Source organism: Persicirhabdus sediminis, assembly GCF_016595495.1.
GTDB lineage: Bacteria > Verrucomicrobiota > Verrucomicrobiia > Verrucomicrobiales > Akkermansiaceae > Persicirhabdus > Persicirhabdus sediminis.
The window spans coordinates 1-57671 of the sequence record NZ_JAENIM010000012.1 but is presented as its reverse complement, the minus strand read 5'-3'; the positions used below and the strand labels follow the sequence as shown (position 1 = coordinate 57671).

Below are 57671 nucleotides of genomic sequence, written 5' to 3'. Positions count from 1 at the left end.
AGGATGGAGGGATTCAAAGTCTGCTGGTTTTAGGTTTTCTTTTTCACCTTATTCGTAATAGATCGATTTGGCGAACAAACTGGGCTAACAAGACAGCCTACACCAATGCTCTACCCGCGCCGAGTCAACGTTGAAATGATTCTTACTAACTATAACCTGAAATCAAAGCTCGCTCGCTGGTAGCGGCTGGGCGGCTTTCGACGTTCTCCTTTAAATGGCTGATCCAGAAAATGTTAAACCTGCCACGTGCGGTGGTTCTGCTCTGGCTATTCTCGTCACCATTGTCTTGATAGGATATTCTACTTTTCAGAGTAGCTTCGGATCTGGTCCTTCCAATTTCGGAGGGACGATAGTTGGCCACTTATTGCTCATTGTCGGGCCGATTTTCACTGGCTTACTTGCCCTTATTGGCTTTAGCAGAGGTGAGAGCCCTATGTTGCCTTCCGTAGTAGCTTTAATTGGAAGCTTGGTTGTTTTTCTGTGCAGGTCTTGGATTTTGGCTCCCGGCTAGTCGGTCAGCTCCAACAAAAAATGTCTAGGTGAACAAGCCGAAGCAGGCGCCCCTATCTCTCCAGCTGATAGATTTACGGTGACTCTTGGACTTGGTTGTGGCAGAAATTGATATGCGGCGCGGTTTCGTATCCAGCGGGGTTGGTCGCCAGTACTTAACGTTAACTTCAAAAATGATCCGCCAACTCATAACAATACTCTTGCTTCTTCAAGTGGCCTCGGCAGGTGAAATTTCTATCGAGTCCGCCAAGAAGAATGGCATGTTGGAGACCTTACAGAATTACATTAGGCACAATTCTATCATCGTCGACATTTGCGTTTACGAGCAAGAGTGGGTTCCGCCTTCTGCTACATTACCCAAAGGCCAGCTGATTCAGAGAGCTGTTGTCACGCATGTCCACTGTGGGGAATGGCAGATCGGACAGAAGGTTCAGTATGTACATTTCATTGAGGATGCACAGCGGTTCAACGGGCGCTTTGTTTCCACAGTTCCGGGCGAGCTTCGGACATTCTTTTACTCCCCCGACGGATCGGAGACACATGAAGCCGACATGGTCGAAATCAATGGCGATGGCCACTGGGGATTTGGGCGTGTGAACGATGTTTTTGCTGAGTTGTTCGCCCTGGAACTGAAGTCTAACGCCAAACTGAAAATCAAAAGCGAACAAGGCGATGCCCCCGACCGCTAGCAGCTGAGCAGCTAGGTTTTTCAGACTGTCTCACACTATTTATAGCTTTAATCGTTTATAGAAGCTGCCATCGCCGCCGGTGAACTTTATGTTATGCAAAAAATGAAACATACCTCTGCGATTATACTTCTAGTTCTGATTGTAGTGATGATAGCCCTACAATCTCAGTGTGAAAAAGCTGCTACTACAGCGCCTGAAACAGTCACTCAAATGACAGCTGGAGATAGGTTTTGGCTTTTTCGTGAAGCTTGTCGCACAGGTGACGAGACTGGAGTAAGAATTCTGCTCCGTCTTGGAGCTGATGTTGACGGGATCAACGACTATAAAGAGTTTTACGAGGCGGGATACGTTGAAGACACAGGTTGGGGTGTCGAGCCAAGTTGGCCAATCAATCAGGCTGCCTGGAACGGTCATACTAATATCGTCAATATCTTAATCGAAGAAGGAGCTATGGTAGATAATATGGAGGGTGAAGGAAATACAGCTCTCATCAATGCAGCATTCAAGGGACATCTCGAGATCGTTACTATTCTATTGGAAGCAGGAGCGAACCCACATTTGAAGGGGGTGAACGGGTGGAAACCAGTGGATGCAGCGAAGGCAGCTAGTCATGAAGAGATTTACTTGCTTCTACGAGAGCTAACCAAGAGTTCCAATGAGGAGATACCTGAATATGGCACGTCATGGCAGACCTCTAACATGAATGCGCACAACAAGCGCCCGATACCGACACATCGCGGCTGCAAGTGACGGAATTGCAATTATTGAAGACTCTAACGACGTCTATCGGCTCAGTCGTGGCGGGTTCAGCGGCAGTCAGCTGCAAGCGCTAATTTACAATGGGCGTGGAACCGTGCGGTCAGCGATAGAATTTGGTCGAAAGCCGGCATGGAAGGCGATGGTCTGCTAGGTCTCTCATCTGCGGGTGAAGGGCTCCACGGTGGCGCATTTGCATCCTCGCTGCATGATTGTGCGCGATTTGGGCTCTTGTTTACCCCCAGCTGGAATGTAGTCGCCGAGGAACGTGTCGTGCCAGAAGACTATCTCGACGCCGTCTACGCCGCGGTCAATGCGGGTATCTACGGCAAAGGCTTTCAAGGGCCGCGCATGATCAGGTCGTTTGGTGAAGACGACCCACCAAAAGGAACCTCCTATCAGTGGGATGCCATCTTTGCCGACGGCGACCTCTATAAAAGCTGGGCTCGGCGGCTAGGCGCTCTACGTTTCCCCTGAAACCGATACAGTCGTTGTCTACTTCTCGACAACACGGAGCAACTCGCTTTCCATTATTTCCTATGCCCGAGCCATTGTGAAGCAGCTCTATAGATAGGCTAAAAATTGTCTACAGCCTCTCAGATTAATTGAATTCAGCTACTTACTTTATTAGGGTTCAGCGCTGTGCTCCCATAAAGTGATCATGGATCACATGAATGCGTACGTATTCCAAGCGCTATAAGAAGTGAAATTGAAAACGGCACTTCTTAAAAGCATTGCTTGAAAGCAGCATTGAGCCAACACACTTGCCTATCAGATGATGGCAACTTGCTTGCAACCGGCTCATCATTTCTGCACTTAGATAGATGTCATGTCGGAAACATCTCTTTTCCCCTGCTTCGAGCAGTCGCTGACCCCAAAATCGGTATATCGATTCAGCAAGAACCTAACACAAAAATCACTAGGAAGGCTCTTGTTAAATCATTTAATAATAACGTTTCAATACTGACCCAATACAGCGGAGAGCGAAAGATGATGAACCTTCACACGTAAATAGTATGCTGTGATTGCTCGAAAGTATTTCTAGCAAGCACAGAATGAATCGAAGCTCTCCCAAATATGCCTCACCACCCTAGCCGCTCGCCGAGCAAAATGAATTAATGATTATTAACCGACAACCCAGCAGCCATAGACCCGACCTCAACTAGTATTTGCGTCTCATTGAATTCGGCAAAATTTGAAAATTTGCTGACAAAGTGATTCTAACATAATCATTTTAGTGCGCCCCACTCCCCCCTGTCTTTTCAGCTGAGCGCAGACAAGAATACCTAGCAAACAGGCTAACAGCCCACTCCAGCCATCGCGATGAATATGCACACAGCTCCCAGATGATGCAGTCCATCTCGCGATTCAACAAGAGCAAGCTAAGAATAACATGATCGAAATTAGCTAACGCGTTAGATAACGCTGAAAAAATCGATCCGCATAAAGATTTAAAAAATAACAGATGAAGAAAAAATATGCATTATGGGCCATGTCGGCAATGATCCTAGCCGTACCCATATCAGAGCTTAATGCCGCTAAGAATAATGACCCAATCGTTATTGAAGCGCCAAAAAGAACCATGACAAAAGCTAGCCTTAAGGCGTCTATCCTGAACCTGATAGATGCCTACGGCGCTGAATACCCGCACGGAAAAGCCTTTCTCAAGCAGCTGGAATCTATCGATGATACCCAAGAAGCATTGAACAATTTTGCGGTTAAGGCACTGGCGGCAGAAAACCCATTACTGAAAGATAAAGACATCCTTTTTGTTGAGCGCCCACAGTATCCAAAAGATCACCACAATACGGGCAATATCTTCCAGAAGGGTGAGATCAACGAGAAAAAGTTCCTCAAGATGCAAGGGAGCGAACTTAAAGTGCTCTCACTGGATACAAACAAGGAGAAGACCATCTTCCGCTCAGAAACAGGCGCTATTCGCGACCCAGAAGTTCACTTCTCAGGCGAGAAACTAGTATTTTCCTATCGTGAGAACATTGATGACGATTATTCTATCTACGAGATGAATGTTGACGGCTCCAGCATGAAGCAGTTGACCTCTCTAGCTGGTGTCTCTGACATCGATCCATTCTATCTATCAGATGGCAAAATTGCCTTCAGCTCAACTCGAGAACCGAAGTTCTGTACCTGTAACCGCCACATCATGGCTAACATCTACAAGATGGACAGTGATGGAGCTAACATTCTTCAGATCGGCAAGAGTTTAGAATTCGAAGGTCACGGCATTCAGATGCCAGATGGCAGACTGCTCTATAACCGCTGGGAATATGTAGACCGTAACTTCGGAGGTGCTCAAGGACTCTGGACATCTAACCCAGACGGAACTAATCCAGCGCTTTACATGTGGCAGAGCACTCCGCATCCCCTACTGAATGCCCGCCCTATTCCTGGCAGCAATAAACTCATCGCCATCATCAGCTCATGTCACGACAAGGCATGGGGCGCGCTAGCAATTCTCGACCGTAACCGCGGGGTCGAAGGGTCTGAGACAGTTGTTAAGATCTGGCCAGAAGCAGCGCGTGCTCTAATCGCTGATGAATCTCAAGATTACTCAGGCTCTGGTGGTTTTGATAACTTCAGAAGGTTGCCAGTGAAATACGAAGATCCACTGCCGCTTTCAAAAAACTACTTCCTCGTATCACGTAGCATTGGCGACATAGCTAACACAGAAGTAGCTATGTTCCTCATCGATATGTTTGGCAATGAAGTCATGTTAGCCAAGTCTGACAAACCAGGCGGTGGTTATTACGACCCAATGCCAATTCAGAAGTATGAAAAACCAGCTCTCCTAGCTGATAAGACTGATCTATCAAAGACAGAAGGCACCTTCCTAATCATGAACGTTTATGAGGGTAGCCAGATGGAAGGAGTGGCTCCAGGATCTATCAAATGGCTGCGCGTTGTTGACAACCCACCAAAAATGAACTGGACCTACCCTGAATACCAAGGTCAAGGAACGCAGTCTCCAGCGATGAATTTCCACGACTTCGATAACAAGCGAGTGATGGCAACCATTCCTGTTGAAGAAGACGGCTCCGTGCAATTTACCGTCCCCTCAGATAAATTTATTTACCTTCAGTTGCTAGATGAAGAAGGCAAAATGATCCAGTCCATGCGCAGTGGCATGGTCGCCCAGCCCGGTGAGGTCAACTCATGCATCGGCTGCCACTATGATCGCGATAATGCCCCACCTCCACATGCAGGTAAATTGTCAGCCCTATCAAAACCTCCCTATAAGATCACAGAAGAGACCGCTGAAACTGAGGGCAACTTCTCCTATCAAGCACTGGTGCAACCTATCTTTGATAAACATTGCCTATCATGTCACGACTACGATACCGAAGGTGGTGAAAAGCTACTACTCTGTGGCGACCTAACGGAAACATTCTCGATATCATATCTCGAGCTACACAAGAAAAAGTACATTTCCACAGTAGGTGGCGGAGCTAATAAAGTATACGGCGCATACGAATGGGGATCAGCCAAAAGCAAGCTGATAGAGATACTTGATCAAGGACATGAAGGGGTAAAACTCTCGGCAGAAGAATATCACACCCTGCTCACATGGATTGATCTGAACGCTCCGTATTACCCGGACTACAGCAGCGCCTACCCTGAGGGAGCTGCCGGCAGATCCCCTCTAACATTGGAAGAGTTTCACTCTATCGAAGGGATTAGAAAACGTCCATTCGGCTATTATTCACCAACTTACGTCAACTTCACTCGTCCAGAACGCAGCCCAGTTCTAAAAAAACTGGAAGCAAATGACAAAGAACATGCCCTAGCTCTGATTAGAAAAGGCGCCGAAAAACTCAAACAAACACCACGCAATGATATGCCTGGATACAAGCCGTCAGCTGAGGACCAGCGACGACTTGATCGCTACGATGAGTTAGTAGATCGAGAACTTCAAACTCGACGTGCCATTCAGAAAGGCATGAAAGTCTACGACCCAGGAATTGGCGAAAAATAATCCCTTCAGCTAAATTAGGTCTAACCACCCAGACCTAAGCTCAAGCCCATTCACCCATGCTTGCCACAGCTAGCTAGGTAATGGGCTTTTTTTGTTTTCACAGCCCTCCCCCCCCTATCCGCTAGATATCTGATTGACTCATTAGAGATTTGTTTCATCCTGCGGAAATATTATCACCACAGACTATCAGAACGGCTACTGAAATACTTATGTTCTGAAAATATACTAACAAACTCTGAAGTTCACCCGATATCATGAAGATGATAAACTTAAAAAATGTAGCCCTAATATTCGGGCTGATCCTACTACTGCCAGTAACAACTACGGCAGCGGACTCAAACAAATCAGAGACCACGTGGCCAGGCGTTCAATCCTCCTTCCATTCTTTTAAGCAATATGACTTCCAGATTGAGGAACTTAACTGCAGGCTTGTCATCCCCAATGAGGTTGCCGCAGGAAAACCGTGGATTTGGAGAGCTAGGTTTTTTGGCATTGAACCTCAGACTGATATCGCCTGTTTGGAAAATGGATTTCATGTAGCCTATGTTGATGTAGCTGGACTATTTGGCTCACCTGCAGCGGTTGAGCGATGGAATACTTTCTATCAATACCTGACAACTGAGCATGGGTTCCACAAGAAACCAGCGTTAGAGGGCATGTCTAGAGGTGGATTGATAGTATACAATTGGGCTTCAGCAAACCCTGAAAAAGTTGGCTGCATCTACGCAGATGCCCCTGTGTGCGACTTCAAAAGTTGGCCAGCTGGCAAAGGCTCAGGAAAAGGAGCTCCTAAAGCTTGGCTGAAGTGCCTGCAAGCCTATGGCATGACGGAAGACGAAGCTCTAGCATATAAAAATAACCCTATCGACAAGCTGCAACCCATAGCCGCTGCCGGCATCCCATTACTGCATGTTGTCGGCGACGCGGATCTGGTCGTGCCCGTGGCTGAAAATTCCGCTATCATTGAAAAACGTTATAAGGAGCTGGGCGGCTCCATTCAGGTGATTCACAAAAAGGATGTTGGCCACCACCCTCATAGCCTTAAAGACCCCAAGCCCATCGTTGATTTCATCTTAAAAAATGTCCAACCGTAGCGCCTAGCTGATAGAAAATATCTTAGCTACTCAAACTAACAGACACGCACATTCGACTAAAGGCAGCCTATGAAATATCTGATCCTGATTGTCATTTTGATGCTTGGTACAGGTCACGCATTCGCAACAGAACACGATGCCAGTCAAGCTAACAAAACCACGCCTGAACAGCTCCTAAAGAATAGCCAAAAGATCCTCTTCCTCGGAGACAGCATTACACAAGCTGGTGGCTACGTGGCAAACTTCGACGCCTGGTTAGTGAAACGCTTTCCCCTGCAGCGGTTTACCGTAATCAACGGCGGATTAAGCAGTGAAACAGTTTCCGGTTTAAGCGAAGAAAACCACGCTGGCGGGAAATTCTCACGACCGTGTTTGTTTGAGCGCTTAGAGCGAGTGCTCGATAAAACCAAACCTGATCTAATCATTGCCTGCTACGGCATGAATTGCGGCATCTACCGTGAGTTAGACGAAATGAGGTTCGCTCGTTACCGCAACGGCATACTGCGCCTACGGGCAGCCGCCCGACAATACGAAGCCGAGATCGTGCATCTAACTCCGCCAATTTTCGATAACCATGGCAAAGATGGTTTTGACTACGACAGCGTGCTCACCAGCTACGCAAAGTGGCTGGTAGATCAACAAGAGCTAGCATGGCACGTCGTCGATGTTCACTCAGAAATGCGCACCAAGGTTGACCTCGCCAAGCAACAACAACCTAACTTTACTGTGCAGAAAGATCGTATCCATCCAAACGGCGATGGCCACTGGATGATGGCACAGTGTCTAATCAAATACTTTGGTGACCCTGATTGCGCACAGCTAAGCTCCGCGAATGCACTCCTCGACAGCTCAAGGCTGAACGCCATCACGCAGCGAATGCGTAGCTATCAAAAAGCCATTCATGCGGAAACCAATCCCCTGCGGCCCAATGTACCAAAAGGCGGCACACTCGAATCTGCTGCAGAAGAAGCTAGAAGTCTCGAGCAGCAGATTTACAAGTAACCTAACTGGGCACCAAACCCAACGATTTGAGCCAAGCAAGCTGATGCTGGTTCATTCAAGCTAGCGACAAAGCACACGCCAGCAAGCTAGTGGAGAAATTGGTGACAGCCCGAAACTAACCGCTAGATATTTCGTTGACTGATTAGAGATTTCTATCACCTTCAGATAAACTCACCCAACTATTCAGAGCTGTTGGGATGCAGACAGGCTAGACCTAACTAGACTCGGAGTTCTGCCCGACCCGGACCTACTAAATACAGAAAAAGCTAAGCAGCTGGCGGACACGATGAACTATGATGAGCTCAAAACTTTCCCCCATCCAGTTAACTATACCGGCTAGCTAAACTAGCTCTCTATCAATCTCCCATGACTCATCATTTCACTTCAAATGCCACTCATTATTGGACGCGTGTTGTACCCATACTATTAGCTGTCGCCTCCTTCACGGCTATCCCTTCTTTCGTAGAAACAGCTAACAACCCGTCTGGTTTTCAGTTAATTGGTTCAGCCATCTTGACCATTCTGCTAGGTTCGACTATTTACCTGAGGCCTCAAACCTATACCGTGCAATTTACTGAAACAGAGGTAAAGATAACTAACAAATCAGAACGAGTTATTTATTCATCTTCACTAAATGAACTAGAATCCATTTCCTTAGCCCGCTGGGGGCTCGTTGTTGGGCATCCCATTGGCTGGATAGCCATCAAGAAAAAAGGGGCTGATAGGCCGCAATACATTGGCGCTATCTCAGGGCATCAATTTCAGCACGATGACTATACGCGTATTTCTGAAGACTTCTTTGCCATAACAAAGCAGTAGTCATCATTAGACTAAATTTACCACGTCACTTCCAATGCTTAGCAGCAGTCAGCTAACTAAGCGACCAAGCATGACCAGTTTTCTGCTCGGAAATTGTCCACAGCTTGGCTGCCATCTCACGATCTAGTGCCAATCTATCTAATGAACACTCACCAACTGGGCCGACGGTTTCAGCTCTTTTTGTTGGACCATAATTGGCCACACTTTTTAGCCCATCACGAGTGGCGCACATCACTTCAGGCCAAGCTCCCCGCTCAGCGGATTGTGCGATGATGCGCGAAAGCATCGCCCACAGCATTTTATTGAAGCAACTGGCAGTGTCCTTCAACAAATTGGTACGCGACGCGCCTGGGTGGCAAACCAGCACTTGGACATCTTTACCAGCTGACTGGACACGGCGCTGCAGCTCGTAGGCAAACATCATCTGCGCCAGCTTGCTCTGCGCATAAGAATTCCACGCCGTGTAGTTATTGTCGAAATTAAGGTCATCAAACTGAATTTTCTTCAGACCCATTTTATACGCGTTGCTACCGACAACTACGATGCGCCCATAAGACGCCGCTATGCGCTCGAAAAGCAAACCACATAAGAGAAAATGTCCAAAGTGATTCACCCCTAACTGGCTTTCAAAGCCGTCCACGGTGATCTCCTGCCTGGCCACCTGAGCAATGGCGGCATTGCAGATCAGGGCATCAATCTGCAGCACCTTTTCTAGCAATTCGGCCGCGGCAGCACGAACTGAATCCAGCACTGCTAGATCCATGCGTACAAAACTCACCTCGGCATGAGCTCCAAATTCTTCTCGCAGCTTGGCAATGGCTGCAGCTGACTTTTCCTCACTGCGGTTCATCATCACCACTTTGGCGCCTTTAGCTAGAAAGATGCGAGTGGCTTCAAAACCCGCCCCACTGTTAGCGCCAGTGATGACGTAGGTTTTTCCAGCTAGCGATCCAAGTTGATCAGGCGTCCATCCATTCAATTCAAAATTTTTATTATCCATCATTTTTCTAAGATTGGGTTTACCGGCTACAGATAGAAAATCTGCGTCCCAGCGATGATTAACCATAACTCTCAAATGGTGACAAAACTAGGGGTGATCATCGCCAAAACTTGCCCAATTGTCTCGCCAGCTTGAACTTATGCTCATCTAGCCTTATGTAATTATCGTGAGTAAAAACAAAATAAAACATCTCATCGAGGACCTAACTATCGATGAAGGGCTGATAGAAACTGGCATCGAAGGGGTAAAACTTTTCCGCATCACCGAGTGTCACCGCTGCGCCCCAGCAGTGTACGAGCCAACCGTGGTCGCCATCCTTAGCGGTAGTAAAGAAGCCATTTTGGACGGCAAGCATTATCTCTACGACAACAGCCAATACATGTGCTGTTCCGTGTCGATGCCTGTTGAGGCTGGCACACCAGACGCCTCGCCCGACAATCCGCTGTTGGGAGTTTACATTTCGCTAGATACCAGAGTGATGACTCAGCTAGCCATAGAAATAGAAAGCGCAGCAGGTGCAATTTCCGCCCCCAAGAGCAGCACCTTGCCACAAGGATTTGCTCTAGCACATTGGGATGAAACATTCACCGATGCCCTCTTGCGTTTACTGCAGTTAGTAGGCCAGCCAGCTGACGCAGCCGTACTGGGTCGCTCACGCTTGCGCGAACTCTACTACGCCGTGCTCAAAGGTGAGGCGGGAGATTCCGCTAGACGCGCATTTGGCGTCGGCAATGAAATCGCCCAAGTCATCAAGCTATTGTCATCATCATCAAATCAAACAATGAGCGTAGAAAAAATGGCTCAGCATGCCGGCATGAGCCGTGCGGTATTCCACCGAAAATTCAAACAAGCCACCACCTTATCGCCCATCCAGTTTGTAAAATCTATGCGCTTAAATAAAGCCGCTATGATGATAGCTGAAGGAATTAGTGTAAGTGAAGCCGCCTTAAACGTCGGCTACGAAAGCCCCTCACAATTCAGCCGAGAGTTCAAGCGCGCCCACGGCCAATCACCAAAACAATGGTGTCTAGCTAAGGCCTCTAACTAACAACAATTCCAACACCACAGATCAAGATAACAAAAAAATATTCCGCTTAGTTTTCTACCGAAAAAAATACACGGCATTTTTCACAGCGCCATTTCAATTCGTGGCAGAACCACTCGCACATACTTCGCATTAAAATCTAACTGGAACCTTGATGATTGAGTCATAAAACAACAGTCAGACTAACTGCTAGCTAATTCATTGACTGATTAGATATTTCTATCTTCATTTGAAATACTTCGCTATACCTATATAAATCGTAGCTTTGCCACTTCTGCCATGATGAAAACCTATCATCCAAACATAACAAGATGATAACTAGTGAATGCCATCCATAATCGCAGCCTCAGCTAATCACACAACTGCTACTACAAACTAGCAAAGATGATCATAAGTCATGCTTAAAGATCTATTCCATGGCTAATATCCGAGGCTTAATCACTGCAGCGGGCTCCTATCACTCTAATTACAACGACAAACTATAATACACTTAGATTCGAAGATTAACACAATGAAAAAGACAACACTCAATCCCCGCGTTTTGGTAGTATTCTTGATGATGTTCACCGCCCCAATTCTCTTGTTTTCAGGAGTGACATTGCATAGCGCCGACGCAAATCAAGCCGAAAGGCTTAAATTCATTTCAATGGCTTTGCATAATGTTACGGCTCTGGTGTGTTTAATTGCCGCAATTGTGCACATGAAGTACAATTGGAAACCGATCCTTAATTATGTGCGCAATAAAAAAGATGGGCTACTCAAATACCCGAAAGAACTTGGTGCTGCGGGCATCATGACCGCTATCTTGTCTCTCCTCGCGGTGTCGCATGTACTACGACACCATTGATAATAGCATATTAACGCGAAAAAAAAACGCACGGCATTTTTTCAGCTGCAATCAGGCAAAACCCTATAAAATCAACGATCCCGTCAGCTCTTAGCAGAAATTTTGCGGGTTTTTCTGGGGATTTCCCAGCCAGCTAGCTGGACAGAAACAAGCAACTCCCCATCATTTCAATCCCGTAAATACGAGAGAATCAACATTACCCAAATCCGCAGCGCAATAAACCTTCAGCGCAGCAAACCTTCAGGGCGAAGCCCGCACCTTAGCGAGCTTGCGAGCGAACCTTCAAGCCCGCGAAAAAAAATGCACGGCATTTTTCAGCTACAACCTTACCAAACCCTATAAAATCAACGATCCATCCAGCTTTCCATAGAAATCTTGCGGGGTTTTCTGGGCATTTTCCAGCCAGCTAGCTGGACAGAAACAAGCAACCACCCATCATTTCAATCCCGTAAATGCGGGAGAATAGACATTACCCAAATCCGCAGCGCAATAAACCTTCAGCGCAGCAAACCTTCAGGGCGAAGCCCGCACCTTAGCGAGCTTGCGAGCGAACCTTCAAGCCCGCGAAAAAAAATGCACGGCATTTTTCAGCAACAACCTTACCAAACCCTATAAAATCAACGATCCATCCAGCTTTCCATAGAAATCTTGCGGGTTTTTCTGGGGATTTTCCAGCTAGCTAGCGGACGCACAAATAGCGTTTTGTTTATCATTTCAATCCCGTAAACACGAGAGAGTCTCCATTACCCGAACCTTCAGCGAAGCGAACCTTCAGGGCGCAGCCCGCACCTTAGCGAGCTTGCGAGCGAACCTCCAACCCCACGCACCTTCGCGGAGCGAAGCACACCTGCCACCCGCTAGCGCGGGAGCAGGTTCAAACTAAATTTATTTATCAGTATCAGCCTTACGTTCGAGGAAGGCTTCGATGAGTTTGGTATTTGGGTCTACCCAGTTTTCATCAGCACCTTTAGCGTAGGAGAATAAATCACGGTGCATGTATTCATAATACGCTTCTTTTTCCTCGTCGTTGAGCTGGTACCAGATAGCCACATTAAATGCGCGGCAGACTTTCTGCATCATTTTAAGCGTGAGCCTACGTCCCTTGCGGGCTTTTTGCACCTGCTTGTGGGTCATTTGCTCAGTGGACACTTCAACCAAATCGTGGTTGGACATGCCCCATGCCTGCATCATTCTGTCGAGTGGCTGGTCGCCGAAATCTCTTTCCATGCACATCGTGTAAACCAAAATTAAAAATTTGGAATTTAGAAATTTGAAATTATCGTGCAAATCATGCCTAGCAAGAATGAGATCCTCGACCTGTACTTTATGGACAACCGCCATAAGCTGATCGATATCGCGGCTTTTCTCGACCGCTTAGACCGCCACGACGGCGACGCCGACTTTCGCCACCCTGCGTTTTTGCAGGCGCTGCAAGCGATGCTGGCCCCTGGCGATCAATCTCGAGCGGAGGCGGTGCTCAACGCGCTGTCTGATCACAGCACCGAGCCCATCGACAAAGCGACTATTCAGGGAGCCGTTGGAGCGTGTCCGCCAGCTGAAAAACAATAAACTGTCGTTTGCTAAACATTTCCCAAAGATCGTGCATTTCGCTAGCTAATCGCCAGCATTCCAGCAGATCTATCCATCACACTACCACTAGATTTTCATGAAATACATCGAGCCTCACGCGCACATGGTGTCGCGCACCACAGATGACTATCAGGCCATGGCCATGGCTGGCTGTGAAATTATTTGCGAGCCCGCATTCTGGGCTGGATTTGATAGAACATCAGCGCAGGGGTTTTACGATTACTACTGCCAGCTCACCCAGTACGAGCCAGCACGCGCTGCTAAGTTTGGCATCGACCACTACAGCTGGCTGTGCATCAACCCAAAGGAAGCCGAAGATTCAGGCTTCGCCCGTGAGGTGATGCAGATTATTCCTGAGTTTTTAGATAAACCTAACGTGCTCGGCATTGGCGAAATTGGCCTTAACAAAAATTCCAAAAGCGAGTTGGTCATCTTTGAAGAACACGTCCAGCTGGCGCTCAGCCACGACCTGCCCATCCTCATCCACACTCCACACCTAGAGGACAAACGCAAAGGCACCTTGCTTATTCTCGATGCGCTGAAAAATGCCCGTGTCGACCCTAGCAAAGTGATCATCGATCACGTTGAAGAACACACCATCAAACCTGTGTTAGACGCTGGATTCTGGGCCGGCATGACTCTCTATCCAGAATCAAAATGCTCACACGCCCGCGCCATTGACATGCTGGAATGCTACGGCATGGAGCAGATCTGGATGAACTCAGCATGTGACTGGGGAGTCTCAGACCCGCTCGCCGTTGTCAAATGCGCGCTGGAAATGCGTAAACGCCAGCACCTAGAGCAAACGATCCAAAAGGCGATCTACGACAATCCAAAACAATTTCTCTCGCAATCAAAACACTTTAAAGCATAGCAATACGTCATGGACACCATGCTAGATATCATTCTGCAAAAAATCGAATCGCTCAGCGCAGCTGAGCAAGACCAGCTGGCTGCACGCTTGTTAGTGCTACGCATGAAGCGCTCTAACGCCGGCGGCAGTGCCATCGAAAAAGTGCACAAGCGCATCGACGACGGTGAACCAACAAAATGGACCGACTGGGAAGTCGCCCAGAAGGCATTAGACAAACCAGACGCCTAAGCTAACGGCCATGTTTTCCCATAAACACACCACGCTGCTACACACGGAAGTGAGCCTAGCGCTTTTCCAGCTGGCTAACAAAAAGCACCTTATTGAGTTCATCAAAGCACTCAGCGCAGATCCAACATTACAAGGTGACGACGTGCAAGTAGACCCGCGCGGCCGCGAATACCACATCAAGGTTCTCGGTCGCCACGCGCTGTTCTACTTCGTCGACCCCTACGCCCAACAAACCCGCCTACTCACCCTAGAGCGTCTCGAGAACTAACCCCCTCTAATCACCCTTCACGGATCACACACACCAGATTCCATGCTCCCATCCTACTGCACTAACATCCACCCAGCTGAGAACTGGGAAGAAACATTCCATGTTCTCAAAACCGACGTGCTTGCCGTGCGTGATGGGCTCGCTCAAGACACCGCATTCGCCGGCCAATCATTCCCCATCGGCCTGCGTCTCTCCGCCCTAGCAGCAGAAGAACTGCTAGCCAACCAAGGCGTAGAGTTACAAATATTTATCGACTGGCTGGCAGCAGAAAACTGCCACGTTTTCACCATCAATGGCTTCCCCTACGGGGCCTTTCACGGCACCTCAGTGAAAGAAAAAGTCTATCAGCCTGACTGGACTACGCCAGAGCGTCTTCACTACACCAAGCAGCTATTCACCATTCTAGCAGCCATTCTCCCCAGCCACATGAGCGGATCAGTGTCCACCCTGCCAGCCTCATTCAAAGCCTTTGGCGCCGATGAATCTATCATCTTCAGCCAGCTAGAAGAATGTGCAGAATTCATCGAAGATCTCAGCTTCGAAACTGGCCTAGACCTCCACCTCGGCCTCGAGCCGGAACCTCTCGGACATTTCGAGAATACCGAAGAAACCATCGCCTTTTTCCAGCGCCTATTTGCCGCCGCCAAAGATGCTGATGTGGTGCGCGAATTCATCGGCGTCAACTTCGACACCTGCCACTTTGCTATCGAATTTGACCAAGCTGGACAAGCGCTCAGCCAACTCCAAAAGCATGATATCAAAATCTCCAAGATTCACCTATCCAGCGCTCTATCATTCAACCCTAATGATCCAGCTGGATTAGAAAAAATCAGCCAATTCAACGAACCAACCTACTTGCATCAGGTGATCACTCGTGGACCAGAAGGTCAACTCAATCGTTACGCTGACCTGCCAGATTACCTTCGTGCGCGGCAGCTAGGACAACACGACGTCAAGGCTAACGAAGCTAGAGTTCACTTCCACATCCCCGTCTACGCCGAGCCTGAAGCCCCTCTCAGCTCGACCATGCAGACACTCAAAGAGACGCTGAGCTGGTGCAAAGAGCACCCAGATGCCTGCCAACATTTTGAGATCGAAACCTACACCTGGGGAGTCCTACCCAACAACCTCCAACAAGGGCTCACCCAACAGATCATCTCAGAATTCCGCCACATCATCCAGCTGATGGAAGGCTAGCTGAGCCATTCTCTGACAACGGTGCAGCCAACAGCATCGCAGCCTATTAGCAAACTTTCACCACCCTAACCCGCTAAATGTCCCACACCATGTGGTATAAAGTCGACTACCAGCGAGAACACGGCAGAAAATTTGTATTTCCATCATCGGGAAATGCGATAGTTTTGCCTCGTATCGCCCGCCTCCATCCAGTCGCACCACTATGGCCAACGCTCATTTCTACCTGCACCACCACCCTCGCCAAGAATCGCTAGCCGATCTACTGATCGATAAACTTGGCCAAGAAGGCAAAAAAAATCCCTTTGCTAGATCTACGGTGCTCATCCAAAATCGCGGCATGGCCACCTGGCTGCGCCAACGCATCGCAGCCAAACATGGCATTTGCATGCAGCTAGATTTCCCGCTGCCTGATAAGTTTTTGCGCGAAACACTCAGCCATATCCCAGAGCTATCATCAACAGCTGACTTGCTAGAAGGTGATCGATTACTATGGTTGATCTACCGCGCCCTGCCAGACCTGCTAGACAAAGCTGAGTTCGCCCCACTAGCCCATTACCTCGAGGACAAATCCGACCTCAAACGCTACCAACTCAGCGACCGAATCGCGCGCCTGTTTGATAAATACCTGATCTATCGCCCTTTCTGGATTCAGGCATGGGAGAATGGCGAATCCGTAGCTACGGATGATAAAACCAGCGAAACTTGGCAACGACTACTCTGGCAGCACCTTCGCCAGCTACAACCCGATAGCCAGCACTGGGTACAGGCACTCATCCAGCTAAGCGAAAACTCAACCACCGCTCTAGCAGCGTGCAAGGACCATCTACCTCCAGCGATTCACGTGTTTGGTATGTCTAACCTAGCACCGAGCTACATCAACTTCCTCTACCTGCTCAGTGAAGTGGTCGAGGTAAATATCTACTGGCTCAATCCTGTAGACGGCTACACCGGTGAAAGCCAAAGCAAACGCCAGTGGATGATGGAAAAAGAGATTGGCAGCGAACTGCAAGATGACTGGCTATTTGATCTACAAAACCCATTGTTAGCCAGCTACGGGCGTATGGGCCGCGAGTTTCTATACTCGCTGCACAGTGGTGAGAAGGCTGAATACGAGCTCCAACAGGTAGACTTCAATCCCAGCCACCCAGTACCCTATGAGCCGCAATCTCTACTACAGCGGCTACAAGATCAGATCTATCAAAACATCTACGATGAGGATCAGCTAGCAGTAGCAGCTGATGATGATAGCATTGACATCCGCAGCTGCCACACCCCACTGCGCGAGGTAGAAACACTGCACACCTACCTGCTAGATCAATTTGAAAAACACCCCGAGTTAGACGCTTCTGAGATTCTAGTTCTGTGTCCGCAGATTGAAAAATACTCACCAGCTATTGAGGCTGTATTTGGCTCCTATGATTACTCTAACCCGTGTTTCTTACCCTACCACATTAGTGACCGATCAGCGCCAGCAGTTGAGCCGTGCATTCAGGCAGTGATTCAGCTGCTTCAGTTACAAAACTCACGCTTTACCAGCCGCGACGCCCTATCATTGTTAGCCGTCCCGTCTCTAGCTGAAAACTTCAACATCAAGGAAGACGGACTAAAAGAAATCCAACAATGGATAGAAAATGTTGGTATTCGCTGGGGATTTGACCGCCAGCACGTGCAGATGATTGCTCAGCAAAAAATCAGCGCTGACTGGTCGTGGCAAGCTGGCCTAGAGCGGCTCATGTTAGGATACGCCATGCCTGAGAACTCGCTCAGCGACCCTGACGCGGAACTGCTCTGGCACGATACCCTCCCCTACGATCAAGTCGAAGGGCAGAGCGCTGAACTCCTTGGTTCACTGTGTGACTTTGTCCAACTGATGCATAAAATTTGGCAAGCCCAACAGGAAAAAAGAACCGTCGCAGAATGGATAGAAATCGCCCATTCATGGATTACTGATGCCTTCCGCGCCGATGCCGACACCCAACAACGCCTCATCCCGGTAAATCAGGCATTAGACAAATTGGCTGAAGCTAGCCAAGCCGCGCAAATCGACGAAAACATTGAAGCCGCCACATTTGCTCAGTACATCAGCGACCACTTGGCTAACGAAAGCCCTGAAGGTGGATTCCTCAATGGCTCAGTCACCTTCTGCGAACTCAAACCAATGCGCGCGATTCCATCAAAAATCGTCTGCATGATTGGCATCAACCACGACAGTTACCCGCGCCGCCCAGGCGAACTGCAATTTGACCTAACCATCAAAAACCGCCGCCCATGCGACCGTTCATCACGTGACGACGACAGCTACCTGTTTCTCGAAGCAATTCTATCAGCCCGCAATTCTCTCTACATCAGCTACACCGGCGCCTCTATCAAAGATGGTAAGGAACGTCCACCGTCAACCTTACTACAAAGTTTCATCGACCAGTTTCCAACCGCTGACCAACTGTGCACCAGGGAAGCCTTACACGGTTTTGACCCGCTGTATTTCTCCTCTGCAGCAAACAGACGCCAGCAATACGATGCTTCATTGTTAGCTGCTAGCCGTGAACTGCTCAGCCAGCAACCAGACCAATCGAGCCGGCCGAAAATCCCTCGCATTCCAGATGATGAGCAAACGGTGAGAGAAATCGGCATTCACGAGTTAGTCAGCGCATTTGATGACAGCTCACGTCATTTCATCCGCCATGGACTGCAAGCCTATCTGGCCTATCAATCCCCTCCCGTCAGCGAGCATGAACCATACGCGATGGATGGTCTGAGTAGCTATCAAATTAAAGACCGCGTGCTGCAGGATGGTTTATTTTCCAGCCAGCAAATACGTGCTCACCACCAACTCAGCCACATTCCAGCTGATATCCTCGGCGATGTGGCGATGGAAAAAATCAACCGCAGCTACGCGCCCTTGATTGATCAGGTGATTCCTTCCAGCCCTTACGAGCTCGACCTAACGATTCAACATATTCGCATCACCGGTCAGATCCAGCTAGCTAACGATGGAGAACTGGCTGTCACCTGCCGACCAGCTAAGGTCAAAGCAAAAGATTGGATGAAGCTGTGGTTGCACACACTCGTAGCCAGCGCCGCTACTAAAAAAGCACATGGCGGCAGCCACCAATTCGACAGTAAAAAGGGTCAACTGGAAGTACTCAACTTTGATTACGTTCAGCCAAAAGAAGCTGAGGAAATCCTAACTCAATGGCTGAACATCTATGAAAAAATGAATCACCAACCGGTGCCACATTTCCCAAATAGCTGCTACGAATACGCAAGCGCGCTCTACGCCCCCAAAGGTGAGCCCGACAACAAAGAAGCCGCGCTCCGGGCAGCGCTAACTACTGGCTGGAAATCTGGCAGTCATAGCTATGGCGATGATAGCAAAGACAGTCATTTTATAATCTACGGCACAGAACCGCCGCTCAACGATGAATTTGAAAGCCTCACTGAGCTTCTCTGGAAGCCAATGTTTGACCACCTCATGCAAGACTAACATCAGCTAGAACATGAACGCATTTGATCCAATCCATACGCCGATTGATAAAGGGCTCACGCTGCTTGAGGCTGGTGCCGGCACAGGCAAAACCTATTCACTAGTTCGCCTAGTTGTCCGCCAACTCGTCGAGCTAGATATTCCTATCGAAAATACCTTAGTGGTCACCTTCACCCGTGCTGCCACTGCTGAAATCGCTGGCCGTCTGCAAGAGTTAGTACGCGAGTGCTACAGCCAGCTGAAAAACCCAGAGCAATTTGAAGATTTCAACGACCTCGTTAGTGAATGGCATAATCGCGGCGAACTTTTCTGCGCACATGCCCAGAGACAACTCCTAGTTGCACTCTGCACCTTTGATAGCAGCTCGGTTTTCACCATTGATGGGTTTTTCCAGCGCATCCTGCGAGAGTTTGCATTCGAGTCTAACGCGCTGTTCACCTCTGAACTCATGCCCGATGAATCCGCGCTGATAGATACCGCGCTGCGCGATTACTGGCGCCAGTTTGTTTATGTTAAAAGCGCTGACGAGTTAGCCATTTTCGACGCTGCGGTCGACTTTGAGGCTGCTCGTTCATTCTTCAACGAGACCAAACAAAATGCCTCAGCCGAGCTAGATCCAGCGTATTCGCAGTCACCAAACCAGTTCATCAAGCTGTGGCAAAAATTCATCTCCAGCTTAGAAAAAAACATCGAAGCTGTGGAAGCATTCATTAGCTCGCCTCCAGCTGCCTACAAAAAGACTGGTAAACCATTTCGCAAGTTCAAAGGAGAGCTTAAACATATTGGCTGCCTGCAAGAATTGTTAGCCGATAGAGGCAAACCACAATTTGACCACGAAACCATCGCCTGCCTATCAGCAAGCTACCTGCAAGACTCAGCTCGCTTTGGCAAAGGCAAAAGCTATGCACTGGAAGAAAATGCGCTGTGGTCATTTTTCCAGCTAGCTGAAGAAGTCAGCCGCGTCAGCGAGGCAGCCTACCGGTCCGCCTTCCTTGGCCACATTCACAGGGAAGTTAGCAAATCCCTGTATCAGCTAAAAAGCTCACTCAACGTACAAGGTTACGGCGATATCACTGCTAGACTCTATAAAATTCTGCACGATGACAGCCCAGCTAGCGAAGCGATCAAACAAGCTATCCGTCAGCGCTATCAAGCAGCTCTGATTGATGAGTTCCAAGATACGTCCCCGGAACAATGCCAAATTTTCCTGCGCCTATTTCATCACTCAGCTGGCTACCTACACATCATTGGCGACCCAAAACAATCGATCTACAAGTTCCGCGGCGCTGATGTATTTGCCTATCTAGCAGCTAAAGAAAAAGCTGATCATGAATACAGTCTGAGCACTAACTATCGCTCGACCCCAGCCATGATCCACGCGATTAATGAATTCTTTACCCAGAGTGACGACCCGTTCCTAACTAACAAAAAAATCGACTTCATCCCAGCTAGCTGGCCAGATCAAGATGGTTCCACACCGCCAGCTAATGAAAGCTACCCAGCGCTGCAACTCAAAGTCATCGATGGCAGTGCGCAAAAAAGCGATGCCTCCGAACAACTCATCTTAGACGACCTGTGTCAGGAAATCCGCGCGCTGCTAGACAAAACATGGGGTGACATTAACCCCAAACACGACCACTCTAACGAGCGTATCACCGCGCCAGAAATAGCAGTTCTGGTGCGCAGCGCCAAACAAGGGCAGATGGTAGCCAACGCGCTGAGCCAACTGAATATCCCTGCGACGCTCAACACACGTACAACTCTGCTAGAAAGCAACGAAGCCAAAGAGCTGATGTTTATCATCAACGCTGTGCTCAACCCACGTGACCACGGGCTAAGCCGTCTAGCACTGCTCACACCCACACTAGGCTGCGGCAAGCTCTTCCCCGACTCTCTGGACGAAGAGGATACGGATGCTCTCAACGAATGGATTGCTGTTTTTCTCAACCTCAAACAAACCTGGTTAGACAGCGGCTTCATGCCGATGCTGCTCAAGCTGAGTCAGAAATTCTCCATCCACAAACAGCTCCTCTCATTAGACAATGGCGAGCGCAGGCTAACAAACTTCCTCCATCTAGCTGAAGTCTTAGATGAAAAGTCACGCGTTGACCACTTGTCACCCGAAGGGCTCACTGGCTGGTTAAACGAAGCCATTCAAGGTCAGCTACGTGACATTGATAGCGAAACACTAGAACTGCGGATCTCCAGCGATACAGCGGCGCTACAAATCCTCACTCAACACACCAGTAAAGGTCTGGAGTACCCAATCGTATTTATTCCCTTCCCGTGTTTTTCGAAAGTCGCCGACAAGATGCTATCCAAAGTCTATCACGACCCGGTAAGCCAGTTGGCAAAATTTGCCCCTTATGGAAAATCAGACGAAGAAATCCAACAACTGCGCCTCAATGAAGACCTCGCTGATGCAGCCCGACTCATCTACGTCTCCCTAACACGCGCGGAGCAACTGTGCTATTTCTATTATCGTTCAGCGAACTCGCGAGAAGGCAATGGCAAATCCCACGCGGCATTCCAAATACTAGAACAACCTGAACTTACTGACTTCCAGTCACTAGAAGACAATTCTCACGCAACCATAAAACACCAATTGCTAGAACTCAGTGATGAAACTATAGAAATAGAAAAATGGTCTGAAGTTCAACCGCAGGAAAGCCAAGCTGAAGACCTCTGCACGCGCTCAGCAAAATCTATCGAAGTGAAGCAGAGCCACCGCTCGACTTCATTTACTGGCATCACCCGTAGACTGCACAGCCAGACACGCGACTACGATTATCAGGATGCTAACACGAACACAGGGCTGCTGAAGCAAGCAGCGTTTTGGAACCATTTCACCCCTGGCGCATCACTAGGTTTGGTCTTTCACGAGATCCTCGAAGAGTGCAATTTTCAACAGCTAGATGATATTCGCCCACTCATCGCTAACAAGCTCGATAAATACCAACCATGGCCAGAAGCCATGACAGGCAATGAACTTGAGGAGCTCATCGAGGCCATCGTTGACTACCTTAAAAAACTCATGAATCACCAACTAGCGGAGGATCTCCAGCTAGCACAGATCAGCCACAGCCAACGACTGAATGAAGCTGATTTCCTGCTTAGCGGCAAAAACTTCTCACTACGCCAACTCGCTGGCGTGCTGGCAACTGACAGCCCACAAGGCATGCCTAACTACTATCCTGAAAGTTTGCAGAAAATCAACCAGCGCGAGTTAGATGGTTACCTTGAAGGTATCATCGATTTGATCTTCGAGCACAATGGCCGCTATCACATACTTGATTGGAAAACAAACCAGCTAGCTGATAGCGACCCAGCAACCATTGCCGACGCTATGGCAAAAAGCCATTACTACCTGCAATACCACCTCTACGCCTTGGCGCTCGACCGTTTCCTGCAGAGCAAGCTCGGTGATAGTTACGATCCGGCTAATTATCTCGGCGACATCTATTACGTCTTCCTCAGAGCGACTCACCCTGACGACGCAGGCTCTGGTGTATTCCGCGATCGCATTACGCCAGCCCGTTTAAAATCCCTCCGCGAAGCCTTAAACTAACAAAAAACCACTATGTTAGCCGACCATTTTTCAAAATTTCTCAGCCGCGAACATCGCGTCGAAAACCACCAACTCGACACGCTCTTTGCCGACCTCAGTCGTGCAGTTGACGCTGGCTCGTCATGCCTCAATTTGGCTGAATACTTTGCCCATCAAGAACTTGATGAACAACACACCCGCGAGGCCTTAGCCTGCGACAAAGATGGCAGCGCCGTTTCTTCTGGTGCTGGGTTCTCGCCGCTAGTACTCGCAGAGGATAGGCTCTACCTAAGACGCTATTACCACTTTGAGTCACAGCTAGCGGCCAAACTCAGATCCTTCAGCCAGCAAGATTCAACTAGCGCATTAGATGTTGAAACCACATTGCTAGACAAACTATTTCCACCGCTAGATGGTGAAGTCGATTACCAGAGAAAAGCCGCAGAGCTAGCCATGAAGAGCCGCCTAACCATCATCTCTGGCGGCCCAGGCACAGGCAAAACGACCACGGTGGTGAAAATTCTAACTTTGCTGAAAAGTGCAGCCGCCTTCACCTCACCTGAACAGGTCATGATACTAGCACCTACAGGGAAAGCGGCTGATAGACTGCGCCAGTCCATCCTCTCGGGAATCAACTACATCCAAGCCACAGGTGAGATCAGCAGCACCTTGCTAGATCAGCTACCAAGTGAAACCGCTACCATTCACCGAGCACTCGGCTACCGACCCGGCAAGCTGGAATTTCGTCATGGCGCGAACCATCCGCTGCAGACACAGTTAGTCATCATCGATGAAGCTTCTATGGTTGATCTACCATTAATGAAGCGCCTGCTAGATGCCATTCCTGACAACGCCCGCATCATCATGTTAGGCGATCAACACCAACTCTCGTCCATTCAAGTCGGCACCGTACTCGCAGATCTGATGGCAGCTGCAGAAGACGGCTCAAGCTGCGTCTCAGCTAACTGTGTCACTCTACAAAAGAGCTATCGTACGAGTGGCCCAGTCAAAGCCTGCTGCGAAGCCATCCGCGACGGCGAGGCCAATGAAGCGTGGGACACGGTGCTAGCTGGTCATACCAACGACGCTGGATCTATCAGCCATGAAAAAGTCCCCCATCAGCTGATTTCCAAGCTCACTCCTTGGGTTGAAAAGTTTTGGCTGCCAGTGATTCAGGACACCTCGCTATTGCCAGCTGAGAAATTGGATTTGATAGATCAATTTCGTATACTGACGCCTATTCACCGTGGCCCATATGGCGTAGCTGCCGTCAATGCCGCAGTTGATCGAGCCCTCTATCAGGCCGGCATCAATACCGAGAGAGAATGGTACGCTGGACGCTCTATCATCATCGGCCAGAACGACCACCAGTTAGGCTTATACAACGGTGACACAGGACTCTGTTTGCCAGACCCAACCAAGCCTGGGAAATTCATGATCGTATTACGTTCCGCAGATGGAGTGAGAACGATAGACCCAGCTAGATTGCCCAAACACCAGACAGCATGGGCTCTAACCATTCACCGCACGCAAGGATCCGAGTATAATAACATCTTGATGATCGTACCCCCTGTGGATGATTTTCCAATGCTCAGCCGCGAGTTGATGTACACAGGCCTGAGCCGTGCAAAAAATCATGCCCATTTATGGACGAGTGAGCGGCACTTCAAATTTGCCATCGAACAAAAAGTCAACCGAGCTAGCGGCCTGGCACCCATGCTACAAATCGACTAATTCACAAAATACATAAAATAGATTTAGTCGACTTTATTATAGTCCTCATTGCACAAATCCAGCCATTTCGAATGGCTGGATTTTTTCTGTCTCTAGTCGATTTCGATGACACATCAAGCAGGTGTGCGAAGCCATTCTTCCATCTCAATATCAATCAAAACCAGACGACTAAGCCCCAAACCAAACAGAAACCCTAGCACCGGAATTTAATAAAATGACTGGATATGAAAAAACGTCTCACCAGCCAGCGTATCTCAAAATCATTTACTTTGGTAAAACCAACATAATTACCAAAGTACAAGCTCTACCCCTCAGTTGTTATAAGTAAACTGGCTCTATCAACAGCCATCTACCAATGCCAACTAAGGAATCAATCATTGCTAGCAAATCATACTAACTCCAACACAAATGAAAAAAGCTCTTAAAAACTCATTATTGGCAGGAATCTGCTCAATGCCGCTTTTAGCAAGCGCTCAAGAGAAACCTAATATCGTTTTCATCTTTTTTGATGACCTTGGATACGGCGACATCAGCTCATTAAGCTCTGAGTCAAAAATCCAAACTCCTAACATTGACCAAGTTGCCAGCGAAGGCCTTAGTTTCCTCGACGGTCACTGTTCAGCTGCTGCCTGTACACCAAGTCGTTATGCAGCACTAACTGGTCGTTACAGCTGGCGTACAGAACTTAAGCAAGGCGTACTCGGCGGATTCTCTCCAAACTTGGTAGAGTCAGACCGCGCTACTGTGGCTTCAGTGCTAAAATCATCTGGTTATAAAACTGCCATGTTTGGTAAATGGCACCTTGGCATGAACTGGCCTGTGAAAGATGGTGAAGCAGGTAAAAACAAAATGAGCTTGGAGAACATCGACTGGAAAGCTCCAATTACAGGAGGCCCTACCTCAGTTGGTTTTGATTACTACTTTGGTATTTCTGCCAGCCTAGACATGCCGCCATATGTTTATATTGAAAATGACCGCACGACTGAAGTTCCAGACAAGATGCTTTCATCTGCTGACTTCCCTAACTCTGCATTTGGCCGCCCTGGTCCAGGTACCAGCACATGGAGCAATGAAGCTGTTATGGGTGACCTAACTGACCGTGCTATCGACTACATTAAAAACCACGATAAAAAGCAGCCATTCTACATCTATCTGCCATTCAACTCACCACACTCACCACACGTCCCTATCAAAGAATTCCAAGGGAAAAGTGAAGTTGGCAAATATGGTGATTTTGTTATCGAGTGCGACTACCATGTTGGACGCGTAATGAAGGCACTTAAAGACTCAGGCATTAACGATAATACATTAGTACTCATCAGCTCCGACAACGGACCTGAGCGCAACATGTACCGTACACGTAATACCACAGGCCACGATAGCTCAGGCAAACTGCTTGGAGCTAAGCGCGACAACTGGGAAGGTGGCCACCGCGTGCCATTTATCGTTAGCTGGCCAGCAGTCATCAAGCCAGGTACCACTTCTGACCAAGTTGTTTCATTAGTTGACTGGCCAGCTACTTGTGCCGAACTCGCCAGCGCAACATACGGAGCTGACGACCTACCAGACAGCTTCAGCTTTGCAGCAGCGCTTCGCGGTGAAGAAATTCCTGGCAATAACCAACGCGTTTATGCCTACCGCAGCTCTAAAGGAGATCTAGCATTCCGCCAAGGCGACTGGAAGCTCCTCACAAATGCAGGCAGCGGTGGTAACACCTACTCAGACAAAAGCTTCGGTGTAGAATTTGAAGCCTATTCACGTACCGGTCAGCTCTACAACATCAAAGAAGACCCGTATGAGAAAAAGAACCTCTTTGACCAAAACCCTGAGATTGTTGAGCGCATTCTCGCTGCAGGAACAAAGGTTGTGACACGAGGCCGCACTACAGATGGTGCCGAGCTAACTAATGCTAACTATCCATGGCCACAACTGGACTGGATGAACAATTGGCCACCAAAAGCTCTCGAAGCACCTAAACCTAAGAGCAAGAAAAGCAAAAAGAGCAAATAATAAGCTCTAAATAAAAATACTCATCCAATGTAAATGGAAGCAATGGCTAACGGACACATCGTGTTCGTTAGCTATTTTCATTTGCAACACCAACCAACCTAACAACCAAATCGTTCACTTGAACTAGTGAGCTAGATCACCACAATACCATGAACAAAACTACACTGATCAGTTTGTCCGCACTCGTCTGCGCGGCCAGTCTATCGGCAGCCAAACAGCCGAACATCATCGTCATTCTAACTGACGACCTTTCATACTCCAGCTACAGCTACACTGGCAATGAGAACATCAAGACTCCACACGTTGACAAGTTGATCAACGACGGTGTTTTCTTCAATCAAGCCTACGCAACACACGCCGTTTGCGCCCCATCACGCGCCGGTTTGCTTACTGGCAGATATCAATCACGCTTCCACTATGAAACTCTATCAGGCAATGACAAAGAGGCGGTCGAGCTTCGCCACGGTGTTTCTACCGACGAGGTATTTCTATCACGCCAGCTGAAAAAATCAGGCTATACCACAGCGGCATTTGGTAAATGGCACCTTGGTGTGAATGAAGAGTTCCGGCCAGCAGCACGTGGTTTTGACTACCACTTCGGTTTTTACGGTGGCGGCAATGGCTACTTCAACTGGGAAGGTGTTTACGAAAATGGCGTCGAAGCCAAGGGTGAAGGTTACCTCACAGATGCGCTGGGAGACAAAGCGGTATCGTTTATCGATCGCAACAAAGACAAACCCTTCTTCATCTACTTTGCACCATACAACGTGCACGCCCCGTTAGACGTGGACCCAAAATACCTGCCTCCAGGTACACCTTACAACAAAGCCAAATGGGACAAGAAGCTTGGCACCAATGATGTGAAAGCTAACACCATCTATGATGGCATGGTTGTAGGCTTTGACGCGCAGGTTGGAAAAATCGTTAGCAAACTCGACGAACTCGGCCTATCAGACGATACACTTATTTTCCTAACTAATGACAACGGTGGCACAGGCCAACGCATGAACCCACCATTTAGCGGCAACAAAGCCTCTTATTACGAAGGCGGCGTGCGCATGCCATTTGCGATCAAGTGGCCTAGCCAAATCAAGGCTGGCACTACCTTCGACGGCATGATGTCTAACTTAGACATTTTCCCAACATCCATCGCTGCAGCGAAGGGCGAAATGCTAACTGACCGCGACTATGACGGCAAAGATCTGCTACCATACCTGAAGGGTGAAATCAAAGGTGCACCACACGACCAGTTGTTCTGGCGCGCGGGAAGCGGCCACTTCACTCGCAAAGGCAAATACAAGCTGCACTGGCCAGTGAACCGCAAGACATCAGCTGTTGAACTTGAAAAACGCCTTGGCCGCAAAGTGAGAAAGCAAGACCTGCCACTCTACGACCAGGACTACTATCTCAAGCCAATGCTCTTTGACCTAAGCAAAGACATGGAAGAGAAAAATGACATTGCTGATCAATTCCCTGAAATCGTCGAAGCTCTGTGCAAAGACATTAAGGACTTCGATAAACTTAACGAGACTGACAAAATACAAGGCACTGCCAAGAAGTAAGCAGCGTCCTACATTCCCCCCTCTAATTTCCCAGCGCGAGCCGTCATACGGCTCGCGCTTTATTGTTTTCTAGCTAGAGCTGAGGCGTCCTCTTACCTGAGAAATACGCCAGATCATCACAGCTAGGAGTTCAGCTAATCTACCAGGCTCCTATTTCCCGCTAGAGAGAACATTCCCCGCTAGAGAGAGCATTTCCAGCTAGAGAGAGCATTTCCCGCTAGAGAGAGCATTTCCAGCTAGAGAACATTTCCAGCTAGAGAACATTTCCAGCTAGAGAACATTTCCAGCTAGAGAACATTTCCAGCTAGAGAACATTTCCAGCTAGAGAACATTTCCAGCTAGAGAACATTTCCAGCTAGAGAACATTTCCAGCTAGAGAACATTTCCAGCTAGAGACGGTTCGCGACAAAGATTGACGGAAGATTATTATATCACCGAAGAAGCCGCAGTTTCTGACAAGTCATCTTACTGGTCGCGATCAAAGATCATGTCGCGGGCATTCCAGAAGTAGGAATAACCAGAGTAAACGGTGAAGATAACCGCTAACCAGAGTGAAGTCGGCACAAGGAAGTTAGTCGGCTGGCTGAGCCAGTTGAAGAATCCAAAGAACCAATTAAACTCGGAATATTCACGCAGCATGAGGTGAACAAGCAGCGTGATGACGTAGGTCAGCTGGAAGGTAGTTTTCCACTTACCGAGTTTATCAGCAGCGATCACGGTACCTTTTTCTACAGCAATCTGGCGGATACCGGTGACGAGAAATTCACGGCACAAGATCAAGGCAGTGATCCACGCAGGGCATAGGTTTGCCGCAGTGAGAAAAACAAATCCCGCACAGACGAGAATTTTGTCAGCTAGAGGGTCGAGCAATTTGCCCATGGAGGTGACGAGATTGAGCTTACGCGCAAGGTAGCCGTCAAAAAAGTCGGAGATGGCAGCAATCACGAAGGTAATCAGAGCAATCGCGTAACCGATCTTCCCTGGATAGGATGCAGCCAGACAGAAAATAGCTGTCAGAACGAGTCGGAGCAAGGTGATGGTATTTGGCAAATTCATCTCGGCGGGCGAACTATGGTCGAGCTCACATGTTTCTACAATGAATAGTTTCTTAAAAATCGCCGTCAATTGAAACTACCTCGCATGGCTCATCATAGGCTCAATGACTCAGGTATGCCGCCGTGCAAAATAATACGCCAAGCAGCTCCCCGCCCACAGCTCGCAGCGAGTCACATTTAGCTTAAGGTTAGCAGCCAGCTGGTGGCTGAATTTTTTAGAAATGCATATTTCGCCAGTCTAGGTGAAGAAAAAACAACACAACGACCACTTCCACGCCAGCTGAAGCTCACCATAAAACCACTCAACGACAGCGTGAATATCAGCTAATTCAATCAAATCAAGTCGTGTAGTTTGACACAAATTCATGGTCAGCATGAGTCAAATGTTGAGAATTATTACCCATTTCCAGCTGGATTATGACACAGCAGGAAGTCAAAATTGACAAGCAAACCCTTTAAAATAAATAACTTAAATGCATTTTCTGTCATTATGTAAAGTTCCTGTTGATCCTGATGGCAAGCCATGAATAATGCCGCCGCATTACCAGCAACTATTCAACTTATGGAAAAATCTGATTTCGGACTGATCGGCCTCGCAGTAATGGGCCAAAACCTTGTTCTCAACGTCGAGTCTCGTGGATTCCGCGTTTCTGTTTACAACCGTACAACTTCTAAGACTCAGGAATTCATCGCTGAGAACAAAGACAAGAACCTCTACGGCGCAGAAACCCTCGAAGACTTCGTCGACAGCCTCGCTAGCCCACGCAAGATTCAGATCATGGTTCAAGCTGGTGGCCCAGTAGACGCAGTGATCGAATCACTCATTCCTCTGCTCGACCAAGGTGACATCATCATCGACGGCGGCAATACTCTTTACACAGACACTGTACGTCGTGAGAAATATCTCGCTGACAAAGGTTTCCGCTTCATCGGCGCTGGTGTTTCAGGTGGAGAAGAAGGTGCACTCAAAGGCCCATCAATCATGCCAGGCGGCCCAGCTTCTACTTGGGAAGTCATGCAGCCAATCTTCGAAGCTATCTCAGCTAAAGTTGACGGCGTACCATGTGTAACTCACATCGGTGAAGGTGGCGCAGGTCACTTCGTGAAAATGGTGCACAACGGCATCGAGTACGGCGACATGCAGCTCATCTGCGAAGCCTACAACATCTTCAAAGCAGCTGGCTTCTCCAACGAAGAACTCGCAGACATCTTCACCGAATGGAATGAAGGCGACCTCGAGAGCTTCCTCATCGAAATCACAGCTAACATTTTCAAACAAAAAGATCCTGAAACTGGCAAAGACATCGTTGACCTCATCGTTGACAAAGCTGGCCAGAAAGGCACAGGCCGCTGGACCGTTATGGGTTCAGTTGAGCAAGCAGTTCCATTCTCAACCATCGCAGGTTCTGTAGAAGCTCGTATCCTCTCATCCATGCGCGACCAGCGTAAGGTAGCATCTGGCATCCTTCAGGGACCAGATAACTGGAACTTCGACCTCAAGATGGACAAAGCTGAGCTCGTTAAGAAAGTTCGCAACGCACTCTACGCATCTAAGATCGTCTCCTACGCACAAGGCCTCGACCTCATCACTAAGGTGGGCAAAGAGCAAGGCTGGGATCTCGACCTCGGCGCCATCGCTCGCATCTGGCGTGGCGGCTGCATTATCCGTGCACGCTTCCTCAACCGCATCACCGAAGCCTATGAAGCTGACGCAAACCTCTCTAACCTGATGCTTGCTCCATTCTTCACTGAGATCCTCAACTCAGGCCAACAAGACTGGCGTGAAGTCGTAGCCCTCGCTGCTACTAACGGCATCCCAGTTCCTTCATTCGGTGGCTCACTCAGCTACTACGATGCCTACCGTGCAGAGCGTACTCCAGCTAACTTGCTGCAAGCTCAGCGTGACTTCTTTGGTGCCCACACCTACGAGCGTACTGACAAGCCAGAAGGCGAATTCTTCCACACAGAAGATTGGCCTGAGCTTATCAGCTAATCCAACAATCTAACTTCCAGCTGGCAAATCTAGCCTGCTGGATTATTTAGAAACCGTCAGTCGCTCACAGCGGCTGACGGTTTTTTTTGTGCCAGCTAGAGTCTAGCAGCCAGCACACCAAGATGCGGAAATATATGTTTGAACGCGTGCATATTACAGCATAGAAAACAATAAAAGATACCCCCTAGCAAACAAATACCATGATCACGATTGATAAAAAAAGCTACATAGGCAAGGGCAACCACAGAGAGGTTTATCGCCATCCTGAAAACAACAAGCTATGTGTGAAAATCGTCTTTGATGGCAGTGAAAACTCGCGACAAGTCATTCGCGAAAAAAGCTACTACAAACATCTCGAGAAACGAAATATCAGCTGGGAAATGTTATCTCGCTACCACGGAGATGTGATCACAGATATGGGCCCAGCATCAGTCTTTGAACTCATTACTGATCACGATGATGAAGTTTCGAAAACTCTAGAATACTACATCAGCGAAAGTGAAATCACTGCAGCGCATTATGACGAACTGCGCGTTTTATTATACGAGTTCAGAGATTATCTAGCCAGCCAGCGCATCATCACCAAAACATTAGATCCTGGAAATATTGTCTGTCAGAAAAATGAACAAGGGATTTTCCGCCTCAGCGTGATCGACAATATTGGCAACCTCGACCTTATTCCCATCTCTAATTATATCGACTTCCTAGCGCAAAAGAAAATCCACCGCCGCTGGATTCGTTTCGAGAAAAAGCTGCGCAACGAACACTCAGATAATGCTCCCCTCATGCGCATCCTCGATAAACTCTAAGCCAGCTAATCAGCTAGATCAACGCTCTCTGACTGCGCCGCGGAGAGCTTGATAGCCCGTGAGCATTTTGCCGAGCTCCAACTAACCTTATCACTTGTTGGGCAGCATACTCAGCTGCACCAGCCGCGCCAAATGCGTCTCTCCATCAGTGGTGTCACAATGGTGCGGATAGATCGCTTGAATATCTAACTCTAGCGCTGTGTGGATACTTTTTCTAGCAAGCGCTGTATTTTGATTAAAAATGGCTGGAGGCAAATGGCTAAAACCACCAGCAAAACTAGCAAATAAATCGCCGCTAAAAAGACATTGGCGCGCGTGACAATAATAGCCGCAATGACCCGCCGTGTGGCCAGGAAAATGCACCACACTCAAACCGCCCCAAACATCTATCTGATCTCCATCGTCCAATAAACGATCGGGCTCAAAGCCGCTAAAGCCAAATAGCTTCATGCCCGTAGCCTCGAGCCAGCCAGTAATTTTTGCCCAACCACCATAGCTACCCTCACCACGGTAGTTAGGCAGATCTAGCCGCGGCGCAGCAACCCAGGCTCCATATGCAGCAGCTACCTCCACCACGTTGAGAATGTGATCAAGATGCCCGTGCGTTAGCAAAATTCCAGCCAGCGGCAAATCACCCCATCCATGATTTTTTAAGGCCATACGCAAAGCCTTAACCCCGCCAATAAACCCGCTATCTATCAAGTAGAGTTGATGATCACCTTTTAACACATAGAAGCTAACACCATAGGAAGATACCCTAATCAGATCGTTATCTATCAACTGGCTCTTCCCGCTCACAAAAATATGTTAGCCATAGAATTCTTCACTCACCAGATTTAGCTATGAGAAAAATATCATCAACTTCGGCATTGTTGATACACCACATAAGATGCAAGTCGTTAAGCTTAGTAAACTTAGATTAAAACAAAGTTTGACCGTTGCAGTGAATTCATATTATAAATATATTCTATGCACCCATTATCGTTAAAAAAAATAGCCATCCTCCTGACGATATTTCCCACATGCGCGCAAGCGGCTAGCACCCTGAGTTGGACTCAAGATTCGGCAGTTACCAATGCCGCTAACGGCAAGTTCATGGAAAATGACGCCGGCAAGGTAATTAACTTTGGCACCGTGACAGTGGACAATGTCACCTACGACTTTGAGGTTATTTTGCATTCTTCGACAACATTACTTAACGGCCCAGATGACAATAGTAATGCGACTCACAATGATGAATCCACAACAAATAACGCCTTCCTGATCAATGCCGATGGCTCAGCTGATTTCCACTCAGCGCTAGAAGATCAAAATAACGGCGGCACAGGGACAGCTGGCATCATCTTAAATTTCTACGTGCAAGGAAGCTACAACGTTGGCGCCTTCAACGCCGATGATAATAACTGGGCCGCGGGTACCGGCACAGCTGCCTCATTAGAGCTCGGCATATCATCGATGAACTACCAGCCTAGCAGCTCTATCAAAAACTTACACAACCAAGAAGTCTATCAAGTTGCAGGAGGTACCGTTAGTGAAGTAGTTGAGATGAACGGAGACCAGATCATCACCAGCGACGAGCAAAATGGACCAACCGTCCTTTCAGGTTTTGATTTCGCCTTCAATAACGCTCATATTATAACACTAGCAAAGGAAGACCCCGAGTACCACATTAACCTAACTTCGTCTTCTAGCTACACCATTCTCAGAGCCACCACGCTAACTGATGGCGACTACGTTGGCGATAATGGCAACCAAAGCAGTATTGGTTTTGTTGCCGCAGTCCCAGCAAGCGCTATTCCTGAGCCCTCATCTATCATCATCCTCTGGTGTTCTTCATTAGTTTTCCTGCTTAGAAGAAATCGATAGACTGTTAGCATCGATCTGCCATCCAGCTAGCTTTCTTCAGCTAGCTGGATTTTTTTCTGCATGGTACACACCTAACTAGTCAGCTCATCATGACCGTGCAGATTTGATCGCTTGTTTACCTCTTGGCTAAGTTTTGACAAAATCGCAATCTGTGTGACATAAAGGAATTTCCTAGCGTATCCTACGAACCATCATGAAGTTAAGAAAAATTCATCACCAATGGCTTCCCGCCCTTGCCCTGCTCATTTTCGCATCACCGCTAGCGCTCGAGGCAAAACCGCTACGTGAGCCCAAAGCTATTGATGAAATCAAGCTCACTGAAGAAGTTAAGAAGGTAGCATTCGCCGGCGCAGTAGGCTCTATAGATGAACGCTATGCTAGAGATTCATTTCCCCAGCTGGAAAATGAGCTCAATTGGTCGGCTAGCGCTTGGCGCGGAGAGCGAGTGCACGGGCAATTTGTCACCTGGACTGGTAGAGGCCAGCGCGATGTTGTGCTCAGCGCGACGGATTTAAAAAATGCCAATGGTGACATCATCCCAGCTGAGAGTGTTACTCCTAGCTACGTTCGCTACACCATGGCTGCGGGTGCTCTGTATGGTGATATTTTAGAGCCTAACAAACCTATCCGTATTCCAGCTGGAACCTCACGTCCAATCTGGCTAAGCATCAATGTGCCAGCTGACGCCAAACCGGGAACCTATACAGGTGAGCTGAAGGCAATCGCCAAATCAGGTCAGTCAGTTTCTTTCAATCTCGAGCTTGAAGTACTTCCTCTCTTATTACCTAAGCCCGACCAATGGTCATTCCACCTCGACCTCTGGCAGCACCCGTGGGCAGTAGCTCGCGTTCACGCACTAGAACCGTGGTCACCAGCTCACTGGGAAAAAATGGCGGCTGTACTCAAACTAGCAGCTGATGCGGGGCAAAAATGCCTAACGGTAAGTTTGATTAACCGTCCTTGGGGGCAACAGACACTCGACGCCTTTGGCCCAATGGTAAATCCAACACGTCACAGCGACGGTAGTTGGAGCTACAACTATTCTCTGTTTGATCGTTATGTCGAGTTTGGCATGCAATGTGGCATCACCTCGCAGATTAATTGTTATTCAATGGTTCCATGGAATAACGAGTTCTTCTTTCATGACGAAACGAGCGGCGAGTACACATCTATCATAGCTAAGCCTGGCACCCCTGAATATGCCGATTTTTGGAAACCATTTCTCAAATCATTCTCAGCACACTTAAAAGAAAAAGGCTGGTTTGATATCACCACCATCGCTATGGATGAACGCCCGCTGCGCGCACTCAAAGAGGTCATTAAGCTGGTAGACGAAGTCGACCCTGAATTTAAAATCGCCCTAGCAGCTGATCACAACCTAACTGACATCATTGATAGAGTGCAAGACTATAGCTATGCATTTGAATTTGATGCTAACCGCGAGTTAAACCGAGCTCGATCTAACGATAACAAAAAAAGTACTTTTTACGTCTGCTGCAACCCAGTGCGCCCAAATACATTCACCTTTAGCCCTCCAGCTGAAAGCACCTGGTTAGCTTGGAATGCTGCGGCCGAAGGATACGATGGTATTCTGCGCTGGGCACTTTGCAGCTACACAGAGGATCCATTCATGTCCACCGACTACCTACGCAAAGACTGGCTCAGCGGCGATTGTTTCCTCATCTACCCAGGCGCACGCAGCTCCGTGCGATTTGAAAGGTTGCGTGAAGGCATTCAGGATTTCGAAAAGATCCGCATCGTGCGCGAGATCTTTGCCGACCAAGGTGACGCAGGAAAAGAGTCACTCAAAAAGTTAGACAACTTACTCGATAAGTTAGTCAACATTGACAAGAAGACAGCCAAAGACTTCACCACGCCACTCAACGAAGCCAAAGCTTCATTCGCAGAGCTCGTGCGTGATGCCTTGCCTGAGTAATTACACAGCTAGCTTCACCAATACTACCTCAGGCACTTCCGTCTACGAAGTGCCTGAGCGAGTAGATAGAGTTAGTCGACTCTCCAGCTGGCGAAATTGCCTTGGCGCCTTGCTTGCGCTTCTTGCCAAATTTTTTGCGGTGAATTCTGAATTGATTGTTGATGAAGGCTTTGCCGCCGATGGCGACGCCGTCGGTGAAGTATTTTATTTTGTGCCGCAGTAGCTCAGCGGGAGAGATTTTGCCCTCTCTAGCACGTTCATTTTCTAGCTGGGATTTGGCATTTTCATCAGTGACGGCAGCATCTTCTATCAGCCAGAGTCGGTAACGATGGGCGTTTTTCTTCCAGCTGGTTTGCGCCACACGCATCACCTCGCAGAGCCCGTAGCGACAGCGTTTGCTGCCAGCTAGCGCAGCGGCGTAACCGCACCAGCGGTAGTCTTTTGGATCGCTAACGATGCCCGATCTAACTGGATTAAGATCGATGTAGGCGGCGATGGCATGCAGCGCGCTGAAATCTTCACCGGTTTCGTGTTCGACTGGTTTGTTAGTAGATTCTACCAACACGCTTTTGTAGCGGCCCATCCAAAGCGCGCCGCGCCTTCCGTGAGTTTTGTTATACCATCGGCTGTAGCGCTCTTTGAGTTCTTTAACGAATTTTTCTAAGTTACAAAATCGCTCTTTGTATTTAGTTAGTTGCTCATCAGCATAGCGCTCCATGCCATTGGAGCGCATGTGCGCCAGCTCGGCTCGTAGCTGGCTGATGTACGCTTTGCTATACAGCGTTCGTAAGTGCTCGATCAGCCGCTCTTCCCCTTGCTGCTTGGTTTGCGACGGTCTTTCGTCTGGCCGACCTTGTGACTCATAGGCTTCAAATTTGGCATTGAATTTCACCCTGCTAGGCACGCGAATGAGTAAGTGAAAATGGTTATCCATCAAACAATAAGTCAGGATCTTAATGCCTGAGAAGCGCGCCATGCGCCACATGATGCGTAAAAACGCTTCTTTTTCCTGGTCGCCAAACAGATAATCTCCACCCGCCGTGCGGCTCATCACATGATAACAATACGAGTGCTGATCATCACCAACAATGCGCACATGCCCGCCAGACGGCGGCGCACAAATCATGCCCGCCGCGCCACCAGAAAAACCCGTTTTACAATCCGCCAGCTGCAGCGGCGTCAGCGGCTTCGTTTCCGCTGGTTTTTTTTGATTCTGCGATGATTCTGGAGATTTCATAATCACCAATATCGCACGTAATCAGTGGCTTGCATCTGAAAAATGCCGTACATCTTTTAGCTACGCTGGTTTTTGTTGATTCTGCGTTGATTCTGGAGATTTCATAATCACCAATATCGCACGTAATCAGTGGCTTGCATCTGAAAAATGCCGTACATCTTTTAGCTACCATTACCGCTCAAAAATGCCGTGCATTTTTTCTATTCGCCCCCCCCTTCATGAACATGCTCACCTCAGCGTGATTTGGTATCTCTAAATCAACTATAGTTATCATAACCGCATAACCGAGCGTTACACTTTGCAGCACATTTAGCCATTGGTCAGCAGCAGAACCAACTCGACTACACGAAGTGCGCAGATCCGGAGGTGTACAGTTCTGCAACGCCGATGGTATAGGTTGCCCAATCACTGCGGTTGCCCAATCACTGCGCTTGAGCAATCAAGGCACGACAATCGCCCGAAAACTCCGCATATTTTGCTGCTAAACCCCTGAACGAGATGGCTAGGCAATGCGGGATAGCTCGGAAACTGACGGGAAAATTGACCTTATGGGAAATCAGGCGAAGTTGTGACTGGCAAATCAGCCATGGCTCTACAGGCAGGTAAAATTGCTCAAACCCCCATTATACTTAAGAAAAATTAACTATCCACGAAATTGCCCTTGGTGCCCATTGTGAAAAATTTCACAAAGTGCTTGCTTTTACCTAGGCATCTCGGGCATTTAGCGCGTGGCGAATTCTATGAAGACGACAACAGAATATCAAGCTCCTGACACCCTGGCGCGCGCGCAGGATCACTACCAATCGGAGACTCAGGATCTCCTCGGCGAAAAGATGACCCTAAACATGGGCCCATCCCACCCGGCGACCCACGGTGTATTGCGTCTCATACTTGAGCTCGACGGTGAGGCAATCACCAAGGCGGATCCAGACATTGGCTTCCTCCACCGTGGTGATGAGAAGATTGCAGAAAACATGCACTACAACCAGTACGTGCCTTACACTGACCGCCTCGACTACCTTGCCCCACTAGCCAACAACGTTGCCTTCACCTGCTCGGTGGAGAAATTGATGGGCTGGGAGCTGCCACCACGTGGCCAGGCGATTCGAGTTCTCTGCTGTGAGCTTGCACGTATTGCTTCACACCTTCTCGGCGTTGGTGTTTGCGCGATGGACGTGGGTGCCATGACCGTTTTCCTCTATACTTTCACTGAGCGTGAAAAAACTTACAACCTGTGTGAGCAGCTTACCGGCGCTCGCTTCACCACATCCTACACCCGTGTAGGTGGTCAGGTGCGTGACATGCCAGAAGGCTTCGACAAAGAACTTCTCAAGTTCTGTGACGAGTGTCTGGTAGCGCTGGAAGAGTCAGCTGGCCTGCTCGACCGCAACAAAATCTACCTCGACCGCATGTGCGACGTTGGCACCATTTCTAAGGAAGACGCCATTTCATGGGGTCTGACTGGCCCGAACCTTCGTGGTTCTGGTGTAGCTCGTGACTTGCGCAAAGACAGCCCGTACCTCGGCTACGAGAACTACGACTTCGATGTACCAATTTCTGAAGACGGTGATTCCTACGCACGCTACCTCGTACGTATGGAGGAAATCCGTCAGTCAATACGCATCATCAAGCAAGTGCTGGCCAACATGCCAGACGGCCCAGTGAATGTAGCTGACTACAAGAACTACCTACCAAGCAAAGAAAAAGCGCTTACTAGCATGGAAGAGCTGATTCACCACTTCATCGTGGCGACTCAAGGCCTCGACGCTCCAGCTGGCGAAGTGTACTTTGCAGCGGAGAACCCTAAGGGCGAGCTCGGCTTCTACATCAACTCAAAAGGAGGTGGTGTGCCGAACCGTATGCATATTCGCAGCCCGTCCTTCTGTAACTTATCCATCCTTTCTCACCTTCTTCCTGGCCACTCGGTTTCCGACGTTCCAGCCATCCTCGGCTCGCTGGACTTCGTGATGGGCGAGTGTGACCGTTAATCGACATCATTTTAACCTGAGCCAAATCCATTTCCACCATTTCCATGAACGCAGAGCACGCCCCATCACCGGGAGAGAAGCACTTTCCACCATTCGCGGTGGACGCTGAGTTTGAAGCGGCCGCAGATAAGCGCATTGCCCAATATCCAGAGGACAAGAAGCGCTCAGCTGTCTTGCCACTTCTGCACAATACCCAGCACAAGTTTGGTTACATTGCCCCAGAAGCTATCGAATGGATCGCTAGCAAGCTAGGCATCGAGCCGATTCAGGTTCTCGAAGTGGTTTCCTTCTACCCAGGATTCCGCCAATCAGCACCGGGTAAATTCCACATCCGTGTGTGCCGTACGCTTTCTTGCGCCATGGCTGGCTCAGCTGAGCTGATGGACAAGCTGGAAGAACTCACTGGAGCAGACCGCTCGAAGTGTGACCCACACCACAGCCCGATCGCCGTATCACCAGATGGTACTTGGTCGCTGGAATTTGCCGAATGTCTCGCATCATGCGGCACTGGCCCAGTGGTACTTGTAAACGACGACTTCCACGAAGACGTGCCAGCTGAAAAAGCTGCCGAGCTGATGGAGAAGTACAACTCACCTGCTAAATAACTTTTAACTTCTGCCAACTAAGAACATGAGCGAAGTCCAATACCTTCCTGGCAAAGAGCCACACCCACGCGAATACCGCATGATCTTCAAAAACGTCGATCGTGCTGGCTGGGATCCAAGCATCGAGTGCTACATGAATGACGGCGGTTACGACCAGCTGAAAGCAGCACTGAAGATGGATCCAATCGCGATTCGCGAAGAAGTCAAAACCTCAGGCCTACGTGGTCGTGGTGGTGCTGGCTTCCCTACTGGTGTTAAATGGGGATTCATTCCACCAAACAATACCAAGCCAGTTTACCTGATCTGTAACTGCGATGAATCTGAGCCGGGCACATTTAAGGACCGCTACATCGTTCACCAAGATCCGCATCAGCTGATCGAGGGCATGGTGATCTCAGCATTCTCAGTTGGCGCTCACGTTGCTTACATTTATATCCGTGAGGAATTTCCAGCTGGCGCTGAAATCCTCGAGACCGCGATCGAAGAAGCTCGTGCCAAAGGATTCCTCGGCAAAGACATTCTTGGCTCAGGATTTGATTTAGAAATTTACGTCCACCGTGGCGCTGGCGCGTACATCTGTGGTGAGGAAACTGGCCTGATCGAGTCACTCGAAGGCAAGCGCCCGTACCCACGAATTAAACCACCATATTTCCCAGCTGCTCTGGGTCTGTACATGGCACCGACTATCGTGAACAACGTTGAGTCACTGTGCCACGTCAAACACATCATCGAGCGCGGTGGCGAAGAATACGCCAAGCTAGGTGTACCTCGCAACAACGGCACCCGCATTCTCTGCGTATCTGGCGATGTGAAAAAGCCAGGTTACTACGAAGTGGAAGTTGGCAAGCTGACTATGGGCGAGCTGCTCAATGACATCTGTGGTGGACCAAAAGACGGTCGCACACTCAAGGCTGTGATTCCTGGTGGATCATCAGCTAAGATCCTGCGCTGTGATGAAACTTACAAGATCGGCCGCGGCGACGATGCCAAGGAGATCTCATTCTGGGACATCGACATGGACTTTGATACCGTAGCAGCCTGTGGTTCTATGGCTGGTTCTGGCGGTGTGATCGTCATGGATGATTCACGCAAGATTTCATGGGTGCTTAACAACCTCAACCATTTCTACGCTCACGAGTCATGTGGCCAGTGTACGCCATGTCGTGAAGGTTCTACTTGGATGAAGAAAATCTCTGACCGTATCGTCAGTGGTAAAGCCAACCCAGAAGACGTCAAAACACTCGAGGAAGTGGCCTACCAGATCGATGGCCGCACCGTGTGTGCTTTTGGTGAAGCGTCATCATGGCCAGTTGAAGCCATCATCTCCAAGTTCCGCGACGAGCTGGTAGCTGAAACCTCAGAAGACAACGAATACAAATCTGCCGAAGCACTCGAGCAGATGAAGTATCTCTAATTTCACCCAGCTAGTACGGGTAAATTCACTCAAAAATAACCAAGCCCCCGCTTCCTATAAAATTTCGCATTTCCTCAAGACATGAGCGACACTGAAACAGCAAAATTACCTAAAGACCTCGCCGCCGACAAAGGCATGGTCAACGTGCAAATTGATGGCACTTGGATTCAAGTACCACGCGGTACCCGCATGATCGAAGCCTGTAAGATTGCTGGCGTAGAAGTGCCTCATTACTGCTACCACCCGAAACTATCATCACCGGGCAACTGCCGTATGTGTTTGGTACAAATGGGCATGCCACCTCGTCTGGCTCCGGGTCAAGATCCTGAGTATAACGACGACGGTTATCAAGAAATCGGCTGGATGCCACGTCCAGTGATTGCTTGTGCAAATACCGTAGCGGAAAACATGGGCATCTCCACCAAGAGCGAAATCGTCACTAAGTGCCGCGAAGGTGTGATGGAGTTCATGCTCATCAACCACCCACTCGATTGCCCAATCTGTGACCAAGCTGGTGAGTGTCGCCTGCAGGAATTCTCCGTAGAACACGGTAAGAGCGAATCACGTTTCAAGGAAGACAAAGTCAAGAAGCCTAAGAACGTACAGATCGGCCCTCGCATCCGCCTCGACGACGAGCGCTGCATCATGTGCTCACGTTGTATCCGCTTCATGGATGAAGTCGCTGACGAACCAGTGCTTGGTTTCACCGAGCGTGGCACCCACACTACAGTGGCCGTTTACCCTGGCCGCGAGCTGGACAACAACTACGGCCTCAACACCGTGGACCTCTGCCCAGTAGGTGCTCTTACTTCTAATGATTTCCGTTTCCAGATGCGTACTTGGTTCCTCAAGGAAACCAAAACCATCGACGTTAACTGTGCCACCGGCGCCAACATCACTGTTTGGACTCGTGGTAATAAGATTTTCCGCATCACTCCACGTGAGAACAATGATGTGAACTCCAACTGGATGCCAGACAGCCACCGTCTCAATTTCCACCACATCAATGATGGCGCTCGCCTCACTGAGCCAATGGTGAAAGTAGACGGCCAGCACGAAGCCACTAGCTGGCAGCTCGCGCTTGAGGGCGCCGCTGATGCTCTGAAGCAATTTGATGCCAAAGAAATCGCTGTGATCGCCTCAGCTCGCCAGACCAACGAAGAACTCTTCCTCGTTCGCGCACTTGCTGCCGAGCTGGAAACTGAAGCACTCAGCATCGTCGAGCGCATCGGCGAATCTGACGGCAAGTTGATCTCAGCTGACCGCAACCCAAATACCACAGGAGCTAAGTTAGTATGGCAAAATGCCAAGCCAGCCAGCCAGCTGGAAAGCATCCGCGAAGGTGTACGTAAGGGATCGATCAAAGCAGTCATTGCCCTTGGCGAAGACCTCACTGAGGAAGCTGGATTCAGCGCAGAAGACCTCGAAAAACTCGAACTGCTCATTTCTTCCAACATCCTGGCCAACCCAACTGCTCAGGCAAGTGACATCGTTCTGCCTGGCGCCGCATTCTCAGAGAAGCGCGGATCTATGGTCAACATCACTGGTCGCCTTCAGCGCCTCAACAACGCCTGTGTGCCTCCGGGTGACGCTCGCGACGACTGGATGCTTCTGCGCGACTTCGTGCTCGCTATTTCTGGCGAAGCGAACTCCATCCCAACACTGGAATCATTGTTCAATGCTCTGGCTGAGAACATCGAAGAATTCCAAGGACAAACACTCTCCAAGATCGGTGACCTCGGTGTGCAAATCACTGAAACCGGTGAGACCATTCCACTTCTGGAATACGAAAAAGCCCGTAAAGAACGCGGCGAGATCGTTGGCTAATTAAACTCATTTATTAAACACAGAACCTTTCAGATCAATGGACATCGATCTCGTATTCATTCTATCCACAGCCGTGAAGATCATCCTCTTCACCTTTGTGATTTCTCTGCTCATGGTGGCCTACGCCACCTACGCTGAGCGTCGCGTATCCGCGATTATTCAAGACCGTGTCGGCCCAAACCGTACCGGTATCCCGCTGACATTATTTGGTGGCAAAAAAGATTGGCACTTCTTTGGCCTCATTCAGCCAATTGCTGATGGTGTAAAAAACCTTCTTAAGGAAGATTTCACCCCAGCCCACGTGCGCAAGTTCTTCTTCTGGATTGCACCGGCACTGACGCTGATTCCAGCCTTCCTCTGTCTGGCAGTAATTCCATTTGGCAGCAGCGTTACTCTGCCAACTGGTGATGAAATCAAGCTCGTGATTGCCGACATCGACATCGGCCCACTCTTTGTCTTCGCCATTGCTTCACTCAGTGTTTACGGCATCACTATCGCCGGTTGGGCATCCAACAACAAATACTCATTCCTCGGTGGTGTGCGTTCTACGGCGCAGATGATTTCCTACGAAATCGCCATGGGCCTCTCCATCATCCCAGTGCTGATGGTTTACGGTCACCTCAACCTCAATAACATCGTTCAGTACCAAGCTGAAAACGGCTGGTTACTTCTGCCACTTTGGAAAGACGGTGTATTCGGTTTCTACCTGCAGAATCTGCTTCTGTGGATCCCAATGTTCATCTCATTTGTGATCTTCCTCACCGCTGTATTTGCGGAAACCAACCGTATGCCATTTGACCTTCCAGAGTGTGAAACTGAGCTGGTTGGTGGTTACCACACTGAGTACTCATCCATGAAATTCGCCATGTTCTTCATGGGCGAATACTGCGCCATGATCGTTGGATCCGCGCTTGTAGTGACTCTCTTCTTCGGTGGCTGGGCAGTAGGTATTCCTGCAGTAGACTCAGCTATCTCAGAGATGGCTTGGGGCGGCATTATCCACCTCTTGGTCTTCCTCGTCAAAGTGGTTGCCTTCATCGTCACCTTCATCTGGGTGCGCTGGACAGTGCCTCGTTTCAAATTCGACCAACTGATGAAACTTGGCTGGGTGATCTTCTTCGAGCTCGCTGTAGTCAACATCGTCATCGCTGCGCTCATCCTTTTCTACGTCAAATAATTCACGCCCAACCACTCACATTTTCCCATGGCTATCAAAAAACTTACTCGTCCAAAGCTGACGCTTTCTGAAAAGCTCATCTTTCCTACGATCCTTAAGGGCATGGCTGTAACCATGACCCACGCCATCAAATCAGTACTGGGCAAAACCAAAGCCGCTGAGTCGCTCAAAGGCTCTGGCACCGGTGCCACCATGCAGTACCCAGAAACCAAGTGGGACGACCAGCTGCCTGAGTACTACCGCGGTGTACCAGCTCTGGTTACTGATGAAATCGGTCGCGAGCGCTGTGTTTCTTGCCAGCTGTGCGAGTTCATCTGCCCACCAAAAGCTATTTCTATCCTTCCTGGTGAAATCCCATCTGACGACGAATGGGCAAAAGTGGAGAAGCGTCCACAGGAATTCGACATCGACATGACTCGCTGCATCTACTGCGGCATGTGTGAAGAAGTCTGCCCTGAGCAAGCTATTTTCCTCCGCCAAGACTACGCCGTCACTGGCACCAGCCGCGAAAACATGGTCCACAACAAAGAACGCCTCTACGAAATTGGTGGTGTTCGCGAGGGCCTCGTCAACAAGTGGAACGAAGTTAAATAATCCTCAATTTCAATCATCAACTCACAGAACAATGCCTAGCATTCTCTTTTATATCTTCTCAGCAATCATGTGCCTCGGCGCGCTGATGGTTATCTTCAACCGTAACCCAGTCGCCAGTGCTCTATCAATGCTGCTGAGCTTCATTTCACTCGCCGCCATCTTTATTGGTCTGAACTCATACCTGATCGGCATCTTGCAGATCTTGGTCTACTCAGGCGCCGTTATGGTGCTTTTCATCTTCATCATCATGCTGCTCGACCTGCAGAAAGAAGATAAAGATGCATTCAAACCAGCAGCCATCGCAGCTGGCATCATCATTCCTATCGTCCTGCTCATCCAGCTGGCATCCGTGCTTCACGTCAGCCACCAAGACGAGCAGTACAGCCAAGCACCGGAACTCGAGCTGGCTGAAGCCGCTAAGAATTTCCCTGAGGGCAGCGTGATCGCCACCGACCTCTCAGCTGGCAAGCTTCCCGATGTTCACCTCATCGGTCACTACCTGTTCACCGACTACAACTTCCCAATTCAGGTGATCGCAGTTCTGCTGCTTTCCGCCACTGTGGGATGTGTGGTTCTTTCCAAAAAAATCAGCAGCTAATTTCGCCGACCGTTAATCTGAACATCTCAAATCAATGCCATCGCTTAACGAATATCTATTCATCTCCGGCCTGCTGTTCTGCATCGGCCTCACAGGGGTCATCGTTCGCAAGAACATCATCGTGATCTTCATGTGCCTCGAGCTCATGCTCGCTGCTGCCTCACTGACAATGGTCGCCTTCACCCGCTTCAATACTGTGCAAGGTCTACCTGACTACGACGGCCAAATGCTGGTCTTCTTTGTCATCACCGTTGCGGCCGCTGAGGTTGCTGTCGGCCTCGCCGTCATCGTCGCCCTCTACCGCGCACGTCAAACCATCAACACGGACGAACTTACCTCGCTCAAAGGATAAATCATAAACTAAGATTCAAGTTTCAAGTTTTCAGTTTCAAGCGCTATGGCATTCCATTCATTCGAAGATTTAGAAGTCTGGAAAAGGTCATGCCGCCTCTCACTGAAAGTGATGGAACAAACACAAAACTCAAATAACTACGCACTAAAAGATCAAATGATTCGATCAGCGATATCAGTTCCGTCGAACATCGCTGAAGGACAAGAACGAGATAGCCAAGGAGATTTTATACGCTTTCTAAGAATTGCTAAAGGATCATGCGGCGAACTCCGCACCCAACTCTATCTCGCCTACAAATCATCCATGATCCCAGAACAACCCGCACTCGATATGATCAAAGAGACCAAAGAAATCTCAAGCATGCTACAAGGACTGATCCGCTCGATTCAAGGGGCTTGAAACTGACAACTTGAAACTGAAAACTACTATTCTACCATGAATCCTTGGTTACTATTTATCCTACCTTTAGCCTCAGCTGCGATTATCCAGCTAGGTTTGAAAAGACACGCATTCTTTTCATCCATCCTTTCTACAGCTTCTGTAGTGGCCACATTTGTTGTCACTCTGATGCTCTTCAACTACAAAGCACCTGAAGGTGTCCTCCCCTACGACTGGATCACAGTTGGCGATTTCAAACTGCAGATCGGCATCCAGCTCGACCAACTGTCCAAAGGCATGATGGTTGTGGTTACCGGCATCGGCATGCTGGTTCACATCTTCTCGCTCGGTTACATGAAGGACGACGCTGCCAAAGCACGCTTCTTTGGCAACCTGTCCATGTTCATGTTCTCCATGACTGGTATCGTACTGGCGACAAACTTCATCATGATGTTTGTTTTCTGGGAGCTTGTTGGTCTGTCATCATACCTTCTCATCGGTCACTGGTACCAGAAAGACTCAGCTGCTGACGCCGCGAAAAAAGCCTTCATCACCAACCGCATTGGTGACTTCCTCTTCATGGCAGGCATCCTGCTCTTCTGGGGAATCTCCGGTACTTTTGTCTTCTCAGAAATGGCCATTCCTGGTGCCGTTTCCAGCTGCCTACTCGGTGTTTCTATCCTCTGCATCTTTGGTGGTGCGATGGGTAAATCAGCTCAGTTCCCGCTGCACGTCTGGCTTCCAGACGCTATGGAAGGCCCTACTCCAGTTTCCGCACTCATCCACGCCGCTACCATGGTAGCCGCCGGTGTTTACATGCTCGTTCGCTTCCAGCTCTCACTCGGTGCTGACCTCAGCGCCAACTTCGCTTGGGAAGTCATCAGCTGGATCGGTGGCATCACTGCCCTGCTCGCTGCGCTCATGGCTACTCAGCAAGACGACATCAAAAAGGTGCTCGCTTACTCCACACTTTCTCAGCTCGGCTACATGGTCATGGCTGTTGGTCTTCTCGCAGGAGAAGCCGCAATGTTCCACCTCTACACTCACGCATGGTTCAAGGGACTTCTCTTCCTCGGATCTGGTGCCATCATCTACGCATGCCACCACGAGCAAGATGCTTGGAAAATGGGCGGTCTGTTCAAGAAGATGCCAATCACCAGCACCACCTTCATCATCGGTACGCTGGCTCTCATCGCCTTCCCGCTCACTTCAGGTTTCTACTCTAAGGAAATGATCCTCGAAGCAGCTCTTCACCACAGCCATCCTACATTCTTCTGGATCGCAGCTGGTGTAGCCGCTCTGACTACTTTCTACATGCTCCGCCTCGTCTTCATCGTATTCTTCGGTAAAGCACGCGCTCACGGTGCAGAAGAAGCCAAAGAAGTTGGCCCAATCATGTGGGTACCACTTGCCCTGCTCGCCATTCCAGCACTCGTAGCTGGTTCCCTCGGCGCCAAGCAGCTGGTTCCTCACCCAGGATTTGCTGAAGTAGCACCACACATTGCCCCACACGCTGGTCTGGCACTGTATGCATCTATCGGCTCACTGATCATTGGCTCAGTCCTCGCCTACGTATTCTACTGGGGCAAAGACAGCGAAACGATCAACAACCCGCTGTTTAAGGTATTCCGCAACAAGTTCTACATCGATGAAATCTACGCCAGCATCGTCAAGTGGACACAAGATCTGCTTGCTGCCATCGCTCAGTTCGTCGACGAATTTGTCATCGGCAGCCTCTGTGTAGGTGGTCTCGCCCGCAGCGCTACTGGCCTCGGCAATATCTTCCGCAAGAAATTCCAGTCCGGCGACCTGCAGCGCTACGCCTTCCTCATGGGAATTGGCTCAGCTCTGGTCATCTACTTCACCGTATTCTTCTAAGCTCCTTATTTTACTAACTCAACTCGACGAACCAAGATGTTACTCGCACTCGTTCTCATCCCACTCATTGCCGCGGTCGCCATTTTTTTCTTTGGTGTACCAGCCCGCATGAGCGCCATCGTGGCAGCTGCCCTAAACTTGGCCATTGCCTTGTTTGCAGCCAGCTCACCAGATACTGTAAAAATCAGCTTACAAGTTCTCGCTGACCCAAATATTAACCTGAACCTTGCCCTCTACGACGGCATGAGCACCGTCATGATGATGCTCACCGCCATCGTGACTCTCGCCGCTGTTTTCTCTGGCACCTGCCCAGACGGTCGCGAAAAACTCTGGTTCAGCAGCTCACTGCTCATCGCAGCTGGCGCTATGGGTGCCTTCCTCTCCACGGATATTTTCTTCTTCTACGCCTTCCACGAGCTCGCGCTGATTCCTACCTTCCTGATGATTGGTATTCTCGGCCGCGGCGACCGTAAGGCCACGGCTTGGAAAATTACCATCTACCTTGGCCTCGGCTCCATCGTCCTGCTCGCAGGTCTGCTGCTTGCCGTTAACCAAATCGGTAGCTTCGCCTTCGAAGATCTCAAGGCGGCTGGCGAACACCAAAATGCCATCGCACTGCTTCTGCTGGTCGGCTTCGGTACGCTGGTTTCCCTGTTCCCATTCCACTCATGGGCCGCACCTGCCTACGCAAGTGCCCCAGCACCTATCGCCATGCTTCACGCTGGTGTGCTGAAGAAATTCGGCCTCTACGGTCTGCTTCGCGTCGCTATGGTTGTCTGCCCTGACGGCCTCAACCACTGGCTCACACTGCTCGTTTGGGCACTGCTCGCCAACATCATCTGGGTAGGTCTAGTGACCATTTCTCAGAAGCGCCTCGATACCATGCTCGGTAATTCATCCGTGATGCACATGGGCTACATCTTCCTCGCCATCGCCGCTCTCATTGCCAATGGCGAAAACCACATCGCACTGCCAGCTGCCGTTCTGCTCATGTTTGCTCACGGTATCTCCATTGCCATGTCATTCAACTTGGTGGATCGCATCGAAAACCGCACCGGCACACTGGAAATTTCCCAGCTCGGTGGTCTGGCTAAAACCATGCCATCACTCGCCTTCTTATTCGGTCTTGTTGCCATGGCCTCTATCGGCCTGCCTGGCCTCGCCAACTTCGCTGGTGAAGTCATGGTCTTCATCGCTGGCTTCTACGGCTGGAGCTGGGATTGCTGCGGCGGCCAGCTGGGTATCATCCAGATTGCCACCATCATCTCACTCTGGGGTGTGGTCATCTCCGCAGTCTACATGCTGCGCGGCTACCGCAATACTTTCCAAGGCCCACTGGTGAAAACCACCGAAAATGCCACTCGCCTCACGCTGATCGAAAAAGCTCCAGCTATCTTCCTAGCTGCCGTGCTCTTAATCGTCGGTCTGTACCCCAACATCATCCTTCAGTTGCTTAAGTAATCTGAGAATTTCCAAGAAAATCCACGTTTAGATCCATGCAATCTTATCATCTAGAATTCATCACTGTTGGGTTAGGCTTCTTCCTCCTGATGTTTGAAGCCTTCACCAATGGCAAAAAATCTCAGCTGGGGCTCTACGCCGCGGCCGGACTTGCCGTGATTCTGGCCCTACTCGCCTTTGCTGTTCCAGCTCCAGGCTCCAGCGGTCAATCCATCCCAGCGTGGCTGGAAAACTTCTACCAGTACGATGCTCAAGCGCGTTTCTACAAGATCATCGCGCTGCTTACCACCATCGCCGTTTTGCTCATGTCTGTCGACTACAGCAAAGTGCTCAACCGCTTCTCTAGCGAGAAAAAGAACGATGAAAATACTGGCGAGTTCTACTGCCTGCCAATCATCGCTTGTGCCGGCCTCATGTGGATGGCTTCAGCTAAGAGCCTGGTTTCCATGTTTGTAGCTCTCGAGCTAGTCACCATCACATTCTACGTGCTGGTTACTTACATGCGCCGCAACGTTGGCTCACTCGAAGCTGGTGTGAAATACCTCATCCTCGGCGCACTTAGCACCGGATTCCTCGTTTACGGTATCGCTTGGATCTACGGCAGCACTCGCACCATGGATCTCTCAGTGATGGCTGAATTCCTCAACTCACACAGCGAACTCATCAGCCAGCCAGCGCTACTCTTCGGTCTTGCGCTCATGCTCATCGCCCTCGGCTTCAAAGTCGGCGCGGCTCCAATGCAGCTGTGGATTCCTGACGTTTACCAAGGTGCACCAACACCTATCACCGCCTTCCTTTCAGTCGCTTCCAAAGCAGCTGGATTCTGCGTCCTCATGCGTGTTTTCTCACCATTCATGGAAGTAGCTGGAATCAGTGATAAATTGCAAATTGCCCTGCTCATCATCGCTGGCGCGACTCTCCTCTACGGTAACCTCGCCGCCATCTCACAGAGCAACTTCAAGCGCCTGCTCGCTTATTCATCCATCGCTCACGCTGGTTTCCTCATCCTCGGATTTGCTTACGGCGACCAAAATGCAGTCAGCTTCTACCTCGGTACCTACCTGCTCATGACACTAGGAGCATTCTTCATCCTTTCCATCGTCGGCCAGCAAGCTGAATCCGACCAGCTTAGCGCATTCGACGGCCTCGGTAAAAAGAACCCAGTACTGGCCATGTCAATGACCATCATTGCTGCAGCACTCGCTGGTGTACCACTCACCGCTGGTTTCTACGGCAAATTTTTCGTCTTTATGGCAGCTCTTAAAAATGGCGCAAACTGGCCGATCCTCGTCATCGCCTTTGCTTCTGTAGCCGCTGGTTTCTACTACTACTTCAAGGTCCTGCGCAACATGTACTGGAACGCACCAGCCAACGATACAGCTATCGTGGTGCCTACCATCACTAAAGTTTGCCTCATCGTGCTGACCCTCGCCATCCTCATCGTTGGCGTCTACCCTCAGCCACTGCAGTGCCTCATCGGCGGCTAATCCAGCCACCAATAAATAGCTAATCTCAAAATGCCGATCTCATCCAGAGATCGGCATTTTTGTGCCCACAAAAAAACCAGCCAACAACACAAGCTCAGCCGAAGGCTTTCGGACTGTGGCGATCCTTCGCCGCCTTCAATCCAGCTTCCGCATCATATTTCTAACCAGCAAGAAATAGATAACGACCTCCCAATCACCTACCAGTCCCAGCCACACCAAAACCCACAGACATCGCCAGCTAGCTCCAATCTCACCCAGAGATCAGCATTTTTGTGGCCACAAAAAACCAGCCAACAACACAAGCTCAGCCGAAGGCTTTCGGACTGCGGCGATCCTTCGCCGCTTTCACCCCAGCTTCCGCATCACCTCACTCACCAGCACCAAATAAACAACGACACCCAAATCATCAGCCAGTCCTAGCAAAACAACAACCCACAATCTCAGCCAGATAGCTCCAATCTCACCCAGAGATCAGCATTTTTGAGCCCACAAAAAACCAACCAACAACACAAGCTCAGCCGAAGGCTTTCGGACTGCGGCGATCCTTCGCCGCTTTCGATCAAGCTTCCGCATCACCTCACTCACCAGCACCAAATAAACAACGGTGCCCAAATCATCAACCAGCCCTATCCATACAACAACCCACAATCACAGCCAGCTAGCTCCAATCTCACCCAGAGATCAGCATTTTTATGCCCACAAAAAAAACCAACCAACAACACAAGATCAGCCGAAGGCTTTCGGACTGCGGCGATCCTTCGCCGCTTTCAATCCACCCAACGCACCAAAACTAACCCTCGCGCTCAAATACCCCCAAACGGGCCGAAGACCCATAAGAACAAAGCCTAGGGCTTCAGCCCTAGGATCCCCCACCACTGATCAAGCCTGCTGAAAGTAGGCCAGATAAGCCAAAGCCGTAATGATTAACCCAATGCCAAGCTCGCGCTCAGCATCCAAAAAAATATATCAGCGGTATACCACAGGCGAATGACAGCTCCGCAGGGCATTACCCACCTAACTACCGGTCGAGGAATTTCCATTCCTCATGAGTGAAGAGGAACGGGGCCAAATGCGATGGTAGAACGTCAAACGATTGCCCCGACATCGGGTTAAATATCGTGCGACCCACACAATCAACACAACAAACTCATTATAAGAATCACGAAACCACCCCAACATAAATTACCTATCCCTATATAAACCAATCTCAAATTAGATCTTTAAATATTCTATCCCATTGACACTAAGCTCTTCTACCGCCTCAAAGCTAATATTCGTAAAAGAAGAATTCTCAATTAATACCTTTAGCTCATTAGAAACGTAAAATATATGACAAGCCTCCTCTACTGAAAAAAAATGAAAATCTTCTGAAATTAGTGATTTTTTATATAATCTATTCCACACGCTATATCTTCTTCGCCTACCCTTATCAGGATTTCCACACCTCTTACATACCTCTTTATGCTCGGGCTTAAGCTCATCTGGCAGAGGCGTAAATCTATTTGTAAAAAGTAACTTATATCCGGAACTTAAAGGATATGCAGAGATGTCCTGAGCGCAAAAGGAGTCAAACAATTCCACCACGCGATCTGACACAATAATGTAATCTTCGTAGCCAACACTGAAATCACTTTTGTCATAGGGCACCTGGTAATGAAAAGGCAAAAAGCTAACACCCGGCATTACATGCTCTTCTTGCAGATGAGGAGCTTCCACTGATAACAATCTCTTTCTTAGGCTCATAAATAATTCTACTGGAACCATTTTATCTATGCCTTTCATTAATTCAGCCTGCCCCATCGCACCTAATTCATGACGAACTGTTTTACCCACGCCCCAGCCATTACAGCACATAACGAAAGGCATCCTATATGGTATCTCAAGTGTACCATGAGCCATATCAATCAACCTATCGGATGCTAGAGGTAATTCACTTAATTTCCAAAAACGTGTATTCATAACGATGTGATTAAAATTGCCCACCAATGGAGTGCCCACACACCCAAAACAATCAACCTCAATTCTGATAGGTTATAACAAAAGGATTAGGTGCCAAATCTGCATGTTGCTTAGTCAACACATGATTAACCCCTGCTATCGTCAATTTCAAGACCTCTTCCCCGTCACTCTTCTCTTCTCTTTTGATGATAAAGCCCGCCGTCGCAGCCCCCCAATCATTAACGTGAAGGTTATTATTCGACAATATTTCAAAATCACTAATTAAAACATCCACGTCAAAGGGAGGCATGTCGTATTGCCTCCATAGCTGGCACCGTTGTTGCTGCCAATTTATCTGTACAGCAACCGAATCAGTATAAACTCCTTCTGAGTTATTCCATAGCTCTCCTTTTGCTCTATCAAATAGGTACTCATTATAAAAGTCTGACTGCTGCGCATTAGCTTTATCAACTTGCTGCAAACTCTCAGATGACTTATCACACCCTAGAACAGTCAAAAATACGGTTCCGCCTATAATTACAGATTTACCTAAAGTCAGCATGTCCATTCCTTCTTGGTTTAGCGCCATCCGAGAACACAAATAGTCTAAATGATTTACCAGGCTATAGCTTAGCTACACCCGCTGCAGCTAACCAAGCCCCATACATAGATCATCCCCAAAGTCGTGGCGAGTCACCTTATATAATAAGACAAGTCTAGCATCAGACTAGCAGGTCAAGCAACCTCTAATCGAATCTATTTGTTAGCTTTCATCACCGGATTGGGGCCTCTGATCTGAATTTAACATTCCAGCTGGCTGTTTTTCAGCCACAGATCATCAATGTTTTACGAATTGGGCCTAATTAGCTGAATTCAAGGCCATTTCAGCCAACACCTAACTGGTTTCACTTTCAACAAAAACACAGCTCATACATGGCGACTAGCATCTAGTACACCTCCTCCCCCCTAGCTAACAAATTTGCTACATGCCGAGATCCAGCATGGAGGTAAATAAAAAAGCCCCACTCCATGCATGATGAAGTCAGGCTTGATAGATGTACTGTGATTTAATAACCTGATTTAGCAAGCTCTGATCAGACCCTAACTCGTCGCATTGCTACCCCTATCTTCCGGAGGGGGAAGTCCCACTCCTCATAAGAGAAGTGGAACGCAGTCAAATGCAATGGTAAACCGCCGGACGATGTTTTCGATAGAGAGATATATATCTCGCTGTAGCCAAAATCTCTACAGATAACTTAGGTTGAGCTATTTGAAAAATTATTTATCTAAAACTATCTATCTAGTGATTTGTATCCATACATTTGTAATGGTATATTTTTGCACTCAGAGCCAGCATTCAATATTTTCTTAAGCTCTTTTATTTCACTATTTTGCTTTGCTAGCACCCTTCTGTTAATCATGGCATTAACCCATGTTAACCCAACTATCGCAGGCATAGCCCCCCCACCGGGACTACTACAACTTCTCATAGTGTATGCTATACAAAGTGCAATAATGAGCAGATTCACCACGTCCAATATTCGAAAACGGCACAATTCATCGAACTCGTCATCAGCATATGGGTTAAACCATTTTTTTAAGTCGCCTCTTTTCATTGGTAAATATTTAAACCTAAAATTGCATACACGATTTTCTTTCAATAGAGTAAATTTCACGGTGTCATCCGCCATGCTTCGATTTACGAATATAAATTCGAAACCCATTGCTAGTTCCTCTATCAATGGCAGTCCTGTATATTACAAAACAGGTTTTTAATCATGCATTCAAATATCACAACCTCTAATCACAGCATTTTGTTAGCCTCAGTAACTGGGATTTGATAGTAAATGCAGAATTCTAAAATCTGCAGACTGGATTTTTGGAGCAGTAGGTACTTACCCGCACTAACAAACCTAACTAAAAACCATTACCGAAATCTGAGATGCTTTCCAGCTGGCTATACCTCCAACAAAAACAAATCTCATACATGACCTCGCCCATCTAATACACCTCCTCGCCACTAGCTAACAAATTTGCTAGATGCCGAGATCCAGCATGAAGGTAAAAAAAACCACTCCATCCATGATGAAGTGAGGCTTGTCAGATGAACTGTGGTTTATTGGCTTGCGACAGCTAGCTCTGATCAGAACCTAACTCGTCGGCATTGCTACCACCCAATTTCCGGAAGGAAAAGTCCCTCTCCTCATATGAGAAGTGGAACGGAGTCAAATGCAAAGGTAAACCGCCGAGCGATGTTTTCGATAAGGAGAGAGATACCCAACTGTAGCCATAATCTCAACAGGTAATTCAAGCTGAGCTATTTGCAAAAATTATTCACCACAGTTTGTATGTCTAGTGATATGATATGGTCAAAAATTCCTTTCTCAAATTACCTGTCTGGTAATTTCCACTATCCCTTTCTTTAAATCCTTCACATGCGTGCTAGGTCTAATTATTTAATACAACTCACCAAATACATTCTGCAAATAAGCTGTTAACCGGCCTTTCTCAGATTCCTTCTTTTTCGAAAGATGCCAAGGCGACCTAACACACCATGTGTAGTTACCGACTCTATCCACCCGTTCAATAATTAACACAGACTCGTTCCGCTTATATATACTAGGCTCTTCATCTTTTGATTTGATTGGAAATGGCTCATTTAACAGTGGATAAACAGCTTTTTCTACAGCTAACCTAAGTAATTTATCATCCTTCGATATTTTAGGAGCCTCATCAACTCTTTGAATAATGATTCTTTTACCTTCAAAAACTCCATTATTATTTTGCCGTATCTCATATAAAATACTTCCCCAGCCCCCCAAATACCAAATTCGTATTATTTCCTGTTGCTGACCTTTAGCTATAAATATATCAGAAGAGTCCTCGCCTAATAGCTTCTCAACCTCTGTATTTACTCGTTCAGCTCCACAAACTTTAGTCATTTCTAATAAAATTTGAAACCTAGGATTCAGCTCTCCCGCGTCAACTGGCATAACAAAACAACCTAGAACTAGGCTAACTATAGTAACAATTAATGCATTCATATAAATAATTTATTATTAGAAACTAGGGTAGGATATCACAATACAATTTTAGAATTGAGCTAGCTAGAATGACAACCTCTAATCACAGCATCTCTCTGAATGTCTGTCTGGTTATTTGATATGTTATGTTTTCTGTTCTTTTCTTTACGCCATATACCATAGAGATAAGTATACTGGATACATTTAGATATGACATAAACACAAATCACTGCTTGAGCGCTGTAATGATCCAACAAATCGAATATTTCAATAGATAGAACTGGCACTACAAATCCAAATAAAACCTCTGAGAGGGCAAATTTATTTTTAAACTTAATCACAGTCATCACTACATTTCATATTACATTCGAGGGTAAGATAGCCCACTATAATTGCATCAGTTTGTCTGTCTAGTAATTCGCTTCGCTATCACTATCTATTGTAACATATATACCTTTCTTATTCAGTTTCGATCTCGACACGCGAACAAGTTCTCCATCATATGCAGTTACTGCTAACAGTCTCATTCTAGGGGAGATTTGCCATAGATGATGAACTGTAATTTTCTTCTCTGGATCTCTAGGTATCGTAGGTATCTTAACAACGTCAGTATAAAGCGGAACACCAAAGTTCTTAACCAGATGCGCTAAGGAAGGATACGCTTCGATATAGTCCATTTCCTGAGATTTTGCACAATATGTTTCTGGTGATGATATCGGTTTTGTGTTGTTTTTGTTCCCCCCTAAATTGGCACTCTCCTGAGGTGCGGTAGATCGTTGATCCATACAGGAAGAAAATATCAATGTAAACAATATCGAATTAAGCACTATTATTCTGGGCATGCTAGCACGGCTGTTGGTGTTGCTTTTGGAGGTTCTGCTACTTTGTAGCCCGCATTTCCTCTACTTTTGGACACATTGTTGTTTTCTCTTTTAATATATGTCAAGGCATCCATATCTCGGTTTCTCCTAAGCCGAGGCAAGTATGCTTCGAGTATTTTCTCAGCTGCTCCTGGAGCCTTATTACAACATATCACAAAACAGGTTTAACATTTGACTAGCAGGAAACGCAATATCCAATCGCATCATTTTGTTAGCCGAAATCACCGAATTTTGGCCTCTGCTCTGAATTTGACATTCCAGCTGGCTAGATTTCTGACCATTGATCTTCAGTGCTTAAGGAAATTGGCAAAACTAGCCAATTGAAGTCCGTTCATATCACAAGACAGGTTTATCAATAAACTAGCGGCTCATACAAGATTTAATCGCATCTATTTGTTAGCCAAAATTACTGGATTTAGATAGCAATTCAAAATTTAACATTCCAGCTGGCTGGATTACTGCCCAACTGCGCTTCAATGCGTTACTAAATTAGCTCGCTGAGCTCATTCCAGTCTTTTCTAGCTGGTTTCAGTTCCAACAAAAACACAGTTCTCCAGCGACAGGCTGATAGAACTGCTTTTCTTAATGTCAATTTGTTCGGTCAGTCGGATTTATCAAATGACGCCTGAAAATTCCGGCTATCTAGCTCACTCCAGCTCGTTTGGCGGTGGTGGTTCCAGCTGGAAATCGCGCATGGCACAGACCTCTTTGGGCGATTCGCTCCACGGCTCCCGTTTCACCTCTCAAACAACATGATGTCAGTCTCATTATTTCACATTAGACTGCTCAAGGACAAATAGACTAATTGCTTCCGAGCGACCGTCTATTTGGGACTGACTGAAACTTTGTGTTTTTGGTCTAACTCTAATCATTGATTCTTTGAATCAGTGATAAAAAATTCTTACTCGATGGAGGACGGAGTTC

General features: G+C 48.3%; 47 protein-coding genes (1 of these 47 running past the window's edge). 37 read left to right on the top strand and 10 right to left on the bottom strand.

Annotated elements, in window-relative coordinates; all coding sequences use genetic code 11:
• From JIN82_RS02545 to JIN82_RS02510, 8 genes are all read left to right on the top strand, one after another.
• On the top strand, positions 1-134 hold the final stretch of the coding sequence (locus tag JIN82_RS02545; RefSeq protein WP_200310072.1) for a hypothetical protein. The gene continues 328 nt to the left of window position 1, outside the view; the window shows 134 of its 462 coding nt (coding positions 329-462); the start codon falls outside the window, past its left edge; the stop codon is at positions 132-134.
• 474 nt (positions 135-608) lie between these two features.
• Complete coding sequence (locus tag JIN82_RS02540) at positions 609-1199, top strand: hypothetical protein (protein ID WP_200310071.1); 591 nt, start codon at positions 609-611, stop codon at positions 1197-1199.
• Positions 1200-1292: 93 nt separating this feature from the next.
• Positions 1293-1949, top strand: coding sequence for an ankyrin repeat domain-containing protein (locus JIN82_RS02535; protein ID WP_200310070.1), 657 nt, complete (start codon positions 1293-1295; stop codon positions 1947-1949).
• A gap of 138 nt (positions 1950-2087) precedes the next feature.
• Complete coding sequence (locus JIN82_RS02530; RefSeq protein ID WP_200310069.1) at positions 2088-2432, top strand: hypothetical protein; 345 nt, start codon at positions 2088-2090, stop codon at positions 2430-2432.
• Positions 2433-3420: 988 nt separating this feature from the next.
• Positions 3421-5949 carry an HzsA-related protein gene (locus tag JIN82_RS02525; RefSeq protein ID WP_200310068.1) on the top strand — a complete coding sequence of 843 codons (2529 nt, stop codon included), beginning with the start codon at positions 3421-3423 and terminating at the stop codon, positions 5947-5949.
• Positions 5950-6203: 254 nt separating this feature from the next.
• The gene (locus JIN82_RS02520; protein ID WP_200310067.1) at positions 6204-7043 is read left to right on the top strand and encodes an alpha/beta hydrolase family protein; all 840 of its coding nucleotides are present in this window, start codon (positions 6204-6206) and stop codon (positions 7041-7043) included.
• Between the two features lie 69 nt (positions 7044-7112).
• Positions 7113-8045, top strand: coding sequence for an SGNH/GDSL hydrolase family protein (locus JIN82_RS02515; protein WP_200310066.1), 933 nt, complete (start codon positions 7113-7115; stop codon positions 8043-8045).
• Between the two features lie 366 nt (positions 8046-8411).
• Positions 8412-8864 carry a hypothetical protein gene (locus JIN82_RS02510; RefSeq protein WP_200310065.1) on the top strand — a complete coding sequence of 151 codons (453 nt, stop codon included), beginning with the start codon at positions 8412-8414 and terminating at the stop codon, positions 8862-8864.
• 52 nt (positions 8865-8916) lie between these two features.
• Here the strand turns inward: JIN82_RS02510 and JIN82_RS02505 are convergent, their stop codons facing one another.
• Positions 8917-9867, bottom strand: coding sequence for an SDR family oxidoreductase (locus JIN82_RS02505; RefSeq protein ID WP_200310064.1), 951 nt, complete (start codon positions 9865-9867; stop codon positions 8917-8919).
• A 163-nt stretch (positions 9868-10030) separates the two neighbouring features.
• Here JIN82_RS02505 and JIN82_RS02500 point away from each other — a divergent pair, with 163 nt between their 5' ends.
• Positions 10031-10912, top strand: a complete 882-nt coding sequence (locus JIN82_RS02500; protein ID WP_200310063.1) for an AraC family transcriptional regulator — start codon at positions 10031-10033, stop codon at positions 10910-10912.
• A gap of 508 nt (positions 10913-11420) precedes the next feature.
• Entirely contained in the window at positions 11421-11756 is a 336-nt protein-coding gene (locus tag JIN82_RS02495) for a hypothetical protein (RefSeq protein WP_200310062.1), read from the top strand.
• Positions 11757-12641: 885 nt separating this feature from the next.
• Here JIN82_RS02495 and JIN82_RS02490 read toward each other — a convergent pair.
• Positions 12642-12983, bottom strand: coding sequence for a hypothetical protein (locus JIN82_RS02490; protein WP_200310061.1), 342 nt, complete (start codon positions 12981-12983; stop codon positions 12642-12644).
• Positions 12984-13046: 63 nt separating this feature from the next.
• Here JIN82_RS02490 and JIN82_RS02485 point away from each other — a divergent pair, with 63 nt between their 5' ends.
• From JIN82_RS02485 to JIN82_RS02440, 10 genes are all read left to right on the top strand, one after another.
• Entirely contained in the window at positions 13047-13325 is a 279-nt protein-coding gene (locus JIN82_RS02485; protein ID WP_200310060.1) for a hypothetical protein, read from the top strand.
• Between the two features lie 97 nt (positions 13326-13422).
• Positions 13423-14220, top strand: coding sequence for a TatD family hydrolase (locus tag JIN82_RS02480; RefSeq protein ID WP_200310059.1), 798 nt, complete (start codon positions 13423-13425; stop codon positions 14218-14220).
• Positions 14221-14229: 9 nt separating this feature from the next.
• Positions 14230-14448 (top strand): hypothetical protein, encoded by a 219-nt coding sequence (locus JIN82_RS02475; protein ID WP_234041723.1) that lies wholly within the window; start codon positions 14230-14232, stop codon positions 14446-14448.
• Between the two features lie 10 nt (positions 14449-14458).
• Positions 14459-14716 (top strand): hypothetical protein, encoded by a 258-nt coding sequence (locus JIN82_RS02470; protein WP_200310057.1) that lies wholly within the window; start codon positions 14459-14461, stop codon positions 14714-14716.
• Between the two features lie 42 nt (positions 14717-14758).
• Positions 14759-15913, top strand: coding sequence for a metabolite traffic protein EboE (gene eboE, locus JIN82_RS02465; RefSeq protein ID WP_200310056.1), 1155 nt, complete (start codon positions 14759-14761; stop codon positions 15911-15913).
• A gap of 202 nt (positions 15914-16115) precedes the next feature.
• A complete protein-coding gene (gene recC, locus JIN82_RS02460; protein ID WP_200310055.1) occupies positions 16116-19397 on the top strand; it encodes an exodeoxyribonuclease V subunit gamma in 3282 nt (1093 codons plus the stop codon).
• A gap of 13 nt (positions 19398-19410) precedes the next feature.
• Positions 19411-22965, top strand: coding sequence for a UvrD-helicase domain-containing protein (locus JIN82_RS02455; protein ID WP_200310054.1), 3555 nt, complete (start codon positions 19411-19413; stop codon positions 22963-22965).
• Between the two features lie 12 nt (positions 22966-22977).
• Positions 22978-24678 (top strand): exodeoxyribonuclease V subunit alpha, encoded by a 1701-nt coding sequence (gene recD, locus JIN82_RS02450; RefSeq protein WP_200310053.1) that lies wholly within the window; start codon positions 22978-22980, stop codon positions 24676-24678.
• Positions 24679-25086: 408 nt separating this feature from the next.
• Positions 25087-26688 (top strand): sulfatase family protein, encoded by a 1602-nt coding sequence (locus JIN82_RS02445; RefSeq protein WP_200310052.1) that lies wholly within the window; start codon positions 25087-25089, stop codon positions 26686-26688.
• A 149-nt stretch (positions 26689-26837) separates the two neighbouring features.
• Entirely contained in the window at positions 26838-28250 is a 1413-nt protein-coding gene (locus tag JIN82_RS02440; RefSeq protein WP_200310051.1) for a sulfatase family protein, read from the top strand.
• A gap of 465 nt (positions 28251-28715) precedes the next feature.
• On the opposite strand, the gene pgsA is transcribed toward JIN82_RS02440, so the two are convergent.
• On the bottom strand, positions 28716-29306 hold the full coding sequence (pgsA, locus tag JIN82_RS02435) for a CDP-diacylglycerol--glycerol-3-phosphate 3-phosphatidyltransferase (RefSeq protein WP_200310050.1): 591 nt from the start codon (positions 29304-29306) through the stop codon (positions 28716-28718).
• Between the two features lie 561 nt (positions 29307-29867).
• Here pgsA and gnd point away from each other — a divergent pair.
• Both gnd and JIN82_RS02425 read left to right on the top strand, forming a co-directional pair.
• Positions 29868-31298 carry a decarboxylating NADP(+)-dependent phosphogluconate dehydrogenase gene (gene gnd, locus JIN82_RS02430; protein WP_200310075.1) on the top strand — a complete coding sequence of 477 codons (1431 nt, stop codon included), beginning with the start codon at positions 29868-29870 and terminating at the stop codon, positions 31296-31298.
• Between the two features lie 200 nt (positions 31299-31498).
• Complete coding sequence (locus JIN82_RS02425; protein ID WP_200310049.1) at positions 31499-32107, top strand: YrbL family protein; 609 nt, start codon at positions 31499-31501, stop codon at positions 32105-32107.
• 90 nt (positions 32108-32197) lie between these two features.
• Here JIN82_RS02425 and JIN82_RS02420 read toward each other — a convergent pair whose 3' ends face one another.
• Positions 32198-32905: an MBL fold metallo-hydrolase gene (locus tag JIN82_RS02420; protein ID WP_200310048.1), complete on the bottom strand. Its 708-nt coding sequence runs from the start codon at positions 32903-32905 to the stop codon at positions 32198-32200.
• 171 nt (positions 32906-33076) lie between these two features.
• Here JIN82_RS02420 and JIN82_RS02415 point away from each other — a divergent pair, with 171 nt between their 5' ends.
• Both JIN82_RS02415 and JIN82_RS02410 read left to right on the top strand, forming a co-directional pair.
• Positions 33077-33973, top strand: a complete 897-nt coding sequence (locus tag JIN82_RS02415) for a hypothetical protein (protein ID WP_200310047.1) — start codon at positions 33077-33079, stop codon at positions 33971-33973.
• A 193-nt stretch (positions 33974-34166) separates the two neighbouring features.
• A complete protein-coding gene (locus JIN82_RS02410; protein ID WP_200310046.1) occupies positions 34167-35909 on the top strand; it encodes a DUF4091 domain-containing protein in 1743 nt (580 codons plus the stop codon).
• Between the two features lie 28 nt (positions 35910-35937).
• On the opposite strand, the gene JIN82_RS02405 is transcribed toward JIN82_RS02410, so the two are convergent.
• Positions 35938-37146, bottom strand: a complete 1209-nt coding sequence (locus tag JIN82_RS02405) for a transposase (RefSeq protein WP_200310045.1) — start codon at positions 37144-37146, stop codon at positions 35938-35940.
• A 740-nt stretch (positions 37147-37886) separates the two neighbouring features.
• Between JIN82_RS02405 and nuoD the strand changes: the two genes are divergently transcribed.
• The 13 genes from nuoD to JIN82_RS17065 all read left to right on the top strand — a co-directional run bounded on the left by nuoD (position 37887) and on the right by JIN82_RS17065 (position 51754).
• Entirely contained in the window at positions 37887-39134 is a 1248-nt protein-coding gene (gene nuoD, locus JIN82_RS02400; protein WP_200310044.1) for an NADH dehydrogenase (quinone) subunit D, read from the top strand.
• Positions 39135-39178: 44 nt separating this feature from the next.
• Entirely contained in the window at positions 39179-39739 is a 561-nt protein-coding gene (locus JIN82_RS02395; RefSeq protein ID WP_200310043.1) for an NADH-quinone oxidoreductase subunit NuoE family protein, read from the top strand.
• Between the two features lie 25 nt (positions 39740-39764).
• Positions 39765-41153 (top strand): NADH-quinone oxidoreductase subunit NuoF, encoded by a 1389-nt coding sequence (gene nuoF, locus JIN82_RS02390; protein WP_200310042.1) that lies wholly within the window; start codon positions 39765-39767, stop codon positions 41151-41153.
• 81 nt (positions 41154-41234) lie between these two features.
• Positions 41235-42980, top strand: a complete 1746-nt coding sequence (locus JIN82_RS02385; RefSeq protein WP_200310041.1) for an NADH-quinone oxidoreductase subunit G — start codon at positions 41235-41237, stop codon at positions 42978-42980.
• Positions 42981-43017: 37 nt separating this feature from the next.
• Positions 43018-44157, top strand: coding sequence for a complex I subunit 1/NuoH family protein (locus JIN82_RS02380; RefSeq protein WP_200310040.1), 1140 nt, complete (start codon positions 43018-43020; stop codon positions 44155-44157).
• Positions 44158-44184: 27 nt separating this feature from the next.
• Complete coding sequence (locus tag JIN82_RS02375; protein ID WP_200310039.1) at positions 44185-44751, top strand: NuoI/complex I 23 kDa subunit family protein; 567 nt, start codon at positions 44185-44187, stop codon at positions 44749-44751.
• 31 nt (positions 44752-44782) lie between these two features.
• Entirely contained in the window at positions 44783-45349 is a 567-nt protein-coding gene (locus JIN82_RS02370; protein WP_200310038.1) for an NADH-quinone oxidoreductase subunit J family protein, read from the top strand.
• 34 nt (positions 45350-45383) lie between these two features.
• Positions 45384-45701 (top strand): NADH-quinone oxidoreductase subunit NuoK, encoded by a 318-nt coding sequence (gene nuoK, locus JIN82_RS02365; protein WP_200310037.1) that lies wholly within the window; start codon positions 45384-45386, stop codon positions 45699-45701.
• Positions 45702-45746: 45 nt separating this feature from the next.
• Positions 45747-46100: a four helix bundle protein gene (locus JIN82_RS02360; RefSeq protein ID WP_200310036.1), complete on the top strand. Its 354-nt coding sequence runs from the start codon at positions 45747-45749 to the stop codon at positions 46098-46100.
• Positions 46101-46136: 36 nt separating this feature from the next.
• Complete coding sequence (gene nuoL, locus JIN82_RS02355) at positions 46137-47957, top strand: NADH-quinone oxidoreductase subunit L (RefSeq protein ID WP_200310035.1); 1821 nt, start codon at positions 46137-46139, stop codon at positions 47955-47957.
• A 36-nt stretch (positions 47958-47993) separates the two neighbouring features.
• Positions 47994-49418, top strand: a complete 1425-nt coding sequence (locus JIN82_RS02350; protein ID WP_200310034.1) for a complex I subunit 4 family protein — start codon at positions 47994-47996, stop codon at positions 49416-49418.
• A 35-nt stretch (positions 49419-49453) separates the two neighbouring features.
• Positions 49454-50905, top strand: coding sequence for an NADH-quinone oxidoreductase subunit N (locus JIN82_RS02345; protein ID WP_200310033.1), 1452 nt, complete (start codon positions 49454-49456; stop codon positions 50903-50905).
• 480 nt (positions 50906-51385) lie between these two features.
• Entirely contained in the window at positions 51386-51754 is a 369-nt protein-coding gene (locus JIN82_RS17065) for a hypothetical protein (RefSeq protein ID WP_234041722.1), read from the top strand.
• A 363-nt stretch (positions 51755-52117) separates the two neighbouring features.
• Here JIN82_RS17065 and JIN82_RS02340 read toward each other — a convergent pair whose 3' ends face one another.
• From JIN82_RS02340 to JIN82_RS02320, 5 genes are all read right to left on the bottom strand, one after another.
• Positions 52118-52864 carry a hypothetical protein gene (locus tag JIN82_RS02340; RefSeq protein WP_200310032.1) on the bottom strand — a complete coding sequence of 249 codons (747 nt, stop codon included), beginning with the start codon at positions 52862-52864 and terminating at the stop codon, positions 52118-52120.
• Positions 52865-52922: 58 nt separating this feature from the next.
• A complete protein-coding gene (locus tag JIN82_RS02335) occupies positions 52923-53432 on the bottom strand; it encodes a hypothetical protein (RefSeq protein WP_200310031.1) in 510 nt (169 codons plus the stop codon).
• Between the two features lie 703 nt (positions 53433-54135).
• Positions 54136-54534: a hypothetical protein gene (locus JIN82_RS02330; protein WP_234041721.1), complete on the bottom strand. Its 399-nt coding sequence runs from the start codon at positions 54532-54534 to the stop codon at positions 54136-54138.
• 765 nt (positions 54535-55299) lie between these two features.
• A complete protein-coding gene (locus JIN82_RS02325; protein ID WP_200310029.1) occupies positions 55300-55887 on the bottom strand; it encodes a hypothetical protein in 588 nt (195 codons plus the stop codon).
• A 389-nt stretch (positions 55888-56276) separates the two neighbouring features.
• Positions 56277-56651: a hypothetical protein gene (locus JIN82_RS02320; protein ID WP_200310028.1), complete on the bottom strand. Its 375-nt coding sequence runs from the start codon at positions 56649-56651 to the stop codon at positions 56277-56279.
• Between the last annotated feature and the right edge of the window lie 1020 nt (positions 56652-57671).

What these genes read in the sequence shown, in the direction of transcription:
- JIN82_RS02520 (WP_200310067.1), top strand. Translation starts at nt 6,204, where the DNA reads ATGAAGATGATAAACTTAAAAAATGTAGCCCTAATATTCGGGCTGATC.
- JIN82_RS02340 (WP_200310032.1), bottom strand. Translation starts at nt 52,864, where the DNA reads ATGAATACACGTTTTTGGAAATTAAGTGAATTACCTCTAGCATCCGAT.
- JIN82_RS02495 (WP_200310062.1), top strand. Translation starts at nt 11,421, where the DNA reads ATGAAAAAGACAACACTCAATCCCCGCGTTTTGGTAGTATTCTTGATG.
- JIN82_RS02370 (WP_200310038.1), top strand. Translation starts at nt 44,783, where the DNA reads ATGCCTAGCATTCTCTTTTATATCTTCTCAGCAATCATGTGCCTCGGC.
- nuoD (WP_200310044.1), top strand. Translation starts at nt 37,887, where the DNA reads ATGAAGACGACAACAGAATATCAAGCTCCTGACACCCTGGCGCGCGCG.
- JIN82_RS02525 (WP_200310068.1), top strand. Translation starts at nt 3,421, where the DNA reads ATGAAGAAAAAATATGCATTATGGGCCATGTCGGCAATGATCCTAGCC.
- JIN82_RS02385 (WP_200310041.1), top strand. Translation starts at nt 41,235, where the DNA reads ATGAGCGACACTGAAACAGCAAAATTACCTAAAGACCTCGCCGCCGAC.
- JIN82_RS02360 (WP_200310036.1), top strand. Translation starts at nt 45,747, where the DNA reads ATGGCATTCCATTCATTCGAAGATTTAGAAGTCTGGAAAAGGTCATGC.
- nuoK (WP_200310037.1), top strand. Translation starts at nt 45,384, where the DNA reads ATGCCATCGCTTAACGAATATCTATTCATCTCCGGCCTGCTGTTCTGC.
- nuoF (WP_200310042.1), top strand. Translation starts at nt 39,765, where the DNA reads ATGAGCGAAGTCCAATACCTTCCTGGCAAAGAGCCACACCCACGCGAA.
- JIN82_RS02485 (WP_200310060.1), top strand. Translation starts at nt 13,047, where the DNA reads ATGCCTAGCAAGAATGAGATCCTCGACCTGTACTTTATGGACAACCGC.
- JIN82_RS02445 (WP_200310052.1), top strand. Translation starts at nt 25,087, where the DNA reads ATGAAAAAAGCTCTTAAAAACTCATTATTGGCAGGAATCTGCTCAATG.
- JIN82_RS02440 (WP_200310051.1), top strand. Translation starts at nt 26,838, where the DNA reads ATGAACAAAACTACACTGATCAGTTTGTCCGCACTCGTCTGCGCGGCC.
- JIN82_RS02475 (WP_234041723.1), top strand. Translation starts at nt 14,230, where the DNA reads ATGGACACCATGCTAGATATCATTCTGCAAAAAATCGAATCGCTCAGC.
- JIN82_RS02470 (WP_200310057.1), top strand. Translation starts at nt 14,459, where the DNA reads ATGTTTTCCCATAAACACACCACGCTGCTACACACGGAAGTGAGCCTA.
- eboE (WP_200310056.1), top strand. Translation starts at nt 14,759, where the DNA reads ATGCTCCCATCCTACTGCACTAACATCCACCCAGCTGAGAACTGGGAA.
- JIN82_RS02350 (WP_200310034.1), top strand. Translation starts at nt 47,994, where the DNA reads ATGTTACTCGCACTCGTTCTCATCCCACTCATTGCCGCGGTCGCCATT.
- JIN82_RS02515 (WP_200310066.1), top strand. Translation starts at nt 7,113, where the DNA reads ATGAAATATCTGATCCTGATTGTCATTTTGATGCTTGGTACAGGTCAC.
- JIN82_RS02510 (WP_200310065.1), top strand. Translation starts at nt 8,412, where the DNA reads ATGACTCATCATTTCACTTCAAATGCCACTCATTATTGGACGCGTGTT.
- JIN82_RS02335 (WP_200310031.1), bottom strand. Translation starts at nt 53,432, where the DNA reads ATGGCGCTAAACCAAGAAGGAATGGACATGCTGACTTTAGGTAAATCT.
- JIN82_RS02415 (WP_200310047.1), top strand. Translation starts at nt 33,077, where the DNA reads ATGCACCCATTATCGTTAAAAAAAATAGCCATCCTCCTGACGATATTT.
- JIN82_RS02455 (WP_200310054.1), top strand. Translation starts at nt 19,411, where the DNA reads ATGAACGCATTTGATCCAATCCATACGCCGATTGATAAAGGGCTCACG.
- JIN82_RS02535 (WP_200310070.1), top strand. Translation starts at nt 1,293, where the DNA reads ATGCAAAAAATGAAACATACCTCTGCGATTATACTTCTAGTTCTGATT.
- JIN82_RS02330 (WP_234041721.1), bottom strand. Translation starts at nt 54,534, where the DNA reads ATGGCGGATGACACCGTGAAATTTACTCTATTGAAAGAAAATCGTGTA.
- JIN82_RS02425 (WP_200310049.1), top strand. Translation starts at nt 31,499, where the DNA reads ATGATCACGATTGATAAAAAAAGCTACATAGGCAAGGGCAACCACAGA.
- JIN82_RS02530 (WP_200310069.1), top strand. Translation starts at nt 2,088, where the DNA reads ATGGAAGGCGATGGTCTGCTAGGTCTCTCATCTGCGGGTGAAGGGCTC.
- gnd (WP_200310075.1), top strand. Translation starts at nt 29,868, where the DNA reads ATGGAAAAATCTGATTTCGGACTGATCGGCCTCGCAGTAATGGGCCAA.
- JIN82_RS02345 (WP_200310033.1), top strand. Translation starts at nt 49,454, where the DNA reads ATGCAATCTTATCATCTAGAATTCATCACTGTTGGGTTAGGCTTCTTC.
- JIN82_RS02395 (WP_200310043.1), top strand. Translation starts at nt 39,179, where the DNA reads ATGAACGCAGAGCACGCCCCATCACCGGGAGAGAAGCACTTTCCACCA.
- JIN82_RS02375 (WP_200310039.1), top strand. Translation starts at nt 44,185, where the DNA reads ATGGCTATCAAAAAACTTACTCGTCCAAAGCTGACGCTTTCTGAAAAG.
- JIN82_RS02325 (WP_200310029.1), bottom strand. Translation starts at nt 55,887, where the DNA reads ATGAATGCATTAATTGTTACTATAGTTAGCCTAGTTCTAGGTTGTTTT.
- JIN82_RS02410 (WP_200310046.1), top strand. Translation starts at nt 34,167, where the DNA reads ATGAAGTTAAGAAAAATTCATCACCAATGGCTTCCCGCCCTTGCCCTG.
- JIN82_RS02490 (WP_200310061.1), bottom strand. Translation starts at nt 12,983, where the DNA reads ATGGAAAGAGATTTCGGCGACCAGCCACTCGACAGAATGATGCAGGCA.
- pgsA (WP_200310050.1), bottom strand. Translation starts at nt 29,306, where the DNA reads ATGAATTTGCCAAATACCATCACCTTGCTCCGACTCGTTCTGACAGCT.
- JIN82_RS02480 (WP_200310059.1), top strand. Translation starts at nt 13,423, where the DNA reads ATGAAATACATCGAGCCTCACGCGCACATGGTGTCGCGCACCACAGAT.
- JIN82_RS02505 (WP_200310064.1), bottom strand. Translation starts at nt 9,867, where the DNA reads ATGATGGATAATAAAAATTTTGAATTGAATGGATGGACGCCTGATCAA.
- JIN82_RS02405 (WP_200310045.1), bottom strand. Translation starts at nt 37,146, where the DNA reads ATGAAATCTCCAGAATCATCGCAGAATCAAAAAAAACCAGCGGAAACG.
- nuoL (WP_200310035.1), top strand. Translation starts at nt 46,137, where the DNA reads ATGAATCCTTGGTTACTATTTATCCTACCTTTAGCCTCAGCTGCGATT.
- JIN82_RS02380 (WP_200310040.1), top strand. Translation starts at nt 43,018, where the DNA reads ATGGACATCGATCTCGTATTCATTCTATCCACAGCCGTGAAGATCATC.
- recD (WP_200310053.1), top strand. Translation starts at nt 22,978, where the DNA reads ATGTTAGCCGACCATTTTTCAAAATTTCTCAGCCGCGAACATCGCGTC.
- recC (WP_200310055.1), top strand. Translation starts at nt 16,116, where the DNA reads ATGGCCAACGCTCATTTCTACCTGCACCACCACCCTCGCCAAGAATCG.
- JIN82_RS02320 (WP_200310028.1), bottom strand. Translation starts at nt 56,651, where the DNA reads ATGGATCAACGATCTACCGCACCTCAGGAGAGTGCCAATTTAGGGGGG.